This window comes from Ekhidna sp., assembly GCF_965227465.1.
Lineage (GTDB): Bacteria > Bacteroidota > Bacteroidia > Cytophagales > Cyclobacteriaceae > Ekhidna.
Genome location: NZ_OZ245746.1, coordinates 768,358 through 826,028, shown reverse-complemented (window position 1 = coordinate 826,028; position 57,671 = coordinate 768,358). Strand labels below are relative to the sequence as shown.

Genomic DNA, 57,671 nt, shown 5'->3' with positions numbered 1-57,671 from the left:
CCGTTTTTATACGACAATGCCTTTTATCCGGATAAACTTCAAGAGCAATTAAACTTCAGAGCAGAGGTTATCATCGAAAGACCTAATTATGTTTATGTAGATAAAGACAAAGAGACAGTTATTTTAAACAAGATCTTTGATTGGTATAAAAGTCAGTTCACTGGCAATGCCGGCTCCTTAATTAAGTATGTAAATAAATTCAAGTTCTACAAGGTTCCTGAAAACTATCAAGTCGAGTTCCAAGAATATGACTGGACATTAAATGATAGATGAACGATTTGTAAGGGTATTCCAGCTTCAGGTTTTTATAAACGAAACCTAGCTGTGAAAAATCGTAAGCAGATATTGATCCTTATAGGAGGTATTGTTCTGGCAATACTTTTAGTACTTTCCAATCTCAAATCTGAAGATTGGCACTCAGATATTACACCCACATTACAAAAAAAGCCGGAACAAAATGCCCCGGCTCTATTCGATATTCTTTTATAGCCCTTACTTCCCTAATTTGAAAAAGGTATAGCCTATAGAAAGTTGGAAAGTTTTGTTTTTATACTCAGTACCGAATGGATTATCATTAATATCTGATAGTCCAATCACATACCTTGCAGTAAATTGAAGACCAAATGGGGCATCCCATCCAGCTCCTAAAGCTGCACTTAAATCACTATTCTTAAATGAATCTTTAATATCATCGCCATCACCATCTTTTGCAGATGTCAACATGCCAAATTGCGGTCCTGCCTGAAGATTAACACCTGCTGGTAGATAAAATTTCAGCATAACAGGAATGTTCACGTAGCTAAGATCCAGGTCATCGCCGCTTGCGCTTGCCCCTTGCTTAGAAAACAAAAGTTCAGGCTGAATTCCAATATTAGTCAACTTAATAAGTCCATATGCTCCTACATGATAGGATGTAACTCCATCAGTATTTACGTCAGTAACATCAGCATTAGCGAAGTTTGCGCCTGCTTTGAGACCGATACCTACAGAAGCTTGTGAAAATGCTACAACTGAGATAAGAGCTAAGGATAGTGAGAGTAATGATTTTTTCATGTTTAAGTTGTTTTTTGATTTAACATATTGTCCTTAAGACACTCATTAAAGGACAAAGGAACATCAATTGTTTGTTATAAGTAAAAATTTTGATGCTTTACTCCTAATAAAGACATAAAAAAAGGGGTGATTGTCACCCCTATGCTTCTAAATATCTAAAGTGCTACGCCTATAAATGATTTAAAGGCAAGTCCCATTAGCCCTGTTATAAGCATCGTTATTCCCAACCCTTTTAAGCCGTTAGGAACATGTGAGTACTTTAATCGCTCCCTAATAGCTGCCAAGGCTATGATCGCAAGGAAAAAGCCTGTTCCAGAGCCAAATCCGAAAGCTGTGGCCTCAACGATTGTATAATCTCTTTGCACCATAAAAAGAGAGGATCCCAGAATAGCACAATTCACTGCTATCAATGGGAGAAAGATTCCTAAAGATCCATAGAGCGAAGGAGAAAATTTCTCAATAATCATTTCGACTAATTGTACCATAGCGGCAATTACTGCAATGAAAATAATGAATTGCAGGAACGTAAGGTCTATCGATGCGAAATCAGCACCTGCCCACGAGAGAGCTCCTTCCTTTAACACCTTTTCTTGTATAAGCCAATTGATTGGTACCGTTATACTGAGTACGAATATTACTGCTAATCCAAGACCAAAAGCAGTTTTCACTTTCTTAGACACTGCTAAGAAACTACACATTCCCAAGAAGTATGCAAAGACCATATTGTCAATGAAAATTGCTTTGATAGCTATATTAATCGCTTCCATATCTATATTTTTCTATGAACTGTTAGTGTTCTACGTAACCGTTTTTAGTCCGTTGTATCCAAATAATTATGCCTAAAATCACAAATGCACCAATGGAGTCTACAAAGAGTCCATTTGTTTGTAGCGTAACACCAAATAAATTGCTTAATGATCCGTAAGCGTCAAACTCTAATGGTGTTCCGATAAACATGGTTCCTCCACCTAGCAATTCTCTAAAAAATGCCACTACCAGTATAATCCAAGCGTAACCAAACCCACTCCCAAAACCATCAAGTATTGAGTCATATGGTTTATTGGCCATTGCGAAAGCTTCCAGGCGTCCCATCACTATACAATTTGTAATGATCAATCCTACATATGCTCCCAGAATCTTATACATATCGTAGCTATAGGCTTTTAACACTTCACTTACCAGTGTTACCAGTGTTGCAATAATGGCTAGCTGAACGATAATCCTAATTCTATTAGGAATGATCTTCCTCATTAAGGAAGTAATCAAATTCGAAAAGACAATAACAAAAACTACTGCAATCGACATGATCATAGTAGGCTTAAATTGTACAGTAACTGCTAGAGCAGAACAAATACCTAATACTTGAATTGTAATAGGGTTATCATCATTGAGGGGATCAGAAACTATTTTTTTTCTACGCTTAGAGAACAAAGCTTCTGATGGCTCTTTCGTTTTTAGCTCTACAGCTGATTCTTCTGAAATTTCTGCAATATCCGAACTCATAGACTCGCTGTTTTATTAGATTTTCTTTTTTCCATGAAGGCTTGATAGTAAGTAAGGTAATTTTCAAGCATTGCGTTCACCCCTTTTCCTGTAATTGTCGCGCCCGACATCCCATCTACTTGATGCTCCGTCAGACCAGCATTACCTTCACCTTTTACCATACTAATACTTACCAATTCTCCCTGATCGTTATAAATTTCTTTCCCTACATATCTCTGCTGAACGGTAGGCTCTGTAATTCTCGCACCGAGTCCTGGAGTCTCACTTTTATGATCAAATGCAATACCCATTACTGTATTTAAGTCTGGTCCCAGGGCTATAAAGCTAGATATCCAGTCCCAAAGTCCTGATCCGAAGGTTGGAAATATGTAAGAATCTATTTTACCTTCTGATTCACTGAACATAAAAACAGGATACATTCTTTCCTCTGGAGGGAATTTAGAATTTCGTTGAATGTTAACTTTTTCAGCTACAATCGGTTTCCCATCTTTATCTTCTGTAATCTCATTTCCATTTATATCAACTACGATGGAACTCACCTTTTCTTCATAAAGAGCTAGCAATTCATTTGGATCTTCAATTTTTGAAATATCCATAACTGCACCAAGAATTTTTTTCTTGGTATCAATTTCAACTTGCTTATCCTGCAAAGGCTTCAGCCCTACTGAGGTAAGGGATAGCGCACCTCCAAAAACCACCGTTAATCCGACGGCAAATAGAATTACATATAAATTAGACTGTCGCACGTTTTAATCTTCTTTTTTTGTTTGCTTCAACAACATAAAAATCAATGAGTGGCGCAAATACATTCATGAATAGAATCGCCAACATAATACCCTCTGGGTACGCAGGATTGATCACACGTATGAGAACAGTAATAACCCCAATCAAAAACCCATAAATCCACTTCCCTAAATCAGTATGAGAAGCACTTACCGGATCTGTAGCCATAAACACAGCTCCAAAAGCTAATCCACCAATTACCAGGTGATAATGCGCTGGCATTTCCATAAAGCTATTCCCTCCGGTCAAATTGAAAAGGCCTCCCATCGCAAGCGTACCTAAAACTACACTTAGCATGATTTTCCAACTTCCAACTCCTGTCGCAATAAGAATAATCGCACCGATGATACACATCAATGTAGAGGTTTCACCTATACTTCCCGGGATAATTCCAATGAACATGTTCCAGAAGTCGAACATTCCTGAATACCAGTGATTATCGGCCAGTGCCATCATGTTGGTTCCATTGGCTGCTGCCTCTGCACCATATGCTAAGATCGTCGCTCCTGAAAAGCCATCTACTGGTACTTTGTCTCCAAAATAGGTCCAGACGTCTCCTGAGATATCCGTTGGATAGGCAAAATACAAGAACACCCTGGCTGTAAGCGCCACATTCAATATGTTCATCCCTGTACCTCCAAATACCTCTTTTCCAATGATTACTGCAAATACAGTAGCTAACGCTACCTGCCACAATGGAATAGTCGCTGGCATAATCAACGGGATTAACATTCCCGTTACCAAATATCCTTCTTCAACCGGTCTTTGGTAGATGACACAGAATGTGAATTCCGTAAGAAGCCCTACTCCGTAAGAGACGACAATGATTGGAACTACTTTCAAAATCCCAATCCAGAACTTATCCAATAATGTTGCTTCTACTCCTGTTGCTATGAAGTGCTGATGGCCAACGTTCCACATTCCGAAAATCAGACATGGAATCATGGCAATGATCACTGTCATCATCAGACGCTTCAAATCTGTTGCGTCTTTTATTTGTGTACCTTTTTTTCCGGTAACGATATCCGGAGCAAAAAAGATGGTTCTGTGACCCTCATAGATAGGATAGAACTTTTCGTATTTACCCCCTTTTTCAAAAAGAGGTTTTAACTGATCAAATTTTTTCTGCAAAAACTTCATTCCTGCTTATCCTTCTTTAATTAATTCAATTCCTTCTCTTAATATCTCCTGGATCGGATTTTTGGAAACATCGACAAACTCACAAAGAGCTACATCTTCCTCAATTACCTCATAAATTCCGAGCGCTTCCATATCATCATAATCTTCAGCTAAAATTGCTTTAAACAGATAAGTTGGAAGTATATCCATCGGCATTACATCCTCAAATGTACCCGTCACTACAAAGTTTCGTTCCTCACCATGCGTGTTGGTATCTACCTCAAATTCTTTGTCCTTTCCATTCAGGAATGTAAGCATTCCAAAAGCTCTGTGGAAGCTTAATTTATTTTTAGATGGAAGTATCCATCCCATAAATTCCTCGTACTTCCCTTCTGGAATTACGGTAATTTGATTTTCGTAATATCCTAAATACCCATCTGCTCCTATGCCTTCACCGGTAAGGACATTTCCTGAGATATATCGATTGTCTTCACCTTCAATATTTTCGGAAAGCTTTGTCAAGGACGCACCTGCAAACATTTTCGCATATCCTCTATTTTTCATCTGAGACCCAGTGAGCGCAACTAATCTGGATGTATCATAAACACCCTCAATAAATAGCTTACCAATTATTACAACTCCTACAGGATTTACTGTCCACACAATATCGCCTTTTGAGATTGGGTCTAAGTGGTGAATCTGCACGCCTACATTACCAGCCGGATGCGGTCCTGATATTTTATTTAACTGAACGTTCTTCGCTTGAGAAAAAATTTGCGCTACTTCAGCCTCACCATCGATATTCAAATGAACAGTACCGGATGTTAACTTTTTGAGGATATCCAGTCCTGCCTGAAAATACTGCTCTTGTCCTTGAAGGATATAAGCATAATCGGGTGCTAAAGGATGGGTGTCAAAAGCAGAGATAAAAATTGCTTTTGGGGAGTCCGCCGGATTAGCAACACAACCGTAAGGTCTTTGGATGATATTAGTCCAACCACCTGATTGTTTTAATTGCTCAATGGCATCCTCTTTTGAAAGATTATTAATGTCCGAAGAAGAGAATTGCTTGAATTTCTCAAATTCAATTTCCTTATCGGCTAGAATTTTCACTTCCAGCACTTTTCTTTTTTCTCCTCTTTTGATCTCTACCACTTCTCCGCTGACCGGCGAAGTGTAAAGAATATCTTCGACATTTCTTTCGAAGAATAGTGGAGTTCCAGCTTTTACATTTTGACCTTCCTTGACTATCACTTTAGGGCGATTTAAGCCATTAAAGTCGGTTGGCTTCAATGCATAAGTGTCCGGCTGGGTTACTTCTATTGTCTTATTTTCTGCCTTTCCGGCAAGGTTTATGTCAAACCCTTTTTTCAGCTTAATTGTCTGAGACATATTTCTTACTTGGGAGAACGTCTAAAAAACGAGGCAAACTTAATCAATATCGGTTTTAACCCCGTCCAAAATTTCAATAAAAAAGCAGTATTCTCTTGATCTGCATTTCACTCAATTACTTAAACTACCTGAATAACTAATTAAGCAAGCGCTGGTTCGTTATCCTTCAGAAAAGTTGCGACTTGTTCCATCAGCCAGGTCGGAGTAGAGGTAGCTCCGCATATTCCAACTGAGTCATTAGGATCTATCCAGGAGAGATCGATCTCCTTTTCACTTTCCACAAAATAGCTTCGTGGATTATTACTTAAGCATACATTGTACAAAGCTTTACCATTTGAGCTTTTTCTTCCAGCTACGAATATGATGACATCATGCTTTTGAGAAAACCGCTCCATATGGGGCTCTCTGTTAGAAACTTGTCGACAGATACTGTCATTCGCATTGAAATCTTCGGCTATAGAAAGCAAACCCTGGCTCTCAATACGCTTTTCGATTTGCTCCTTTAGGGCATAAAATCCTTTGGTGCTTTTTGTGGTTTGCGAGTATAAGGTGATCGGTTTTGTGAAATCCAGTTTATCTAAATCTTCCTCTGTGGTAACAACGATGGCCTCATTTGCTGTCTGGCCAGTCAATCCGATAACTTCTGCATGCCCCGGTTTTCCATAAATAACCAATTGTCCATCCTTGCTTTTTGTGATGTCATAGGCATTTTTTACCCTATTTTGAAGCTTTAGAACAACCGGGCACGAAGCATCAACAAGCTCAATGTTGTTCTCAATGGCTATTTGATAGGTCTCTGGCGGCTCACCATGCGCTCGAATAAGTACTTTACAGTCTTTCAATTCTTTTAATTCTTCTCGGGTAATAGTTCGCAGACCTTTATTGTACAGGCGTTCCACTTCCATTGAATTGTGGACAATATCGCCAAGACAAAAAAGCTCTTGTCCTTCTGCCATTTCATCTTCTGCCATCTGGATGGCGAACTCTACTCCAAAGCAGTAACCCGAATTTTCGTCAATTTCAACCTTCATGTATTATACCTTCTGCCATTTCAACAATTTTATCTATCTGTTGATTCAAAGTTAGATTAGAAGTGTCAATCTCCTTTGCATCTGAAGCCATTTTAAGGGGACTGTCCGCTCTTGAACTATCGATGTGATCCCTATTAGCCAGGTTTTCTTTGATCGCTTCCAGATTTTCTTCTATTCCCTTCTTTACTAATTCTTTCCTTCTCCTTTCAGCTCTCACATCCATATCTGCTGTCATGAAAACTTTTAATTCTGCATCTGGAAAAACTACGGTTCCAATGTCCCTACCATCCATTACGACCCCTTTCCTTTTCCCCATTTCACGCTGCTGATCCACTAGTTTCTGTCTTACTTCAGAAATTGCGCTTACAGGGCTCACATTTTGATTGACTCCCATGGTTCTTATCTCATGATCAATATTTTTGTCATTCAATAAAATTGAAGACCCTTCGAATTTAATTTGGCAATCTGAAAGACTCTTTCGGACTTCTTCCAAATTATGATAGTCCACATTATTCGAAAGAAAAAAATAAGTAACAGCTCGATACATCGCACCGCTATCAATGTACGTGTAACCAAGTTTAGCGGCTACTTGTTTGGCTGTGGAGCTTTTTCCAGTCCCTGAGTAACCGTCGATGGCAATTACGATTTTTTTCATTAACAATCTTTAATTGGACAAGGAATTGGTTTACCTCTTTTTATTTTTTTCTTATTCTTATTGTGTGAAGAGGAAGGGCTTTTCTTACACCCTTCCGATCCTACCAGTATTAATCCGAGGAAAATGATCGATATGATTTTGGAAATTCTCATGAAATGCCAAAAACGACCATCTCTCTATCTACTTTCTTCACCAGACCTTGAAGAACTTTTCCCGGTCCACATTCTGTAAAGCTACTAGCTCCATCCGAAATCATATTTTGAACACTCTGTGTCCATCTTACCGGAGAGGTTAATTGTAGAACAAGGTTCTTTTTGATCGTCTCCACATCGGTATAACCCTTTGCATCCACATTTTGATATACAGGACAATTGGGTGTGCTAAAACTTGTGTCTTGGATTGCTTCGGCTAATTCTTCTCTTGCAGGCTGCATTAATGGAGAGTGAAATGCTCCTCCTACCGGGAGAACAAGCGCTCGTTTGGCACCCTCTTCTTTAAGTTTTTCACATGCTGCATTTACTGCATCTATCTCTCCGCTTATCACCAATTGACCCGGACAATTGTAGTTTGCAGCAACGACCACCCCCGGAGTTTCCTTACAAACCCGCTCCACCATTTCATCCGTTAATCCAAGTACTGCAGCCATTGTTGAAGCCTGCATCTCACATGCCTTTTGCATAGCCGAAGCTCTTTTAGACACTAAGGATAGTCCATCCTGAAAGCTCAGAACACCATTGGCCACCAACGCAGAAAACTCCCCTAGTGAATGACCAGCTACCATTTCTGGCTTGAAGTCCTCTGATGTTAGCGCTGCAACCACACTATGAATAAAAACCGCAGGCTGAGTTACCTTGGTTTGTTTCAACTCCTCATCTGATCCAGAGAACATGATATTCTTGATATCAAATCCCAATATATCGTTTGATTGGTCAATTAATTCTTTAGCTGACGAATGACTTTCGTAAAGTTCTTTCCCCATTCCTGAAAATTGGGCTCCCTGCCCTGGGAAAACATATGCTTTGCTCATAGGTAAATGTTTGTTCTCGTGATATCTGCAAAAGTAGCCAATCCAATCAATCGATAAAGCGACTTTTCAATTCCGGTGATGGAATCATGCAGTGATCTTTCTTTCCGAACCACTTGTACCTGTTTCTTGCAATAATATCATAGAACCAGTCCCTGATGAATTTAGGAATAATGGTGAATGCATAGAGGATAGGCCAACCTCCAGACAGGCTTTTAGCAATTATTAATACTGCGCTACTTTTGGTTGTAATTGCATTACCTTTTTTTAAGATAATGCTTTGAAGGTCTTGATCTTCTGTCAATGTATTCGGCAAGCTTTCTTTAGCATAATCACTCTGAAGAGACGAAAATAGAAATCGATTTTTCTTATCTCTTTTGATAATGAATTGAATCGAGGTGTTACACAGGTTGCAAACACCATCAAAAAAAATAACCGGCTTTTCTATCGAATGATCTGCACCCACCCGTTTATAACTTCAACTGCTTCCTCAGGGTTCAATCTATTGAATAGAACCTCAGCAGAATAATAATATACCCCTGCAGGTAACTCATTACCTCCCTTAGTGGTGCCATTCCAATCAATAAATATAGATTTTTCAGGCTCGGAGGAGTCATAACTAAAAAGCTCAGTTCCTGCTCGATTAAATACTTTGAAAATGACTTTTTGAACAAATCTTGGACAAGTTTCAGTCGTCTGCATCGGCCTGAATGTATCATTTCTAAAATCCCCGTTCGGAGTAAATACATTCGGCAAAACATACTGAGGGCAATTATCATTACAAATAACCTCTGAAATCAAACTTTCATTTCCTGATCTATCGACGGCTGTTACATAATAACAATATGCCAACGTAGTGAGATCATTATGAAAGAATTCTGTTGCTGTGGTTTGCGTCAAAACTTCAAACTCTCCCTCCTGACCACTGTTTGAAAAATAGACCCTGAAAAATTCAATGTCGTCATCGCAGGTTATATCGCGGTCATAATCCCATGAAAAAGCATTTACCAAGTCTACGCCTGAGTTACCAGAAATGGATTGACAGGACGCCTGGACTTCACAATCAAAGCTGGAATTAAATTGGACTGAAATCGGGGCACATGGTGGTATGGTGTCATTTGGTTGTGCACAAATGATCTGAGAGTTATTAATGAGCGGCTCAGGAAGCAAATCATTGTCGTAGGTTCCGTAAGTAGTGACGAAATAACAATATTCAACCTCTTCATCTAGCGTGATACCATTGAAACGTCCATCATCCAAATAGGATAAACCATCCATAGACACAACCACTGAATCAATAAGCTGGATATCAGCAAGGTCGCTGTTGTCCACATTGTCGCGCCAGATATAGTGATATGGAAATTTCTGAGAATTATTGCTCCATGGAACATTTGCATCCCAATTCAATCTGATTGCACCAACCAATGGTTTTGGCTGAAGCCAAACGGAAGAGGCTTGTTGCGAGGTATCTACCGGTTGATTGGTATTATCATGAAGAACAATCTTATAAGAGTAAGAAATATCTTCTGTATTTAGACCTGTATCAATAAATGAAAGGTTGGATGAAGGGCCGTTTATAGAGACATAAGTTCCTCCAGCTTGAGCTCCTTCTTTTCGAAGCACTTCATACTGAAATGGTCCAAAAGTCGGACTTTTCTGAATCGGTTCGGTCCAGTTTATTTCTATTTGGCCAACTGTTTCACTGGTTTCCAACACATCCACTTTTGTGATCACAGGCACATCAATCAGTAAGCTATCACAGGCTTCTTCTGACGCCAGGCTGATTCCACCTGCCGGTAAAGGATATGTTGCCACTAGCCGATAGCAATATTTTGACCCGGGAGATAAGCCAATACTTCCATTTGTATCCACATAAGATGTCTGTGAAGTCGCTAATGTTTCGATTAATTCGTACCCGGAGTTTTCAGGTATACCAGGATTACATGTCGGATCAAATGAAAACTCTCCCACACGCCTCCAAACTTGCATCGAATCTGCATTGGTACACGAATAAGGATCCCAATTAAGGGCTATTCGCCTGCCGGTCTGAGTTGTCGCATTTAACCCTGTTGGAGGTGGACCTAAAACCGTAATTCGCCAGGTTTCAAAGTTTACCTGACCCGGAGGATTCGGAACTCCCACAATGGAGGGATCGTCCTCCGCTTTAAACTGTACCTCATAAGGAGCAGCTCTAACTTGCTCACAACTTGGACTCCATTCAAAATTTAAAATAGAAGGAGGTCCTTGAAATTCAGCAGGATCGGGATCTACTGTTGCAGAAGGAGAAATTTGAAATGGTCCACCAAAAGCTTCAATTTTTACCGGGTCACCGTCAGGATCTGTTCCGGTGATAATTCCGCTGAGCGTCTCACCAGCTACTACACAAGTATCTTCAGGTATTTCCAACTCTGGAGGTTCATTGTCATAATTCCAGATAATGATTTGCATATCCCTGGTCACAAAGCCCAGACGAATAAGCTGACCATTAATTCGCCTCCACTCTTCTACTACAAATGCGACATTAAATTCTCTATTTTCTTTATCGGGTATTGTTGCGCCACCGGGAGCATCCCAGACCAATGTTCCGGTCACCGGATCAATTGTCAATGTCGGTGGGCCATCTTTGGCTTGATTACCTTCATTGAAATTATCATAAAAACTCTCAGAAATTAATGACTGATAACCATTCACATCCTGACCCTCTGAAAGTTTTGGAGTGGTGAAAAAATAAGATAAGCTATCTCCATCCGGATCAAAGGCTCCCGGATTATGTTCAAAGATTCCTCCAACTACCCCCTGATCAATTGGTGGCACGGTAAAGAATGGCGTGCTATTAACTATTAAAGGATCAATTATGATCAAGGTTTCTACATAGAATGAAGTATTAACAGAACCTGACATATTCTGAATATTCGCATTTCTGAAATCCTCCTGATAGCTGACAAGGTAGTTAGCGCTTCCAGAATAGGTATGAGTAAGTGTAAATTCCCACTTTTCAACTCCATTTCCCAGATCTTCAATGTTCCCCCAGGGTATGGCCTCATTTTCACCTCCAAAGGTGGTACCATCCCCAAAATCAAACACCCCATTGCCAAACGGAACACCTTCTACATCTCTGTAGCCTATAAATGTGAATTCATACGTCAGACCGGAAACGCGTTTTGCAATAACTTCTCCTGCTCTGATGTGGGTAGCATGTGCGATAATAGCCGCAAATGATAGAAAGGAAAAAAACAGAAACCGCAGAAATCTCATATAAGCTCTTTAATATAAGTGGCACGTAAAACTAACATGCTTTAAAAACAGAACGAATTTTAATTCACTAGAATATTAACCGAACAAGAATTATGCTTGAATAGTTATTTAGAGAACAAGAGTAAGGGTCTTAATACCTATTTCTCCTGCAATTATTATTTAGAATCAGTCAAAAAAGAAATTAAGATTGCCAGACAAGCTTTCTGAATTTACCTTTGACACAAATCCAATAATCCTAAATAAATGAGCAAGCAACTTTTTTCAGGCAGTATCGGCAGAAAATTTGCCATGGCACTTTCTGCGCTATTCCTGATCATTTTTCTATTGCAGCATTTCACAATCAATTTCACTTCGGTCTTTAGTGAAGAAACATTTAATGAGTTGTCCCATTTTATGGGTACAAACCCAATTATTCAATTTGTGATGCAGCCAATCTTAATGTTCGGAGTGGCCTTTCACTTCATCATGGGATTTGTATTAGAAATAAAAAATCGAAATTCAAGAGCTGTTAAGTATGCGAAAAATAATGGAGCAGCAAATTCTTCCTGGATGTCGAGAAACATGATCTGGAGTGGGTTATTTATCCTATTCTTCCTCGGGTTCCATTTTTACGATTTCTGGATTCCGGAAATGAACTACAAATACATAGAAATGAAGCCGGAAGATCCAAATCGGTACTTTGAAGAAGTGGTACACATGTTTGCAAGTCCAGGACGAGTGGTCGTATACTGTTTATCATTTGTATTTCTTGCATTACACCTGATGCATGGATTTCAATCTGCTTTTCAATCGATGGGTGCACGTCACGATAAGTACACTCCGGCTATCCAAAAGATTGGACAAGCTTATGCAATTCTGATTCCTTTAGGATTCATCTTTATCGCTGTTTTTCATTATGTCAATTCCCTTTAAGAAATAAGAGGCATGTCAACATTAGATTCTAAAATTCCAAAAGGTCCGATAGCTGAAAAGTGGACCAATCATAAAAACAACATACGATTAGTAAATCCTGCCAACAAGCGATCCATTGATGTTATCGTGGTTGGAACAGGGCTAGCCGGTGGATCTGCTGCTGCAACGCTTGCAGAGCTGGGATATAACGTAAAAGCATTTTGCTACCAAGATTCACCTCGAAGAGCCCACTCCATTGCTGCTCAAGGTGGGATTAACGCTGCAAAAAATTACCAAGGCGATGGTGATTCAACCTACCGACTTTTTTACGACACAGTAAAAGGTGGAGACTACCGTTCAAGAGAAGCTAACGTTTATCGCTTAGCGGAAGTATCTACCAATATCATTGACCAATGCGTTGCTCAGGGAGTGCCATTCGCACGAGATTACGGCGGACTATTGGATAACCGATCATTCGGTGGAGTTCAGGTTTCAAGAACGTTCTACGCCAAAGGACAAACAGGTCAGCAGCTTTTACTGGGCGCTTACTCTGCAATGTCCAGGCAGATTGGAAAAGGAAAAATCACCATGTACAATCGTCATGAGATGATGGATTTGGTGATGGTAGATGGAAAAGCGAGAGGGATTATCGCACGAAATTTAGTAACTGGAGAAATCGAAAGACATTCTGCACATGCTGTAGTCATAGGGTCAGGTGGTTATGGGAACGTGTTCTTCCTTTCAACCAATGCCATGGGGTCAAACGTTTCTGCAGGATGGAAAATACATAAGAAAGGCGCATACTTTGCGAACCCATGTTTTACACAGATTCACCCAACATGTATTCCTCAGCATGGAGATCAGCAGTCGAAGCTGACGTTGATGTCAGAGTCGTTGAGAAATGATGGTCGAATTTGGGTTCCGGCTAAAAAAGAAGATGCTGAAGCTATCCGTGCCGGTAAACTAAAGCCAACCGATCTGAAAGAAGAAGATCGGGATTATTACCTGGAAAGACGGTATCCTTCATTCGGTAACCTTGTACCACGAGATGTAGCCTCCAGAGCTGCAAAAGAGCGTTGTGATGCAGGATTCGGGGTAGGTACCAATGAGACAGGTGAAGCGGTTTATCTTGATTTCAGCGCTGCAATTATGCGCTACGGTCAGGAGGAAGCCAATGTAAAGGGGCTTCATAATGCGTCTGATAAAGAGATAAAAGTATTAGGTACCGAGGTGGTAAAATCCAAATATGGTAACCTCTTCCAGATGTATGAAAAGATTACGGCGGATAATCCATACGAAACCCCGATGAAGATCTATCCGGCTGTCCATTATACCATGGGCGGTGTTTGGGTTGATTACAATTTGATGACAACCATTCCGGGGTGCTACTCCATCGGTGAAGCAAACTTCTCTGATCATGGAGCAAATAGATTAGGTGCATCAGCGCTAATGCAAGGTTTAGCAGATGGTTATTTTGTGCTTCCATATACCATCGGAGATTACTTAGCTGATGACATTAGAACGGGTGAAATTTCTACCGACTGCAAAGAATTTGAGGAAGCAGAGAAGAGTGTTCAGGATCAGGTTGACTTTTTTATAAACAATAAGGGTAAACACTCGGTAGATTATTTCCACAAGCTTCTTGGAAAGATCATGTGGAACAAAGTAGGGATGGCACGAAATGAGAAAGGATTGAAAGAAGCAATCTCGGAGATCAAGGAGCTCAGAGAGCAATTCTGGAAAGAAGTAAGCGTACCTGGATCTGCGGACGGCATTAATCAGGAGTTAGAAAAAGCCGGTCGCGTTGCAGATTTTCTTGAGTTGGGTGAGTTATTCGCCCGGGATGCATTAGAAAGAAAAGAATCTTGTGGAGGTCACTTCCGTGAAGAGTACAAAACGGAAGAAGGAGAAGCATTGCGTGATGATAAAAATTTCACCTACGTAGCAGCTTGGGAATATACAGGCGAGCCGTCAAAAGCTAAGCTTCACAAGGAAGAATTGAAGTATGAAAACATAGAACTGAAAACACGTTCTTATAAATAAGAAATTATGTCAGCAACAGAAGGATTGAACTTAACACTGAAAGTCTGGAGACAGAAAAGCGATAAAGATCAGGGCAAAATGGAAACCTATCAGGTTTCAGATATTTCGCCAGATAGCTCTTTTCTGGAAATGATGGACATATTAAATGAACAACTCATTGCAGAGGATAACGAGCCTGTAGCTTTTGATCATGACTGTAGGGAAGGTATCTGTGGTAGCTGCTCTATGTACATCAACGGTGAAGCACATGGACCCGGCAGAGAAATTACTACATGCCAGCTTCACATGCGCGAATTTAAGAATGGGGAAACCATTTACATTGAGCCATGGAGAGCAAAGGCATTTCCTGTAATAAAGGATTTGGTAGTTGATCGAAGTGCATTTGATCGAGTAATGAATGCAGGTGGTTTCATTAGTGTAAACACGTCCGGTAATACTCAGGATGCTAACGCCATTCCTATTGACAAACATGATGCTGACAAAGCATTTGATGCAGCGACCTGTATCGGATGCGGGGCATGTGTTGCTTCGTGTAAGAATGCATCAGCTATGTTATTTGTCTCAGCGAAAGTATCTCAGCTCTCACTCCTACCTCAGGGTAAAGTAGAAGCGAAAGAGCGTGTGCAAAACATGGTGAAGCAAATGGATGAAGAAGGCTTTGGTAACTGTTCCAACACAGGAGCTTGCGAGGTAGAATGTCCGAAAGGAATTTCGCTAGAAAATATTGCTCGCATGAATAGAGAGTATTTGAAGAGCGGCGTGAGTTAATGAATTAGAATTTTGATCATTCAAAACCTACTCAAGCTTGAGTAGGTTTTTTTGTGCCTTGTTAGGAGTTAATTGCAATCAACATCTTAATCACATAGATTTATGTAACTCACATGTAAAATGTATTATCATTCCGCAATAGAAATCCTGAAACAAGTCACCTTCGTTGGTGCACTCTTAAGTGGTTTTTCTTTAACATACCTTATTGGGCTCTTTCAGTTGGACAATGTAAGTAAGGTTTACAATTTATGCCTTATAGTCATATCTCTGGCCACCTGCTTTTTACTTATTAGTACCTTGGCAGGAAGTACTGGAATATTTTGGCTCTCCGAACGTCCAGTGTTAGCAAATAAAACTACGTCAATTGATCAAACCGAGTATCTCATAGCATATAGGTGGTCTATTTCATTCCTTTTGCTAGGCATGTTTTCATTGCTACTGACAATTGGAATGAGTGGCTTTCTAAAATCTAAAAAGCTAGGTTTATATCTTGCAACTATCTCCTCTGTAACAGCGCTACTTACTTTTTACTTTTTGATTTTTCTAATGAAAATAGATTGACCTATTTTCCACCAAACTTCTTAAGCTGATATTCATAGTGAGAAGTATCTTCATACAACTCTCCTGCCAGCTCCAGTGCGCGCTTCTCCAGTTCGATGGCTTGTTTTCGATTTCCGAGTTTATACTGCAAAGAAGCATAGGTGTCGATCATTGAAGGCTCTGGTTGCTGATCAACCGCCTGTTGAGCCCAGCTTGAAGCAATTTCCAGTTGATTTTTATTGTCTACAAACAGGTAGAATTTCCAGGCCAGTTCATTGAGCTGTTCAGGGTCCTGCAATTCGGTCATGCCAACTAAATCAATGGCATACCCGGCATAGTCTTTCCAGCTTTCGGTAAATTCTGCATAATGCAGATTCATCATTAATTTCAACGTATCTGCACCTGTGAAATTGACCTCTTTCATGGAGTGAAGTAACGCCCGCATACCAAAATCGTGCAGCTCCTCGGATTCAAAAACTTCCTGATACTGTGCAAGGTAGGTGTCGTACAGCTTTGCATTAACCATCCTCTGCCCTATCGCATCTTCAAACACCTTTCTATTCTCGATCAGATGCTGAAATTCCCGACTGTATATATCCCATTGATAAGCAGCAAATACCTCCCACGGGGTTTCAGCTGTTAATTCATTCAAATCCACATCCGACAAATACCCCTCTGCAAAACCCTCTGCATCCAGGCAAGCTTCTTCCAGTAATCCCAGGTAATCAAGCATGAAATCCGCGGAGCGATCGCCTGAATCATAGCGCTTTTCCATCGTTAGGAGGGTAATGCTATCGGTAAGAGCATCCTCTCCCAATGCTAAAAACTGATTTGCGTCCATGGCTCCACAGCCTCTATGTACGATTTCACCATTCCCATTAATAAACAAGAATGAAGGAAATACGCCCACTGAATATTGCTCTGCCAGCTCCACTCCAGGATAATCTTCCATGTCCATTCGGACATTAATGAAATTGGCATTGTAGTAATTGGCCACCTCTAAATCCGTAAACGTATACTCTTCCATCTCTTTACATGGTTCGCACCACTCCGCATAGGCGTCCAAAAAAATGAGTTTACCGGACATACGTGATTGGGCAACCGCTTCATCCCAACTCCCCTGTTCAAACTTCATCTGTGCTTGTACTAGCATAGGTAGGACGAGTGCGCATACAATTAGATTCTTCATGCTGGAAATTTCATGTATTTATTTCTAATTAAAAAGAATTGTTTCATGTTCGATATAACCCATTATTCCGTTCGCAATCGCACACAAGTACATCTAGCAAATATTTTAAGTAATTGATTTACTGATACTTACAATACTTGGCACAGCGATTGAATTTCCATGAGCAGCCAAAACCAAATATGATATGCTAAGAAACTATCTTATTACCATCTTTCGTCAAATACAGAAGAACAAGATCTTCTCATCTATCAACATATTGGGATTGGCCCTGGGAATGGCGGCTTGCCTTGTTATTGCCCAATATGTCAACTTTCATACCTCATTTGATTCCTTCCATACCAACTCGGATAGCATCTTCAGATTGGAATCAGAGGCCTACAAAAATGGAGAGTCTCTGGGGCAGTCCATCACCGCTCCATCCATGCTTGGGGAGACCTTGCGTGAGCAATCCCCACAGGTAAAAGAAGTAGCCCGTTTCTTTAATTTCAGCTATGCCAATTCCTCCATCATCTACAGTGATGGAGTTGATAAAGTAAATTTTGAACAACCACGCGTTTATATCGCTGACAAAGGTGTTTTTGAGCTTTTTGATTTTGAATTTGAAGCCGGTACCGCTGCAAAATTTGATGAACCGCAAAAAGCCATCCTAACCTTGGAAGAATCCAGAAAATTTTTCGATGATGCGGAAAAAGCAATCGGTCGTTCATTTACCCTCAGTGGAAATACTGGTGCTCACGAATATGAGCTTGTTGGAGTACTAAAAGACATTCCGGCAAATTCACATATTCAATTTGGGCTGCTATTGTCTTACCCTTCTCTTGACAATTACACGCAAAGCAGAACGAGTTGGAATTCCAGTAGCATGATTACGTATCTCCTGGCTGAGGACGCAGACAGACAAAATGAGATTTTAAAAGAAACCATTCGTCTGCACGAGGAAAATTCGAAGGAATCGTATGCGGCGAACGGATATGAAGTGAACTACTACCTGCGTCCGATCACCGATATCCACCTCAATTCCAGAAATGCCTGGGCATTTACGGAGGGTGTTGATAGCAAAACCGTATTCGTGTTGAGTTTCATTGCTATAATCATTCTCGTCATTGCGTGGATTAACTACATGAACCTATCGCTTGTCAGAACCATAGAAAGACTCAAAGAAATGGGCATCCGTAAATGCATGGGGTCCTCAATGAAGCAAATCACCCAATTGTTCATTTTAGAAGCGTTTGTGATGAATCTGATAGCCTTTGGGCTAGCGATCCTACTGACTCAAGTAGGCGAAAAATATTTAATTGAAGTGACTGGACTGCCTGTATCAGCATTAATGGACCTGAAGGTTTTACTACTCTTAATTGGACTAATTGGCGTAGGCACTCTGCTGATAGGACTATATCCTTATGTCTTACTGAAAACGATGAATATCGTAAACATTTTAGTAGGTAACAGAGGGAAAGTTGGCGGAGCAAAAATGCGCAAGAGTATGGTATTTGTGCAGTTCATGATCACCTTCATTTTGATAGCCGGGACGGTGACGGTCTATCAGCAAATCAATTTCATGCGAGAAGCAGACCTGGGCATTGAAATTGAAAATACGCTGGTCATTAAATCTCCCCCGGGAGATATTAATTCACAAGATCGGGAGGATGTGAAGCGATTTAGCACACTGAAAACCGAACTATTAAAGTTTACCGGTATTGAGGAGATAACCAATGCCGGAGAGATCCCGGGAGAGCCTGTTGGGTGGGCGACCAATATTTATTTGAAAAATGAATCACAGGAAACCTCCATCCAAACCGGACTTATTTCCATGGATTTAGACTTTCCGAAATTCTTCGGGATCGACTTGGTAGCGGGACGTGAACTCCAGCGGGGAGACGACCCGTGGACCAAAGGTGATGTGGTCATCAATGAAAAACTTGCCGAGCAACTGGGATTCTCCAATCCTGAGGATGCGGTCGGAGCTGAATTGTCCGGATTTTATGCGCCACTTACCGTAAGAGGTGTCCTGGAAAATCATCATCATACCTCCCTGCATAATGACTATCAGCCGTTAGCCTATATCCTGAGTTCCTGGACAGAGTTCTACTTTGTGAAACTGCGCCTGGACGACACGTCAGAAGAATCCCGAGGAGAGCAGCTTACGAACCTGGTATCCACGGTCAAGGCGGAGTGGGACAATGTGTTTACCGACTTTCAGATGGACTATTACTTCCTGGACCGAGCGTTTGACGAGCAATACAAAGAAGACATCCGATTTGGTAAGATATTCTCCGGATTTTCAGCTGTAGCCATCCTGATTGCCTGCTTAGGCTTGTTTGGGCTGACCTCCTTTAGTGTGCAGCAACGAACCAAAGAAATCGGTATTCGAAAAGTGCTGGGAGCAAGTGCGAAAAATTTGATGGTGCTACTATCCAAAGAGTATATGCTTTTGGTAGGTTCAGCTTGTATATTCAGCTTGCCCCTTGCCTACTGGATCATGTCATCATGGCTCGAAGATTATACCTTCAGGATTGATTTAGGATGGTGGTTTGTGATCATTCCAATTGCATTTGTCATTGGATTAGCACTGCTGAGTATTTCTAGCAAAGTACTGAGCACCATTAAAACCAACCCGGTAGAATCGCTACGAGCAGAATAAAGAAAACGCCCAATCACCTACTCTACTATGAAAGGCCCTGCCGTATGGCAGGGTTTTTTATTTAAGGTGATATTGAACACCAATTGATACACTGCGGCGTTTTGCCTTTCCGGCAATTTGTTTCTCAGAACCGTAAATCGCATTGATTCCTTGGTTAAAAGCACTGATGATGGAAAGCTGATCCATGAGTTTATATCCGAGGGTCAAGGACCCCATCAAACTATAGGTGGATATTCCCTCGCGAGAGGTATCGTCAACTTCTACAATTACATAGCTGCCGATTTGATTGAAGTAATCCTCTGCAGAAACGGTCGTGTTATCCCCGGGAGTGATGACAACTTCACCCCGATCAAAAGTACTCGTAAACTCAACTGAATTAACCACCTCTTTTGAACGAACCAATAAGGCATTGGTCACCCCAACTCCAATAAAAAATTTCGGAATGATGTCATAGGTAATACTGATTGGGATTTCAATATAATTTAAGCTTGTACTTCCAACATTTTCTCCACTACCCACAGTATTCGGGGTATTTGTTCTGAGGATTAATGGGGACCCATTTACGGTATTTCCCGGCAGTACGGCGTATCCTGTAGTGAAAACACTGGGCTCATCATACATTAAACTATTGTCGCGTTTAAATCGGATAGATGAAAATCCCAGACCTCCGGTGAGATTGATTTTTGATGTAATGTTTCTGGTGTATCTCAAACCAAACTGAAAGCCTACCCTGGAATCGTAAGATTCTTCCAGCCTGTACCCCGGGCCAGTTGTAGAAAATCCGGTTCCATCATTGATCGGAGGCATATACGTCTCTACTAACGTTGGAATGACTGTCATGTTACCACCGCCATAAAAGCTTATTTGACCAAAAAGCGCACAGGTAATGAGTGACAAAGAAAGTGTGAGTATTGCTTTCATCCGCAGGTTAGGTGTGATACTACAAACATACAAAATCGGCTTAATAAGTAATCGTTAATTTCGAGGGTGGAATAACTCGCTTAGTAAAGTTTATGTCGAAGAGAAACGCATTTGGTCAGTCCGTGTGGCTTAAAAAGAAAATCTTTCAGGTGGTAGGCAGACTTGTGAGGTGGTACCTGTTAAAGCCTAACAAGGTAGTGATTTCCGGTAGTGAGGTGCTGACGCAAATACCGGAACAAAACGTGCTGTTTATCGCCAACCATCAGACCATTTTCACGGATGTGATTGCCATGTTTCATGCCATGTTTGCCAGCTTGAACGGTCAGGTAGACAGTATAGCAGACAGCAGCTACCTCAAAAACCCGAAAGTGAATGTGTATTACATAGCTGCACGTGAAACCATGGAGAAAGGGATTTTACCTCCGATTCTCGCGCTTGCAGGCGCAGTGACGGTAGACAGGACATGGCGCAAAGGCGAAGAAATGATTAAGCGTGAGGTGAACCCGGATGATACCAAATCCATCGGCATGGCAATCCGTGACGGATGGGTGGTAACCTTCCCCCAGGGAACCACACGGGCAGGCGCACCGGTACGAAAAGGAACGGCTCACCTGATTAAGCAACACAAACCGGTTGTCATACCTGTACGAGTGGATGGCTTCCGGACCGCATTTGATAAGACCGGCCTTAAACGCTTGCAAAAAGGCACGGAGCTATCCCTGAAATTTGGGCAGCCGCTGGATATCGATTACGAAAATGAACCGGTGGAAGCACTAATAAAAAAGATAGGTGTGGCGATTGGTGAGGATCATGTATAATTGATAAAACAGGTATATTTGATAGGTTAATGAAGTGTACAGACAGGTAAGGCTTTGGACAGTACAAGACTGTCGAAGACCGTCTTACCCTTCGATAAACTCAGGGTGACAGTCAATTTAAGCAGGTTTTGCATCCTCTAATTTTGAAATGGTAGAAACGCTAAAAACAATTAAGCCCCGACCATGGTCGGGGCTCATTCTTGGCAGAATACCGGATCTCGTCCGGCAGGTCCCGCATCAAGTGCGGGACAAGTATGACTAACACCTACTGTTAACCATTTCTTTAGACAGTACAAGCCTGTCGAAGACTGTCTTACCCTTCGATAAACTCAGGGTGACAGTCGTTTTATTAAGCAAACTCAAACGAAGCTTTAATCTTATTCAGAGTTTAAATATTGATTAAACTTAAATCCTGAAACAAGTTCAGGATGACTAAAGTCTAATCGACATTATCGTGTAAAAATTTATTGTTTCCGAGAATTTGGTTTTCCTCATTCAAATTGAACTTGGAAATGTTTCGCTCCGAAGAGTGAGGAACATTTTGAAGTTTCACCTGCTTTCTCTCATAAGCTGGTACATCCAAACGCTCTTTAAACTCTTCTGTAGCCATTTCAAACTTTTTGTTGTTGAACATGGCCTCACGCTCCGCACGCTCTTGCGCCAGTCTCGCCTGTTTTGAATTTGGTGAACCATGGAACGCGTCCTGAATATTCACTTCATCTTCGTGAACATCTTCTTCTTCATGCTCAAATCCATTCGTAAAGTCAAACTCAAAAGACGATTGCTCCATTGGGCTCTTTTCCCGCTGCTCTTCTTCCTCTACTTCGCGCTTAATTTCATCTTTCAGTGAGCTGAACTCATACGTCCAATCTTCTACGTCTTCTTTATCACTCTCCTCTTCGATTTCAAACATAAAATCGGAGGTGTTTTTCGTTTTAGAATCGTCTATCTCCTTTTGAGATAACAGGTCAAATCGCTTCGCTTCCTCTTCTTTGGAGATGTACTCTCCTTCTTCGTCTACTTTCCCAAAGCCTGTTGCGATAACTGTCACCCGGATGTTTTCACCTAGACTGCTATCTACACCGTGACCGAATATCACCTCTGCATTGTCTCCTGCATACTCCTGGATGTAGTCGGTGATGTCAGTAAGCTCATCCATCTGAAGTTCTGCTTCATCACCGGAGATGATGGAAAGAAGTATTTTCTCTGCACCGTAAATGTCCTGCTGATTCAGCAATGGAGAGTTTAATGCTTCCTCTGCCGCTCTTCTAGCTCTGTTGTCTCCAATGGTTTTTGCCGATCCCATCACTGCAGGACCTGCTCCTTTCATCACGGTTTTCACATCTTCAAAATCGACGTTTACATAACCTGGAACGGTTATTATCTCGGCGATTCCTTTTGCTGCTGTTGTTAATACATTATCAGCTTGTGCAAATGCTTCGCTGATTGAAAGATTTCCGTAAATCTCCCGAAGCTTATCATTCATGATCACAAGGACCGTATCGCAGTACTTCTTCAGTTCCTTGATACCTTCCTCGGCAGCTTTCATTTTCTTTTTGCCTTCAAAAGCGAAAGGAGCGGTCACAATACCTACCGTTAGGATGTCCAGCTCACTGGCCACCTGCGCAATGACCGGAGCTGCACCGGTACCGGTACCTCCACCCATTCCGGCGGTAATGAAAACCATTTTCGTGTCTTGCGAGAGTAGGTCACGAATTTCTTCTTTGCTTTCGATCGCGGCATTTTTGCCTCTTTCAGGATTTGCTCCTGCTCCTAATCCACTGGTCAGATTGTTTCCAATCTGCAAACGGTTAGGTACTGCACTGCTTTCCAGTGCCTGATGGTCTGTGTTACAAACCACAAATTCTACGTCCCGGATCCCCAGGCTGTACATGTGATTAACAGCGTTGCTGCCACCACCACCAACACCCACCACCTTGATGATGGACTTGTGATGTGACGGTAAGTCGAATTGATACATATTTTCTGCCATAATTGAAATAGTTTAATAGTCGATAGTTGTAAGTCGATAGACGGGTGCTGTAAAAGCTATTGTCTGTGGACCAGGGACTAATAGACTAGTTTATTTTATCATCGAAATCATCGATTAAAAGACCTTTCGTTTTTTCGAGAATATTGGAAAAGAACTTGTTTCCTTGTTTAATTTTTTTCTTCCCTTCTCCTTTGAAAGAGGGTGCTTCCGAGTACCGCGCCTCTCGGATGTCAAGCGCTTTGAAACCTGATAATACCAGACCTACAGTTGTCGCAAACATTGGGCTCTTCGCTGCATCTACCTTGCTTCTGCCCAGATGCTCATTTGGATATCCTATGCGTGTATCCAAGCCTGTCATGTATTCGAAAAGCTGACTCAGGTTGGTCAATTGTGATCCACCTCCTGTTACTACGATACCGGCCGCCAGCTTCTTATTATAGCCTGAACTAATAATTTCTGTATGTACCAGCTCGATGATCTCCTCCATTCGTGCTTCTATGATGTGCGCGAGATTCTTGATAGAAATCTCTTTCGGTGGACGATTTCTTAGGCCCGGAATTGAAACAATTTCATTTGGGCTTGCTTCTTCAGAGATCGCCTTACCAAATTTCGTTTTCAAAAGCTCTGCCTGGTGCTCCATGACCATACAACCCTGCTTGATGTCTGAGGTGATGATGTTACCACCGAATGGGATCACCGCCGTATGACGGATGATGTTATCATAGAAGACAGCCACGTCGGTGGTACCACCGCCTATGTCCACCAGACATACGCCTGCTTCTTTTTCTTCGTCGCTAAGTACAGATAAACTGGACGCGAGTGGTTCCAAAATGAGATTCTCAATCTGGAGCCCAGCCTTCTTCACACACTTGTTTATGTTGTTGATTGCGTTGGTCTGCGCCGTGATGATATGAAAGTCAGCCTCAAGTTTTACACCGGTCATCCCTACCGGATCCATTATGCCATCTTCGTAATCTACAATGTAGTCTTGCGGCATTACGTGAATTATCTCACTCCCCGGAGGTGTGACGATGCGATGCATGTCGCTATTGAGTCTGGCCAGATCCTCAATGGTGATTTCCCCTTCGGAATCTTCACGCGTAATTCCCCCGTGGTGTACAGCACTTTTAATGTGCTGCCCGGCAATGCCGACGTTGACCACTTTGACATCTATGCCCGACTGCTCGCTGGCCTCAGCGATGGCCTTCTCTATGGCCCTGACTGTCTTGTCAATATTGGTTACTATACCACGGATCACACCATCGGACACTGCTTTGCCCATGCCCAATATTTCGAGCTTTCCGTACTCATTTTTCTTACCGACAATGGCACAAATCTTTGTGGTACCTATGTCTAATCCAACGATGATTTTATCTTCCATAATATCTTTATTTTCTTGGTGATTAATTAGTTACAAGCTGCAAGTCATAAGTTGCAAGGTCAGACCCTTCCCGGGGTTCAATCTGCATATCGCTTAAAGCTTGCCTCTTGTTACTTGTCGCTTTCATTATTCGCAAATGATTTGATTTTCAAACTTCAGATTTACTCTGTCGTAAGTGTTCCACCCCTTCTTGGGTAATATCTCTTTATAAAAAGTCAGCAGTTTCGAGAACTTGCTTTCCATATCAACAGGCTTACCAAATTCAATGACTTGCTTGGTTACCTGTGGGTACATCTCTATTTCTCCATCGTTCTTGATGAAGATATGTGCAATCTGAGCGCTCCAGAATTCATCCTTCTCAATGAAGGTGAGCAGCTCAAAAATCTGAGTTCCAAACTTGCTTTCTTTCAGATTGTCCTCCCACATAAATTCAAATTCTGTTTCCATCAGGGGTACTCTCGCCGTATGCTTGGCATTCACCGGAAGTACCCGACCTTCTGAATCAATGTATCTGTCCTTTTTGCCATCTACAAAGAGTCTGGCAATGGGTTTACTCTGCTCTACTTTTACTTGCAGGTTGCCTTTTAGATCTCTGAACACCTGGGCATCCTTTACAAATGGATTCGCTTCTACCCGCTGTTCCAATATCTTCGGATTAATCTCTCCCATCTTCACACCAACTACATAGTCTGCGCTCTTATCAGTCATCAGGTCAATAACCTCTAATTGATCGGTGAAGAATATTCCTTCCTGATCAGTGATCTCAACTTTGACATCTTCAATTGATCTGCCATTGTTTTTGATTCCTGCAAAGGTGATCAAGGTTAGCATTAACAATCCGCTAAACGAGTAAATCAAAATATTTTTCTTCTCTTCCTTACTCATCTTCCTCAGATTTTGGGTTAAACATATTCTTCATATACTCCGCCACTTTTGGCACCTCCCGATCGATATCACCTGCACCGATTGTCACGACAATATCCAGGTTGTGATTACTTAATTCATCAATCAAGTGCTCTTTGGCCACCATGACCTTGTTTTCATTTTCCATCAAGTCATAAATAGACTTGGATGAAACTCCGGGGATTGGCTCTTCCCGTGCCGGATAGATATCCAGCAGTATGACCTCATCCGCTTTATCCAACGCCTCAGCAAATCCTTTCTTAAAATCATTGGTTCTGGAGTAAAGATGTGGCTGGAAAATAGCCGTGATCTTACGCTTACCTGCCAGCGACCTCACCGACTTAAGGAATGCATTAATTTCTTCAGGGTGGTGTGCATAGTCGTCAATCAATGTTGCCTGCGGACTCCTGAAGACATATTCAAATCGACGCTTCACTCCTTTATACGATCGGATCAATTTCCTGATTTCGCGTCCTTCCATGCCCATATCTAAAGCGACGGTGATGGCCGCCAACGCATTTTCTACATTGTGATAGCCGGGAAATTCCAGGTGGATATCAGAGATTTTTTCCATCCCATATCTGTAGGTAAAGACAAATGCGCCGTTCACTATTCTTAACGCATCAGCTACTGCATCTCCATTTCGGATGGCATAGGACACGTACTTATTACCCGGATTAATTTTAAACCCGGCCTCAGAATGCATCAACACCTTCCCGTCCTTCGGTGTTTTCTTTACAAACTCCTCGTAGGTATCCAGCATGGCTGTTTCATCTCCGTAGATATCTAAGTGATCCGGATCTAATGAGGTGATGATGGTATAATTGGGATTGAGACGCATGAATGAACGATCGTATTCGTCTGCCTCTACTACGACCGGTGCGTTTTCATCTCCAATGATCAAATTGTTACCAGTTCCGGACATGATGCCACCCACAAATGCTGAGCATCCTTTCCTGGAGTGGCTCAATAAATGAGCAATCATGGAAGTAGTGGTTGTTTTTCCATGCGTACCAGCCACTGCTATTGTGAAGTGATTTTTGGTGATCATTCCCAGCACTTCTGATCGTTTCATCACGGTGAACCCATTCTCCTGAAAATAGGTGAGCTCCAAATGATCGGATGGAATGGCAGGCGTATAGACAATTAAGTTTCCTTCCTTTTCAAGAAAGGTATCAGGGATAAGATCCAATTGATCTTCATAATGAACTTCAATGTCTTCATCGACTAACTGCTTCGTGAGAGCTGATTCCGTTTTATCGTATCCCGCCACAGGAATCTTCTTTGCATGGAACCAACGAGCCAATGCACTCATACCGATACCTCCGATACCGATAAAATACGCGCTATTTACTTCTTTTAGCTCCATTAGACAATCAGTTTGACTACTTCGTTTGCAATGTCTACTGCCGCATTTTCATGCGCCATGTCGTGTATATTTTCAGACAGCTTTTCCTGTCTTTTTTTGTCATTAATTAGTTCGATGGCCTCATCTACCAATCGATCCATGGCTTCATTGTCCTTAACCATCACAGCCGCCTCCTTTTCTACCAGTGCCTTCGCATTGATGGTTTGATGGTCTTCCGCCACATTTGGTGAAGGCACCATAATGGCAGGCTTGCCGGTTAGCATCAGCTCCGCAATGGAAAGTGCACCTGCACGTGAGATTACCACATTGGCACATGCATAGGCAAAGTCCATCTGAAAAATGAAGTCTTTCAAAATGACTTTCCCGCCTTTTCCTTCGGCACGTTCTTTCATTTCCTCATGATAGAATCCTCCACATTGCCAGATCAACTGCACGCCCTCTTTCTCTAATTTTTCCAACCCTGCCACCATACTCTCATTCAAAGTTCTTGCACCCAGACTTCCACCAATTACCAAAAGCGTGGGTTTTGTACTGTCCAGCTCAAAAAATTTGTATGCCTCATCCTTTCTGTTTGGATTTAACATGATGGTCTTTCTTACCGGGTTCCCGGTCACCACCAGTTTACTGGCAGGAAAATAGGTTTCCATCCCTTCATGAGCCACACATATCTTATCCACCTTTTTAGCCAGCCACTTATTGGTTAATCCTGCATAGGAATTTTGCTCCTGGATGAGAGTAGGTACTCCTTTTTTGGTTGCTGCATATAATAATGGCCCACTTGCGTATCCTCCCACACCGACAACCACATCCGGTTTAAATTTCTTTAATAGCCCATAAGATTTCATGATGCTGGATACTAGCTTAAATGGGAACATGAGGTTCCCTGCTGTAATCTTTCTCTGGATCCCGCTGATCCAGAGTCCTTCAATCTCAAAGCCTGCTGCGGGCACCTTATCCATCTCCATTTTCCCCTTCGCACCTACAAATAAGATCTCCACATGCTGCAAACTCTCCTTCAGTGCCTGGGCAATTGAAATAGCAGGATAGATGTGGCCTCCAGTGCCACCACCGCTAATCATCACTCGATATGTCCGTTCCTTCTCGATTACGCTGCTTCTTTATATTGATTTCCGATTGTACTTCCAAAGCGGTCAATTTCCCCGCGACTCACACTCAGGATAATACCTAGTGCCAGCCCTGCGAAAAGCTGAGAGGTACCTCCCATACTGATAAAGGGAAGTGTTAAACCTGTCACGGGTCCCAGGCCTACAGATACACCCATATTTACAAATGCCTGGATTACCAGCGCAAAACTGAGTCCTGCGGAGAGCAATCCCCCATATGCCCGATCATTACCTTCAGCGGCCTTCATCCCTCGATAGAGTAAAGCCAAATACAAAAACAGGATTAACACCCCTCCGATCAGTCCATACTCTTCCAGAATAATCGCATAGATAAAATCCGAATATGGATGAGGTAGAAAATTTCGTTGATCACTTTGTCCGGGTCCTTTTCCAATTACTCCACCTGAAGCAATAGCGATGTATGCTTGTTGTGCCTGATATGGCGTTTCATCACTAAAAAAATTCTCTACCCTGGAAACGGCAGTTCCTCCTCTTTGACCTATCATGAAAGCTACTGAGCCAAATGAAGCGCAAATCACCACGAGCATTGCTAAATATTTCATTGGCACTCTTCCAATAAACAGCACCAGCATGCACGTAAGAAATAAAAGTATTGCAGATGAAAAATTGGCTAGTGCGATTAATCCGCAAATCAATCCAATCCAAAAAAGCATGGGCACAATCGCCTTTTGGAAGTCATCAATCGACTTTTGACGTTTTGATAACATGCTCGCCAATGTGACCAGAAGGGCCAAACTCGCTAAATCCGATGTTTGAAATGATTGATTAATCAGTGGAATGGTAAGTGTACGGGTAGCTCCATTCAGATTGTTTCCGAACATCCATGTAAAAAGCAACAATGGCACACATAGCCAAAGAACCAATCTAGATACTTTGGAATAGTACCTGAAATCAATACGATGTACCACCCAAATGGTCACTAAACTAGCCACCATTAAAATGGCATGTTTAAATAGATAATACTCCGTGTTGCCATCCATCATTTTGTACGCCAGACTTCCAGTAGCGCTATACACCACCAGAATACTGAAAAGAGAAAGTATAAGCACGATGAACCAAATCACCGGGTCCCCTTTCAGGTTTCGATATGCCCAATTTTTTATCTTGTTCATGCCTCGTTTACTTTTAATGTTTTACTCAGCTTATTTACTGCGCTTTTGAACTTATCTCCCCGATCTTCATAATTATTAAAAAGATCGAAGCTGGCACAAGCTGGCGATAACAATACCACATCACCCTCTTCAGCCCATTGATTTGCCTGATCTACTGCTTTTTTCGCACTGTTTACCTCAGCTATCCGGTCGATTTTTGATCCGAAATAACTGGTGAGTGCTGCATTTTCCTTACCCATGCAGATAAGTGCTTTGACTTTTTTCGTTACGAGTTTTTCGATCTGGGAATAATCGTTCCCTTTATCCACTCCACCTGCGATCCAGATAATGTTTCCTTTTACTCCATCCAGCGCATAGTAAACCGAATCTACATTGGTAGCTTTTGAATCATTGATGTAGGCCACCCCGTCAATTTGTTGTATAAACTCAAGTCTGTGAGGAGCATTTTTAAAGGTTTTTAGTCCTTTCAGCACCTTCTCTATCGGAGCTTCCATGCACAATGCACTTAGCACAGCGGCCATGCTATTAACCATATTGTGCTTGCCAATGAGGGAAACTTCAGAAGTAGGAATTTGAACGTTTTCCTCTTTTCCTTTAAACTGGAAATTAAAAATCAAATGTTCCTCTTTGAGATAGGCATGAAGCTTATTGTTATTGGAGGCCGACATAGCAAACATGCTGGCTTCTATTTTTCGTCGGCTAATCTCTTCTGTGATCGGCTTTGAGTCTGCACTGTAGATGAATGCCTGCTCATTGGTCAGGTTTTCGATGATCCTGAATTTTGAGCTTACATAATTAGTAAAATTATGCTCATATCGGTCTAAATGATCAGGTGTGATGTTGAGCAACACGGCAACATCCGGCTTAAAATTCCTAATGCCATCAAGCTGGAAACTGCTTACTTCAACCACATAGTAGTGGTATCCACCTTCAGCCACAAGCCCAGCCAAACTAGTACCGACATTGCCACCTAAAGCCACTTTATACCCTGCGGTTTTAAGCAAGTGATGGATCAACATAGCCGTAGTGGTCTTTCCATTTGTGCCGGTAATCGCGATAACTTTTGCTTTATCAATAAATCGATAACCAAACTCTATTTCAGATATGACAGGTATATGCTTAGCAACCAACTTTTTCACTAAAGGAGCGGAATCCGGAATGCCCGGGCTTTTCACCACAAGCACCGCATTTAAAATCAATTCTTCCGAATGACCTCCCTCTTCAAAATCTATTTTTTGACTTTTGAGCGCACGCCTACGTTCTGAAGCCAGATTCCCACCGTCAGACAGGAATACTTCATAGCCCTTTTGCTGAGCAAGTATAGCAGCACCAACGCCGCTCTCACCTCCGCCTAATATGACTATGCGTTCGTTCATTATTCTTCTTCTTTAACTTTTTTATCCAGGATGTAATCGAAGCATTTAGAATACACAGACATGAGGTCGTAACCATCCTTTAGGAAATCGTTGATAAGACTGATCTGTTGTTTCTTATTCGCCAATTCCAGCTGATCCAGAATGAAAAGCACCTCATCTGTTTCATCTTCCAGTTTTCCCATGATCTGATTGAATGCCATTTCAGAAGGTGCCTTGAGCAACTTCAAGAATTGGTCATCAATTTTTCGAGCGCTTCGAATCAACATCGAAGTAGCCTGCACCAGTGTGCCGGAAGGAATAAGTTCTGAGAGCTGCACTGCGCTCTTCTGAAACTTCTCATTTAATTCATGTATTTGCGTTACTGTCATTATCTGATTTTTAGTGTTGCTAAAGTGAAAATGGCTAAGAGTATACCTACGGTCCAGAAGCGCGCCACAATTTTCGCTTCATGAATCCCTTTCTTTTGATAGTGATGGTGGAGAGGAGACATCAAAAAGATGCGTCTGCCTTCACCGTATTTCTTTTTGGTGTATTTGAAATATGACACCTGAATGATTACCGATAAGTTCTCAATCACAAGGATTCCACACAGTATCGGAATTAGTAATTCTTTTCTTATTACAAAAGCCAGAACAGCTATAATGCCACCCAGTGATAAACTGCCTGTATCGCCCATGAATACCTGTGCAGGGTATGAATTATACCACAGGAAGCCAATGCATGCCCCCACAAATGCGGTACAGAAGATCACCAACTCTCCGGAGTTTGGAATGAACATGATGTTGAGATAATCAGCGAAAATGGCGTTACCAGATAGATAGGCTAGCACCGCAAGAGTTAACCCAATGATTGCGCAGGTACCTGCAGCCAGACCATCCAACCCATCGGTGATATTGGCACCATTGGAAACTGCCGTAACAATGAAAATAACGACAATTACATAAAGCACCCATGCATAATCCGTAAGGAAGCCCGGTAGCAGCCAATCGTATTGAAATTCATTATTTGCTACAAAAGGAATGGTGGTTAGTAGCGAATTTTCATCCTTAAATGCTTCGCCGGAAAAGTCTCTAACCACAATGTCTTCATGAAAAACCATCACCAACCCTACAAGCAAGCCAAGTCCAACCTGTCCGATAATCTTAAATGTCCCTCTTAAACCTTCTTTATTCTTCTTTTTGACTTTCAGGTAATCGTCCAGGAAACCAATTGCTCCCATCCATAATGCCGAAATGATCAAGAGTATTATGTAGATATTGGTTAAATCTGCAAATAGCAAAGTAGGGATGACAATCGCGGAGATAATAATGATCCCTCCCATTGTTGGCGTACCTTTTTTCTCCATTTGACCATCTAGGCCAAGATCACGAATAGATTCCCCCAACTGATACTTCCTGAGCATATTGATAAGCTGCTTGCCAAAAGTGATTGTGATCAGCAATGAAAGTAATGCAGCCATTCCAGCCCGAAATGAGATGTACTGAAACAACCCTGCCCCTGGGAAGTCTATTTGATTCAGATATTCAAATAAGTAGTTCAGCATTACTTACTAGTTCGTTTTGTATTCAACATCCCCCTGCATTCGCGCATCCCTACCCACACCCCTTTGTAAGGGGGATTATTTCTTGAGATATTTTCTAAAGCCTTTTTCATTTAATTCAATTGCTCTTTCAATATTTCTCTATCATCGAAGTGATTCCTCACTCCATTAATCTCCTGATAGGTTTCATGGCCCTTTCCAGCTACTAGAATGATGTCCTGATCATCCACCAGATTGCAGGCCGTTCGAATAGCCTCCTTCCGATCTTCGATCACCATGACATTGCGCTCTTTCGACTTTGGGATTCCCTCCCGCATATCTGCTAAAATTTGTTTTGGATCTTCCGTTCGTGGGTTATCCGAAGTAAGAATGATCTTATCACTTAATTGTGCAGCTATCTCAGCCATCTTTGGTCGCTTCGTCTTATCCCGATCTCCTCCACAACCGACCACCGTCACCAACATTTCATTTTTTGTTCGCAGACTATCAATTGTCTTTAATACATTTTCCAAAGCATCCGGCGTATGCGCGTAATCCACAATAGCCAGCACATTCGCTGTATTCTCTACTTTCTCAAACCTTCCGCTGGCACCTGAGGTAGTTGAAAGCCCGCTGAGTACCTCCTCTTTTTCTTCTTCAAGCAGAATGGCCACTGCATACGCTGTAAGTAGGTTGTAAGCATTAAACTCCCCAATCAATTTGAACCAAACGTCTACTCCATCGAAGTTTAGTTCCAGCCCCTGAAGTGTATTGTGAATGATGCGGACCTTATAATCAGCCATTGAGCGAATACCCATTCGATTTTTATCCGCTCTGGTATTTTGCAGCATGACCATGCCTCTTTTGTCATCCACATTTACCAATGCAAATGACTCAGAAGAAAGTCCATCAAATAAGAGTTTCTTAGCTGCGATGTACTCATCAAATGTCTTATGGTAATCGAGGTGATCATGAGAGATGTTGGTAAAAACACCACCGGTAAAATGGATACCAGCAACTCGATGCTGTACCAGGGCATGGGAGCTCACCTCCATAAAAGCATGCGTACAACCACCTTTAACCATTTCTGCTAAAAGCGCATTTAGTTGTACTGCATCCGGAGTAGTAAAGCTGGTATTTAAGACCTTATGGTTAATCTTATTTTCTACGGTTGAAAGCAAGCCCACCGAGTAGCCCAGGTTTTGAAAAAGCTCAAAAAGCAAGGTTGCACAAGTGGTTTTGCCATTTGTGCCCGTGATGCCTACAAGCTTAATATTTTCAGAAGGTCGTCCATAGAAATTCGAAGCAATGATGCCCAGTGCCTCTGCTGAATTATCTGTCTGAACAATGGTTATCCCTTTTGGTAAATCTTTAGGTGCCTTTTCACATACAATTACTTTGGCTCCCTTGTCAATGGTAGCGGATATGAAATCATGACCATCTACCGTCAGTCCTTTTACAGCCACGAAAAGGAACCCTTGCTCCACTTTGCGAGAATCAAACGTAATCCCATGAACTTCCTCTTCTCTGTTTCCAGTGATCGATTGCAGCGAAACGCCAAACAATATGTCTTTTAGCGTCTGCATTAGCTCATCTGTAGTTTGATGGTTGAACCTTTGGTCACCTTCCCACCGGGGGTCATTGACTGAGTAGCTACACGACCTCTCCCGTTTACTTTTACTTCAAGTCCTAAATTTTCCAGAACATAAATTGCATCTCGCAGCGTCATGCCTCGCACGTCCGGCACAACCTCATATTTTACCTTATTTTCTTCCCAGTAAACTGCGTCATTAATGACGGCTGTTTTCACCCATTCTGCTTCTGTATTCGCATGATTAGAAATGCCTAGTTCATTGCAGATCATGGTTAGCTCGTCTCTTTTTCCTGCTTTTATGTAAGGAAAAACACCAGTTACATACGTTCTTTCCTGCGTCCCAATTTCATGCATATCAAGCTCCAGGGAATAGATTTTATCAGCTATTTCTTTAAAGACCGGCGCAGACACATCGCTACCGTATATCTGATACCCCTTCGGATTATCAATGACTACAATACAGCTGTAGCGTGGGGCTTCAGCAGGAAAGTAGCCTGCAAACGAGGTGTAATACTCCTTAACATATCGGCCGTTTTTCACCTTTTTGGCTGTCCCCGTCTTACCGGCGATTTTGTAATGGCTGTAATTGATGTTATTGGCAGTTCCTCGCTCAACTACACCTTCCATCATGAGTTTCACCTTTCTCAAGGTTTCTTTAGAGGCAATTCGATTGTTAATGATTTCCGTGTCAAATTCTTCCACCATTCGATCAGCTTTCATCACTCCTTTTACTATCATAGGCTTGACCATTTTACCGTCATTGGCAACCGCATTGTATAAGGTTAGCATTTGAAGTGGAGTCATTTTCAACTCATAGCCGTGAGACATCCAAGGTAGACTCACGCCCGACCAGGTACTGTCAGAAGGGTCCTTGATGTATGGCTTACCTTCACCAACCATTTGAAAATCAAGCGGTTGATGCAGGTTCATTCGTTTGAGATAATTGATAAATTTCCCAGGCTCATTCCCGAAATAGTGCGAGATCAATTTGGCGACACCAATGTTTGAGGACTTTTCGAATACTTCCTGAACGGTAAGTTTACCAAACCCTCCAGGCTTGTGATCTCTCATGGTTTTATCAAAAAACTCCAGACTGCCATCACCCGTATCAATGGAGTCAGACAACTTAATGTCCACCTCTTCCAGCAATGCAATCATGCTGGCGAGCTTGAATGTAGAACCCGGCTCCCGAGAGCCCTGACTACCTACTGCATAGTTGTATCTCTCATAGTAATCACCATCGGAATTTCTGCTGAGATTGGATATCGCTTTGATCTCGCCTGTATTAACTTCCATGACGATGGCTACCCCGTAATCCGCTTTGTGTTTTTGCAATTCCTTTAACAAAGCAGACTCTGTTACATCCTGGAGGTCTACATTGATGGTTGTTTGAATATCAAACCCATCTACCGGACGTCTTTCTGTGCCATCATAGATAGGTTTCCAGCCTCCGCCGGCCATTTTTTGATACAATCCTTTTCCATTGATGCCTGCCAACTGTTTATTGAAGCTGTATTCCAATCCAACTATACCTCGATCATCCGAATTGACGCTACCAATGGTACGAATGCCTAAATGAGAAAAGGGTAGAAATCGTTTTTCCACCTTTTCGAATATCACCCCTCCTTTTAGTCGACCCTCCCGAAAGAGCGGCCAGTTTTCCATGTGTTTCTTATCCTGGTAGCCTACTTCCTGCCGGTTAATCGTGAGGTAGCGGCGACCATTGTTACGAGCGTCATCAATTTTGCGCTTATACTGAGTAGGAGTTAAATCTCCGTAATAGCGTGACAGCAAGTAACAGAGTGAATCAATGTTGTTTTTGTACAATCCATTTGAGGGTAAGTATGGATCAATAGAAAGTCTGTAGAATGGTAGAGAGGTAGCTAAAAGGCTACCATCGTCTGCATAGATGTTACCACGAGTAGCTTTTACGTTCATTGCCTGAATCCCCAGGGTTTCTCCAAGGCTTCTCCACTCCTCCCCTTCCACGTACTGGATTTTGACAATGCGAAACACCACTGCACCTGCAACCAAAAAAGTCAGGATAAAAGCGATACGTACGCGTAATACTATGTCTCGTTTGATGCTCATAAACAGTCCATAGTTGATAGTCGATAGTCTTGTAGTCTATGAAAGCTGTTGACTATAGACTGTTGACTATGTAGTGAATCAAATTCCTCTTTTAAAAATGAATATGTAGCTGATTTATTCATTCCGTTTCAACACTTCGAATTAATACCGGTGATTCCTTGCTCTCTTTAAGTCCGAGCTCTGCCGCTCGTTTAGCAACTTCTGATTGCTTGCTTTCATACATAAAGTCCGCTTTCAGTGTTGTGTAATCTGCTCTCAGGTCTTCAACCTCCGATTCCAGGTGGTTGATATCCCGAACTTTCTTTTCCGCATAATGGCGGTTTCCGATATACAGCAGACATAAGAATGCCAGAAAAAGTATTTGGGGAAGAAAACGCACGTGTATCACCTCGCTCATGGAGCTGTCCATGCGTAGAAAGCGATTGATGAGACGGAATAAGCCTCCTCGCTCTTCTCTTTGGGGTAATTTGTAGGTGTTCTTCATCTTTTTAGATTTTAGGCTTTAGATACTAGGCTTTAGACTGCTTCTTCTAGCGTCTATTGTCTCTTATCTAAAATCTCTTTTCTTGCCAATACGCAGCTTAGCGCTTCTCGCTCTGCTGTTTTCTTTAATTTCTGCCGCTTCGGGAATGATAGGTTTTCGGTTCACCGGGTCTAATACCCTGATTGGATTCCCATAAAAGTCTTTTTCGTCAATCCCTTTAATATTTCCTTTATTGATAAAATTCTTAACCGGCCGGTCTTCCAATGAGTGATAACTCATCACTACGAGCCTGCCTTCTGCCTTTAGCACCTCGCCTGCCTGAATTAAAAATTCCCTGAGTGCTTCCAATTCCTCATTTACCTCTATTCTGATGGCCTGAAAGACCTGAGCGAGGTATTTGAGATCCCGACCTTTAGGAGCATTCTTCATCGCAATTGCTTTCAGTTGCTCATTGGTCTCTACGGGTTGGTTCATTCGGAAATTCACAATCTCTCTTGCAAGGGTTCGCGCATTTCTGATTTCCCCGTATGCACTCAAAATATGTATCAGATCCTTTTCCTCGTACTCATTTACTACTTCTCTGGCGCTTTTAGCAGCGGCCTGATCCATGCGCATATCCAACACACCTTCTGCCCGAATGGTGAATCCACGCGCTGGCTCATCAAACTGATGGGAGCTAACTCCCAAGTCCGCCAGAATGCCATCAACTTCTGTGATGCCGTGTAGTTTGAGGTACTTTTTTAAGTATCTGAAATTTGACTCAATAAATGTAAAAGAACGTTTGCCGGCCTCTTGTGCCAGCTCTTGTGCATTTTTCTCAGCATCTGCATCCTGATCAAAAGCAATGAGGTGTCCGGTTGTCAATCGATCGAGTATTGCTTTACTGTGACCGCCACCTCCAAAGGTCACATCCACGTATACTCCATCTGGTTTTATGTCCAATCCGTCAAGGCATTGCTGCAACATGACCGGGTTGTGGTATTGGCTCATAGCAGTAGTGTTTTACATCCCCCTGCTCTCCCACTTTCCATCACACCCCCCTTTAAAGGGGGAATTGCTTCTTTTATTAGTTCCTGACTATTCATCCAGAAACTTCTGTGCCAACTGTGAGTATTCGCCTGCATCATCAATCATGTGCTTATCAAATACTTCAGGATTCCACATTTCTATATAGTTGCCCGTGCCGATGAGGAGTACCTCCTTTTCTATCTGTGCATGAGCGAGCATTTGCTTGGGGATTAGTATGCGATTAGCACTATCCAGCTCCACCTGTGCGATGCTCCTGAAAAATGTCCTTTTCAACTTTCGTTGTTCCGGATCGAATTCACTAAGTGATGAGATCTTGTGGTGTATCTTTTTATACTCCACCATTGGGTAGAGGATTAGGTTCGGCTCGAATCCCTTCCGAATCACTAGTTCTGCAGTGGAGACCTCCGGAAGGTTGCTCTTGATCTTTGCAGGCAAGACCAACCTTCCTTTAGTATCCAACTTACACTCATACTCGCTTGTAAAAAACGTCATACTGAGCCTTGAAAAATATAAACCACCGAGACAAATGTAATCAACTTTTCCTATTTTCCTCCACTTTCCCCCACTTTCATACACCCAACCTAAAAAAAGTTCAATATTAGACCTAAATCGATTATTTTAAGGCTTAGGGGAATGAATTGAAAGTCAATGAGATATGGTCTTATCTATCAAATAGCAAGATTAACAAGAAAATCTTAAGAAAAAATGAAAAATTGGAGGATTGGTGGGAGATCGTGGGAATGAAGATGTGAAATCGTGAAATACATATTTATTATCTTAGAATTTGTCCGGAATGTCACTCTTTAACTATGGGATTAAATTTTTCATTTATCAAATCACTTCATAAAGCTTCACCGGTAGCTTTTGGGGCTGTTGATATCTTTAATGATGAAATCATTTATTCCAGTGGTCATGCCGAGGAGCTTTTAGGCTATACGAAGGATGAGCTAAAGAAACACAGCAGGAATCAATTTGAATCAATTGTACACCCTGAAGATCTGGATAAATCCCGAGAAGCTATCAACAGTTTGATCAACAGCGATGTGGGAGAAATAGTGGAGTGCACTTTACGTATACGAAAGTCGGACGGCAAGTACCTTAGTTTATTCATTCGTGATATCGTATTTGAACGTGACACCAAAGATGCCCCCCTGAAATTCACAACAATTGTTCAGGATGTATCAGATGTCGTTGAATTAGAAGAGAAGCTAAATGAGAAATTGGAAATCATTCGGAAAATTTCGTATAAGAATTCCCATGAGCTTCGCGCGCCTGTGGCTAATATTATTGGGTTGCTGTCAATCATGAAGGAGGACAATTTCAAAACAGAATTCAATGCAAAAATTTTTCATCATCTTGAAGAAACTGTTACTCGATTAGATAACATCATTCACGATATCAATAATCTATCCAATTGATCCGCTGAAGGAGTTTTCAGAAGCCTGCAAGCAGGAGAAATTTCTTAAACAGTTTATGCTTTAAAAACATCTGGCTTGAATAAAAAAAATTCCATGTCAACTCGAGTTGACATGGAATTACCTAGATTTTACTATTTCTTATCTAATCAAAATTGTGGATTACGACTTTACCAGAAAATCATCAATTGAAATAGTCATAGCAATATCAGCACACACGATAGACTTAATTAACACCAGAAGGTAGCTCAGGTGGATCTTCCCTAGGTGGCTTTGGTGGTTTATTACATTTATTCTGGCAAGAAACGTACTTAGTTTCACACGCATCCATAGCATCCACGAATTCCTGCTGTGCATTCTCCACACAAGTATTATATTCTTGCTCCTCTGCTGGTGTCCTTACGATAACTTGCTCCTGATCGCAAACTTCCTGACCGTAAATAGGTACCTGATCCCATCTTATGAACTCACCTTCAGGACTATATACGGGCACTTGCTCATACCCAATAATAACGGTACAATAAACATTCCTCCAAACTAATGTCCCAATGGATTGGCAATCATTCAAACGCCAGGCTCTGTTTTCTGATGCTGAGCTAAAACAGCCCGATACTTCGCTATCGCATGCCTGGAAGCACCAATCTATATCTATGCCAGACTCTGGTGATTCAAGGACTATATCATTTACCTGTTCATTATCTGAGCAGGAAAAAATGAACAATAACAGTGATGGTAGAAAAAATTTACTTTTCATAATTTTAATTTTTAGGGTTTAAGATTTGATTTTGATAGCTGATCAGTTAAATAGTTAGTTTAAAAATGATGCCCTACTTTGTTATTAGAGTGTTCGGGTCAACTTTTTCTCCTTAGAAATACTGAGTCACTAAAGAATTTATTCAGTAATTATTTACAGTTTTGAGGTTAATAACTTAAACCCACATTTCGTTACCCACCATTTACTAAAAATGATTTCCCAATCAAGTAAACAGCTAATCGAAAGACTAAATGATGAAGAGTATTTAAGTAAATTATATGAGCAGATGCAACCAGGTATCCGGCATTATGTGACCACTAACTCCGGCTCAATAACAGAAGCTGATGATCTGCTTCAGGAGTCCATTATTATCGTGTATAAAAAAGCACTTGATCCTAAATTTGAACTTAGTTCCTCGCTTGAAACATTTATTTATTCTATTGGAAAAAGAATCTGGCTTAACTTATTAAGGAAGAGGAAAAGTGAAAATAAATATTTACAATCTTTGAACTTAGCTGAAAGTGAAAGTGTAGAAGAGATAGTGTTAAACGAGCAGCGAATTGAATTGTATACCTATCATTTCAACAAACTTTCTCAAGGTTGTCGAAAGATTCTTTCACTGTTTTTCGATGGTAACAGTATGAAGGAAATTGCAATTAAACTTGGGCTAGCCAGTGATGGGTACGCCCGAAAGCGTAAGTACGAATGCCAAGGCAAGTTACTCACTGCGATTAAAGAAGATCCATTGTATACTGAGTTGAAACATGAGTAATAAATTAGAAGAGTATTTTGATCGGAACACGGATGACGCTAAAAAGCGACAAATCAGTTCCAACACATCCGTTGATGAAGAAATACTCATCAAACTTGGTGATTCTCTCAGGACAGATAATGAAGTTCAAGCCTTTAAAACAAAGCTTGATGCCGTAATTAAACAAAAAAAACGACGACAGTGGATTTATCTCAAAATAGCCGCCTCTATTGTACTAATCCTTTCCTTAGGTTTCCTGATAATTAATATAAATGATGAGTTAGATCAAAACGATTTGTTTCAGGCCTACTATAAACCTTATGATGGATATTCTGTTCCCCGTGGGGGCAATGACTTATGGTCTGACGGGATTTTACTTTATGAGAATCGAGCTTTTGCTGATGCCATTGAATTATTTAATCAAGCAATAATTGAAAATCCAAATGATTCTAAACTAATGCTCATATTAGGAAGCTGCTATCTAAGCACAAACCAAGTTAAGCAAGCTGAGCAAATTCTCATGAAAATCGAGGACTCAAATGAGCTGATTGTCAGCAATAAAAAATGGTATCTAGCCTTGACTTACCTCAAACAAAATAAAATAGATCGAAGTAAAAAACTACTAGTTGAGCTGGTGGAAACCAGTCCTTCATATGCTAAGAAGGCGGCTATATTACTTGAAGAAGTTATTTATCAATAGGTCGTTTTCGATATCTAATAATGATACCTATACCTGCTAGCACCGCAACCAAAATGATGATAATTACCCAATGATAATTTGGCTTAAAAAGGGAATCGTCCGGTCCTAATACCACGAATGACCCCCAGTAATACGGATGTGTTTTGTTAGGACTAGCATTATTTAAATAATCCTGCTGCGCCTTTCTTAGTGCTTCACTCACGGTAGAACCTTCAGATAGAAACGTATAAAAATCAGACATCAAAACACTCGTCGATTGATCATCTACCTTCCATTGAGTCATCACTAATCGCGGCACACCGGAATATGCAAATCCTTTTGCCAGGCTAATGACACCTTCTCCTTTTACCAGTGTGCCTAATCCGGTCTCGCAGGAACTCAAAACAGCAAGATCAGAGCCCAGCTTCATATTGAATAGCTCAAATGTATGAAGTAACCCATCTTCCAAAGTATCTCCATGATCCACTTGAGAAAAAACAAATCTTGACATTTGAGAATCCGAATCATCAACTAGCGCATGCATAGCTAAATGAACAATTTTATAATTCCCAGCTTTAGCCTTAAATACAGATTCTGAGGCATTGACACCCGTCAAAGAAACTCCACCAGTCAATTCAGCAAGAGCACTCACTTCAATCTGATTCCATTTTAGTGGACTTAACGTAGCACGGATTTCCGAAACTGATTGATTTTCAATTAGTGTATCCTTGTAATATTTGGGTGCAAAACCGATAAAGGTTTCATCATAAGAATCTCTTCTCTTCACTTCCATTTTCACTATAGAATGTGATGAATGAATAGCATGTGACTTAAATAGATATGGAAGCTCTTCAAAACTATTCCAACCAGCACCTGCCTTTGTAACAAGTATATTGAATGGGAGGTAGTTTAACTCTCCATCTAAAACAAGAGTCATCTTATCCACCTCTTCAAGCTCGTTACTAAATGGAGCGAGCAAAAAATTATAGATCAAATTGCTTTTCAAGGCAAAGTTATTGATTACCTCCCGGCTGCTTTCATCTTTGGTAGATTCAACGTAATCACGAAAATCATTGATTAAATCTCTGATTGCACCTGTCGAACCAAGTTCTTTCACAATCAAGTTTTCATTCGAAACAAACAAACCATATGTTACCAAATCTCCAAGAAAGAATTCAAGAGATGCTTCGCCACTACCTATTTTAGACTGGATCGAATTAAGATCGATTGAAATATCATGATATACAGTTTTATATTCTTCCGGGTATTCATTTTTAAGCAATTGGATAATACTATCCAGTGCATTTTTTGATTGAAAGAGTTTCGTTTCAAGTAGTGAGATTCTTGTTGAATCTGGTGTTTTTTCCCTTATCTCAGATGAATATTGTGTATTGTATGATGAGATCTGTTCCCTAAGTTCAGACTCCCTTTTTATGATAGCTTCAGGAATTCCAGACCAGTTGGTCAATTCAATATTGGCGAGTGCTTCTTTTAATATAGATGATTTATTTAACTCACTAAATTTCAAGCAATTAACTAGATAAATTAAGTCTTTAGATCTGTTAAATGCCATAAGATTTACCCTTATGGCTCCTTCTGAAATAAAATGGACAAAGTCCAGGAAGCTTAATTTATCCTTAAAACGCTCTTTATAAGTACTTTGATTCCGAATTGCCTGATATAGTATATCGTAGGTTTTTATGCACAAATCAAGATTTGCTTCAATTCTGACACTATCCTTTAATTGAAGCTCAAGAACTTCTGCTTTTCTAGAAAGCACATATAAGAAGCTTTCTATGTTTAGGACCTCCTTTAGGTCAGGGTAAGAAACGCCCAGATCTTTAACGTATCTTTGATTGTACTTCACGCTCATTCTTGAGGCCTCCAGAGCCTCTACAAAATTTCCTTTCCTAATTTTTAAGTCAAGTAAGGTTTCATATACTAAGAAGATGTGAGTATCATTTGATGAATCTTTTTGTATGATTTCAAAGGTTTTGTTCAGCGTTTCTTCTGCTACGTCAAGTGAACCCCTTTGGATTTGAATAGCAGCAAGATCATTTAAAAGCGCGATCAAATGGTTGTTGTCATCACTAATTGAAAAATTCTCGGCAAGATTAATAGCCTTTTCTATCGATAATATTGATTCTTCCCAATCACCTAGCGCAGAATGGCTTAAAGCGTATTCCCTTAATAGAAATAGTATTGAATTATTTTTTGATGTAATTAATTCCGTCGAATATTCTAGTCCTTTTTGGAAATAATAGATACTTGAATCATACATCCCAACATCAGAAAAGCTGGTACCAATAGCTTCATATATTGATGAATGATCAACATGCCTAGCTCCGTAAATTTCCATGTTAGCTTTTAAAGCTTCTTTCTGAAAATCAATCCCTTTTTCATGTTGCTGAGTATTGGAATAAATCCTCCCCAAATTAGAAAGAACACTTACATAGCTTGCTCCCCTGAGCTCAAGTTGATTAAGTATATCCAGTGCTTCTTCCAGGTAAGATTTCGCGTATCTATAGCGGTTCATATAAATGTATAATGAAGCTAGGTTATTTAGGTCTTCGACAACATACAGGTGATTTTTTCCATAAACTTTGGTGTCTACTTCAAGCGCTTTCTTAGATGTTTCCAATTGCTTTTCAACAGCACCAGTTTGTGAGTGGATATACCCCATATTAGCATAAACTGCACTAAGAATTGACAAGCCATCTTTACCAAGTTTATTGCCTATGCTGATACATTTTTCATAAGAAGCTATGGCACCACCAAAATCTCCTTTCAATATTTTTGTCGTTCCTATTTGCTGATGGATTTCTGCCACATTCTTATCATCAATACCAAACTCATCCTCTGCATACTCCAAAATTTCCTGAGCTCGGCTCAATGCCTCCTCAAGGGCATACATTTTCCAGAGATTAACGACAATACGGACCTCACAGTAAACATACTTATCAGTCAAGCCTTCATTTTTAGCTTTCTCCTTTGCAATCTCATATTTTTCAATGCTCTCATCGTATTTTCCATTGTTCATGAGTTCAAGTCCTTCTTTAGTAAGACTATCAATATGGACTTGGCAATAAATACCATGACTTATAACGAATAATAGAAATATTAATAGAGGTCTTATCATTTGATGAGAAGTGTAGGTAAAAGAGGTAAAAGTAAACTAATTGTCAAGTTTAACTCAAAACAAAAAAAGAAGCTTTCTGTGTCGTTTAAGGTAGTATTCTAATAGTTTATCTATTCTATAAACTAAATAGCCCCACTAGGAAAATCTAAATAGAATCAGTGAAGGGGAAGTCCATTCTTCAAGCTTTTTCGCCTCTTTTTGACCCTTCCTCTTCTTAAGCTTCTTGAAGTATCCCCTGAACAAAAAGTGATGCTTCATGGCTTCCATATTTTCATTGAAGGACTCACTGGAGACATGATTGCATCGTTGTTTACACCACTAATTCAATATGATAATAGATGAAACTTAATGCTCGATCGCTGTAAACCTGCTCTTAATCAAAAATGTTTGTAGTGCTGATAAGTTTGTTCCGTGAATTTAAAATGGAAATAAAATAGGTCCGAAGGACACGAAATGAGGCGATGGATTTTTGTACATTTAAAGTGGTATACGCTACTATCCATGCTTGATTTTTATCATTTTGTAAAAGACAATCCTCAATTCAGGCAATTCAAAGTAGATGAATTTTTGTTTACTGCTTACGACTGTCCTCTGGAGGAATCACCATTAACCTACTGGGTTGATAAAAATTACTTCTGTTTTATTATTAAAGGAGGAGCCAAGTGGAAAACACCAAAAGAAGAGTTTCTTTTTAATGTTGGTGACGCTGTTTTTCTAAAAAAAGGTGCGCACCGGGTGTTAAAAATTCAAGAAGGTGAATTCTGTGCATTGCTCATTTTTATGCCTGATGAGTTCATAAGCACGGTTATAAAAACGGATATTGATGTGAAAGACAAATCACTCCAAAATCAGGCCATCGAATCAATTATCCCCATTTCTCTTGACCAAAGTCTTCTCGATTATTTCCATTCAGTATTGAATTACTTTTCACAATCTACTACGCCTTCCAAGAGTCTGCTCAAAGTCAAATTAAGAGAATTAGTCGTAAATATTGCCACAGGTAAAACCAATCCTGCATTAGCAGAGTGTTTTTCAAAAATCGCATACTGCACCAGAATTGACCTGAAAGCTGTCATGGAGGAGAACTTCACTTTTAACCTCAATTTGACTGACTTTGCCCGGTTAAGCGGTAGAAGTCTTGCAACCTTTCATCGTGATTTTGCCAAAAATTTTCAAACTTCTCCTGGTCAATGGCTCAAACAAAAGAGACTTGAATATGCGAAGCATTTGTTGGAAACCACAGATTTGAGTGTCAACGAAATCACCATGGAGATTGGCCTGGAGAACACCTCACACTTTATCAAAATTTTCAAGGAATGTTATAATGATTCCCCATTGAAATACAGAAAATCAGCTTTCGCCTGACATCCTCTTTTGAGATTCATAGCATATTTTTTGAGTCAGACTACAAATTCATTTTACTTCGGTCAAGGTACCTTAGATTGCTAAAATTCCTGACATGAAAGCGAACCTACTACTAACAACATGGCTAATTGTCCTTTTCGTACTACTATTTAGCTGCAAATCCGAATCCGGTTCACCAAATGATTATGACTCAACACCTCTTATCGCCTGGAATCAAAAAGTAATGGAAATGGCCATGTCAGAGGATGGCCTTCTCACACTCAAGGGAGTAAGAACTGAGGCCATGATGCATATCGCCATAAATGATGCGCTCAACAGCATAGAATCTGTTTACACATCTTATGTGTTCGCTGAGTCTTCTCCTAAAGCTAACCCACTAGCTGCTGTAGCTCAGGCGGCTTATGAAGTAGCTGCTAATCAATTTTCCGACAACACGGAGGAACTGAAAAACGAACTGAATCGATGGCTTGAATTAATAGAAGACGGCAAAGCGAAAGCGGAGGGCATAAGAATTGGAAAGGCATCCGCAATGGAAATACTCCGTATGCGATCCGAAGATGATTTCGCAGGAAAAGCAAGCTATGAGTGGCATCCCATGGCACCCGGCGTGTATGCAGAGTTTAATGAACATAGCGGTACACCCGAGGGATTTATCTTCGGTGCTGGATGGGCCAGGGCCAAACCTTTTATGCTGAAATCGCAGGATCAATTCAGGTCACCACCTCCACCTGATATCACAAGCGATGAATACACAAATGCTTTCAATGAAGTAAAAGCGTACGGGAAATTTGAAAGTGACGTACGGTCTGAAGATCAAACGCATTTAGCGATGTGGTGGAAAGATTTTGTAGAAAACTCTCACAACAGACTGGCACGAAAACTAGTCATCAAAGAAAACCTTAATTTATGGGAATCCGCAAGGCTGTTTGCCTTGCTTAATATGACTATTTACGATGCTTATGTGAATGTATTTGATAATAAGTTCCATTATAATCATTGGAGACCGTATACTGCCATTCGCTGGGCGGCTCATGATCAGAATAGTGACACAGAACCTGATACTACCTGGAACAATTTGCATAAACATACCTATGCATTTCCCTCTTATCCTTCCGCACATGGCACTGCCAGTACTGCTGCCATGACCGTACTTGCCAACACCTTGGGAACCGGAGACAAATATGCATTCACAATGACAACAGAGGAAGTGGATAAAGCAGGACCCTTTTCAGCGAAAATCAAAATGGATCCGCCTACTCGTTCATTCGATAGCTTTTCTGCCGCAGGATTGGAAGCATCTATGTCCAGGGTCTACCTTGGCATTCATTTTAGATACGACTCTGAAGAAGGTTACCAACTGGGCACAAAGATTGGTGAATATGCGAGTAAGGAGTTTGTTAAACCTTTAGAATAAAAAATAGCTTTCCGATGAGCGATGAGCATAGGGTATTTGACTTTTGTTTATGGTTTCATATGGTAAGCCAGAGTTTTTTAGGGTTATGAGTCCTTGTTGGAAGTGGGACTAAACGAGCAATGTCCTAGTGAGAATTCTAAATTACTAAATACTTAACATTTGTCTTACGGCATAACTACAAGAATCTTCGGCAAGGCCCCACATTCATCGAATAATATTATCATTTGATAATAAATGTAAAAACCCTTAGTCTTTTCTAGGTATTTTATCTATACCTTTATAGGCATAAACCGCATGTTAGCAATGAAGCATCTAGTTATCGCCTTAGCTTTTCTAGTTCTAACACCAGCTATTTCAAAGGACGCCCCATTTACTATTAAGGGGATTGTAAAAGACAAACAAACGGGTCAAACGATTCCGTTTGCTCATGTATTAGTAGGTGAGATCATCAACGTAACTAATATCGATGGGGAATTCATTATAAGCAGTGCCGATTTTGACAAGGAAGGGGTCAAATTGAAAGTTTCCTACATGGGATATGAAACCTACTCCACTCCTTTATCCAACTTAGACAATTATCACACAGTTTTTTTAGAGCCATCTGTAACGCAACTTGAGGATGTAGAGGTGCTATTCGGGCCATCTATTATGAGTGCGGTATTTGAGCGTTTCCACTTAAACTACGAAATGGAAAGACAGCACATGGTTGGCTATTATCAGGAGTCAATGTCGGACTGGGAAAAAACCTATTATGTAGCTGAGGGCATAATGGATATTTATGCGCCAAGCAACCTGGACAAAAACGCCTATCCGCTGGTAAACCCGCTCCGCACACGAAAGAAAGTATTTGAAAAAATTGATGCCATTGATGAAGTACTCGGCGGGAATGCCAGCGACATGGCACAATCATCTATCTGGAGAGACCAATCGTTCCTGAGTCCAAAGAATAGAAAGAATTATGAGTATTTCTACGCTGGCGCAACATCTATCGGAGGGCACGATGTGCTAATCGTGGATTTTGAGCCCAGTAATAAAAAAGGTAATACGAAGGGCAAGCTTTATATTGATGAAGAGAGCTATGCACTCCTAAAAATCCAATACGATCCCATCATTGATGATTTTTCATTTTGGGAATCGGTTACGTGGATAGAGGAATATGAACAGCAGGATGGGATTTTTAAATTGGTAAGTGTACTATTTAAAGGCACGAGCACCAATCATCAGTATGACTATCATGCTTTACTTGTGATTAACGAATCTAAGGTAATAGATGAATTACCCACCGACATTGCCATGATGGATGCATACGATTCATTTTTTGAAATGGCGCAAGAAGATTTCACTGATTCATTCTGGACTGGTTTCAATTTTATGAAGCTGGATAACAACGTTGCAAGGTTGTTAAACGCTGATGCCTCCCGCTATTAGCCGTTTGCTTTAAGGGTAGTTGTATTTCCCCTATTGATATAATTGTTTGAAAATAATAGTCGATGTACTCTTTTTTTCATGAATAGATCAGATTCAAAGTCTCGTTCGCACTTCAAAGACTATTCCAGTCATGAGAATCTCAGGCTCTCACCTGATATGCAACTTTGGTGAGGTTGGGTTTGGTCTCAGCGAGACGCTAAGACCAATGAAGATTTCTTTGAAATATAACGATCAGACCAATAGAGCTTCCAACTGATTACACGCCAACTCCCAACCTTCTGCCATGCCCATCTCAGCCATTTGCTTGAAGGCTTCTGCTGAAGCAAATGTGGTAATGGATGTAACGGTGGTCGATGATCCGTTTGAGTCAAATTTCACTGACATTTGCATCGGTGGAATGCCTGTTGATGCATTGCCATCTTCATCCACAAAATAGTCTTCTGCCTCCAGTCGCTCATGAGGCTCTATTTTCAGATAGTCCATTCGTCCACGGTGCACATCCCCTTCCGGTCCTACCATGTTATAAATCCAGTAGCCACCTTCCTTAAAATCCATCTCATCTATTTGACATGTGTATGGTTGTGGTGCCCACCACTGGCATAGGATTGCTGGATCACTCCAGGCTTTCCATACTTTTTCTACTGCCACATCAAAGGTGCGCACAGCAATCAACCGGTTATTTTCCAGGTCTTCGGTGAATGTAGTTTTGTTCATTGTTGTAGGTGTTTATTTAATACTTTTTAATAGGTCATCCAATTGATCAAATCGATCTCGCCAGAGCTGCTTAAAAGGCTCCAGCCATTCGATGATCTCCAATAGTTTTTCAGGTTTAATGTGACAGTATCGCTCTCGTCCTTCTTTCGAGATTGAGATCATGTCGCACTCCTCAAGCACTTTCACATGTAATGAAACCCCCTGACGTGAGATTGAAAACTGATCTGCAAGTGCATTCAGATTCTTCGGCTTTTCAATAAGAGTAGATAGTATCTCACGACGAGTGGGATCGGCAATGGCTTGAAAAATATCTCTACGCTGCTCCATAATATGCAAGTAAGTGCTTGCAAATATATATGCAAGTATTTACTTGCGCAAGTATTAAAAAGTATTGTGCCAAAAACTTTTTGTAACCATTTATTCGACAATTACGATTAATATATTAATTTCGGTTTTGTCGAATAAATAAAAAAAAGCATTAAAGAGTCCTTAAATGAGAAAAATTCCATTCATTCTTATACTAAATGTTATCATCGTTTTAACATCATGTGGGCAATCCTCTTCGGGCCTAGTATCAGGATTTGTTAACCATCAAGGCATCACTACACCAATGCATCAAGCGCATGTTGGTCGAATCGTATTTATGTCAAATACGCGTCGGCTTAAAGACTGTAATGAAAGTGATTTTCTATCCTCTTTTGAGATAAAAGAAAGTTGCAATTTAAATTTCACTGCGTTTCTGAGTAATTCTCTGACTAATTACTTGCATGAATTAGACACTACATTAACTGCTGAAGAACTAATACAAAAAGGGAATTTCCAGTTTTCATTCATTGTAGATGATAGCTTATTATATACAGAAAATCTCAATTTAGGTGCAGGGCTTCCGGCGCAAAAAAACGAAAATACAATCCTTCGTAAACCATTTTTAAGTAGCACCAATATTGATTCCTGGGGTCGGTTTTTATGGATGCGGTTTTATTATAGAAATGGTGGTGAAGCAGCATTGGAAACAGGCATTCACACTCTTAAAATCGAAATACGACCATACCTGAAAAATGGTGAAATTATCGTTGGTGATATTATTGCTGAAGGGGAAATCAACTTAAAAATGGCTGAGTTAGAGAAGGTACCAGAAGAGCAAATAGCCATTCAGCCAATTAAAGAAGTGAGTGGTTGGGAGTTATCAAAAGATGGTTATTATGAAGAAAAGATTAGGGGGCTCAATGAAAAAATTGCTCAAAATAGATTTAAAAACATTACTAGTGTTGTAGTTATCAAGAATGGTAAACTTCTAATTGAAGAATATTTTAATGGTGCTACTAGAAACACATTACATGATACACGTTCAGTGGGGAAATCATTCGCATCTACCCTGACAGGCATTGCCATTGAAGAAGGACATCTGAAAAATACCGATCAAACACTTAGCGAATTTTATGACCTCACCCAATTTGCTAATTATTCAACTAAAAAGGATAGTGTAACACTACAAAGCCTCTTAACTATGAGCTCGGGCTTTGATGGTTCCGACAATATGTTCAATTCACCAGGGAGTGAAGATGAAATGCAACTTACCGACAATTGGGTGAAATTCGCTTTAGATCTATCCATGGATAACACAAGAAAGGTTGGCGAGGTATGGGATTATTTCACAGCAGGTGTTTTGGTTCTGGGCGATATTATAGACAAATCTGTCCCGGGAGGATTAGAAAAATATGCAGATGAAATGCTATTTCAACCTTTGGATATCTCTAATTATAAATGGTTTTATACTCCACAAAACATACCGTATACTGGAGGAGGTTTAGAAATGAATTCCTTAGATTTTGCGAAGTATGGCCAACTCTATAAAAACAAAGGGGTTTGGAATGGAAAGCAGATTTTGTCGTCAGATTGGGCAACTAAGACCATGATCAATTATTTTGAAGGGAAGCCCAATCAAACTGCTTATGGCTACTTATTCTGGAATCAGGAATTTTCTGTTGGTGACAAAAAATATGAAGCTTTTTTATGCAGTGGCAATGGAGGAAATAAAATTATTGTTTTTAAAGATCAGCCTTTGGTTGTTGTTATAACAGCTACAGCTTATGGTCAGCCATATGGTCATTCACAGGTTGATCAAATGATGCAGGACTATATCTTACCAGCAGTAATAGAGTAATAGAGCAATAAAATCAATACTATGAAAAAATGGATTCTAATATCATCTCTATTCTTCCTTACAGGATTAAGTGGCAAAGCGCAATCTTCAAATGAGTCAGGTATGAATCTTTCTACAGTTACATTGGAAGAAGCCGGATTTAATAGGGATTCCATCGAAACACTCATCGACCTCATTTATGAAACACCTCATAAAGATTTCAGGGGGCTGGTGGTCATCAAAGACAATAAACTGGTCATACAGGAACACTTCAACACCTACATGTGGAATACCATTCATGATATTCGCTCAGCAGGAAAGAGTGTAACCGCTTTGCTGTTGGGAGTGGCAATGCAAGAAGGTCTCATCCAAAATTTAAACCAAAATGTGCATTCCCTTTTTTCTGAAGCTCAAAATCCCTCCATCAATGAAGAATACAAAAAAATCAGGCTCAGAGATCTTCTAGATATGTCTTCCGGGCTGGATGCGGACTCGGATGATTGGCGAACGCCCGGACAAGCCAGCAACTGGATTTCATTGGATGATTGGAAGGAATATGTACTAAACATACCCCTCAAATCTAAACCAGGTGAAAATTTTGTGTATGCAGACATTCATCCTCTTCTCATTGGTTTGGCTATCGAAGAAGCTTCAGGAATGAGCTTGAAGGACTATGCACAGAAAAAGCTATTTGAGCCACTTGGGGTCAACCAAGTGTACTGGTTTACTAATGCTTCAAACCAAACTGGGGCAGCAGGTAACCTGTACCTGACCACACTGGATTTTGCTAAACTCGGTTTGCTTGTAACTAATGAAGGTAAATGGAACAATCAACAAATCATCCATCCTGATTACATTGAATCGCTGATCAACACCAAAAGGCCTCTGCCTGAAAGCTGGTCAGGATTTGCCGATGCATATGGAATGTTTTGGTACAAGTCCACTAAAACATTCGCAGGTAAAGAAATAGACTACTTGTTTGCCTCCGGATTTGGTGGTAATCACCTGGTTGTGATACCGGAAAAAGAAATTGTAATAGCAGTTACTTCCAGCGCCTATGGGGCACCTTATTCGCATGGCCGGTCATTCGCCATCACTTATAAAGTGCTAAATGCGCTGAAATAATCAACGAAAAAATTAAGAAACTGAATTAATTGATATGAAAGGAACAAATCTTGGAGAGCTGGAAGAGATCGTATTGCTGGTGGTAGCAAACCTCTTCGATAATGCATATGGCATCCTGATCAAACAGGAGATTGAAGAGAAATGCAACAGGACTATTACGATCAGCACCGTGCACAATGTACTGCAACGACTCAGCGAAAAGGACTATTTGGAGTCACGGTACAGTGATCCTACACCGGAACGTGGCGGTAAGCGAAAATTATTGTTTCGTGTAACTAAGGCCGGGCAAGCAGCGCTCAAGACGTCACGATCCATGCGTGAAAATTTATGGTCAGGAATACCTAAAGTCGCATTTGAACAATGAAAGCAGCTCCTCCCAAATTATTAATTACTCTCCTTTCCAAGTACTGTAATCCGGTATTGTGGGAATCTATTGAAGGAGATTTGATGGAGCAGTTCCAGCTGGATTTAAAGCAAAAAGGAAAACAAAAGGCCCGGATCAACTACTTCTTCAACGCATTGGCATTTCTTCGATATCACCGACTCAGAAAAAGGCAACACTCAAAAACTCTTAATCACATGGCACTTATTCAAAACTACCTGAAGGTCTCTTACAGGGATCTCAAACGCAACAAGACATTCACAGGCATCAACCTTTTTGGACTCATCGCAGGAATGACTGTATCTCTCCTAATGTTTCAATACGTTCTCTTTGAGACCAGCTTTGACGGCTTCAATGCAGATGCCGATCGGATGTATCGGGTTATTAATGATCGCTATCAAAATGGTGAACTAGTTCAGCATGGGGCTATCACCTATCCGACTATTGGGCCTACCATGAAAGCGGACTTCCCTGAGATTGAGTCCTATACTCGTATGACCTACAGTGGATCAAACTTCATCAGCTATAATGAAGAAATCTATCGAACGGGTGATTACCTGATTGCAGACGAGCATTTCCTTTCCTTCTTCGATTATGAATTGATTAAAGCTGACAAAGCTGAATGTCTGGACGCTCCGTTCAAAATAGTGCTAACCAAAACGTTTGCAGAAAAACTCATCAGAAAAGGTGAAGAGGTAACTGATCTGATTGGGAAACCTCTCCATTTCAACCTTCCCACTCCTTTCATGATTTCCGGAATCATGGAGGATCCTCCTAAGAATTCTCATTTGCAATTTGGCTTCATTACTTCGTATAAATCTTTCATCGCCATTGTTGGCGAAGGTGCTGACACCAGCTGGGAGTGGTCTGATTTCTATCATTACGTGAAGCTCAAAGAGGGAGTGAATCAGGCGAGTCTGAATAGTAAGCTGGCTGATTTCGGGACACGATACTTTAAAGATGGAGAGGTTTCTGGTGGTGAAGAAAAGTTCTCATTACAGCCATTAAATGAGATTCATTTTAATGACACCATGGAATACGAAATGGGTTTGGTGACTGATGGAAATACGGTTTGGCTTATGCTTTACATCGCCATATTCATTATCGTTATCGCATGGATCAATTACATCAACTTAAACACCAGTCGGGCGATTCAGCGGGCCAAAGAAGTGGGCATTCGCAAATCTGTAGGCGCACAAAAAAGTCAGATTATCCGACAATCTTTTATTGAGACATTACTCCTAAACGTTATAGCGCTTGTACTATCTATTGGGTTGGTGATTTTATTACAACCCATCTTTAACAACCTGACAGGTTTGGATTTAAGCATATTTATCATCTTAGAATCCAGCATTTGGGGCATTCCATTTCCATTACTCCTTTTCTTCACCTTCTTGATCTCACTGGCATTTGTAGCATTGTATCCGGCATTGCTGGTTACCCGATTTAGCACGCAGGATGTATTGAAAGGCAGCTTCAGGCTAAAAGGTGAAATTGCCTGGCTGAGAAAAGGGATGGTGATTTTTCAATTTTCAATCGCTGTAGTTCTTATTACAGCCACCATTGCCATTGCAAAACAAATCGACTTCATGGTTAACCAGGATCTAGGTGTGGATGTGGATAACACCATGGTGGTTTACGGTCCGGTCATGACGGAATGGGACAGTACGTTTATCAATAAAATTGATCAGTTTAAGAATGACTTGAGCTCATTGTCAGGTGTTGAAATAGCCACGATCTCGAATCGCGTGCCAGGTTCTAATATGGGAAGGGTATTTCAGATTACTTCAAGCGCGGACCCTGAAGCTCAAAATTTGACTTCCAATTTCATGAATGTGGATCATGAGTTTTCTGAGTTATACAATGTGGAGTTGGTAGCTGGGAGAGATTTTGGATTCACTGACCATGATTTTGATGGTGACAAAGTGAAGAATATCATTATCAATGAATCTGCCGTTTCATTGCTGAAGTTCAAAACCCCTGAAGAAGCGATTGGCAGATCCATCAACTTTTATGATAAAGACTGGACCATCATTGGAGTCATCAAGGATTTTCATCAGGTATCGCTTCATAATAAGATCGAACCCATTTTGTTGATACCCTACTACGACACGGGCAACAACTTCTCTGTCAAATTTTCATCACAGCCCAATCCTGCATTGATAGAAGCTGTGGAAAAGAAATACCATCAGTACTTTCCAGGTAATTATTTCGACTATTACTTTTTGGAAGATGAAATCAAATCCCTTTACAACAATGATGTTCGAGTAAGTAAGATTTCAAATGTTTTTGCAGCCTTATCAATCATCATCGCAATTTTGGGATTGTATGGATTGGTGATGATTACGCTGGTTCGTAAGACAAAGGAAATAGGAATTCGAAAAGTACTGGGCGCCAACTTATGTCAGCTATTGGCGATAATTAGTAAAGAGTTTTTATCACTTGTGCTCGTTGCTATTTTGGTAGGTGCTCCAATCAGTTACTTTGCCTTAATGGAATGGAAAGCCGGGTTCGCTTATTCCATTAATATTGGTTTTGGAATTATTCTTTTGTCCGCTTTAGTGCTGCTTTTGATTTCGGTTATCACAATTGGATTTCAAACTAAAAGAATTACAAAAAATAATCCTGTGGAATCGTTAAGGTGGGAGTAAACGAAATCAATTGGGGGGAAGCTATTTATAAAGAACCTCTCTCCCAGGCTGAAGTACAACATGTCCCGTTTCAAAAGCTGTTTGAGATTTTACTTAACTCCGTTTCTTGGACCTTCCCTTTCTCACAAAAAATAAGTACCTTCAGAAAAGTAATTAACAACTTAATCCGTTATGAAAAAGTACAAACCATCGTATTTCTTGGTAATAGCTGTAATATTATTCGCTGGAGTTGTGTCCTGTAACGGTGACGTTCAGGAATGTTATGATGACTGGAAAGCCTGTCAGGGAGAGTGTCCGGAAGTAAATTATGAACAATATCATCGATGTGTGGCTGGATGCGGCAATATCTTGTCTCCTGGCTACCAGGATTGTTTCAATAACTGCAGGACCAATTATATAAGCAGCATCCGAACTCGTGATAGCTGCCTTAGCGCTTGTGATGATCAAGTAAGATCCTGTCTTGGCGTAGAAGAATGATTTATAACCTAAACATTATACCTTATGAAATCAAAAAAAACAATTATCCTTTCCTTATTTCTAGTCATGATTATGCTCGGAACTTCTTGCAATCAGGATTTTAAAGATTGTGTGGATGAATGGACAGAATGTAAGGAAAATTGCCCCGAAGTGGATGCTGAAGCCTGGCAGGAATGCCTTTCGGGATGTAGCGACCTATTACCGGATGACCGGACCGACAAAGATGCCATGGAGGCATTTAATAACTGTCTGAGAGCCTGTGGCAATCCTTACACAGAGCGCCAGAATTGCCTCGATACTTGTGACGAGGGATTAAGGTCCTGTCTGGGAGTGGAAGAAGAATGATACTTTATCCACCAGGTCTTCTATCTATAGAAGACCTGGTGGCTTTGAACTAGTGATTATTTATAAAGAACCTCTCTTCCATCTTGCAGCACTACATGTCCCGTTTCCAAAAGCTGTTTGAGCTTTGCAAGATTCTGCTTAACTCCGTTTCTTGGACCTTTAAGGATCAACGAAGAAAGGAACTTTGGTAGCGGAACTTTGAAATCGATCTGATCGTAAATGATTGTTTGTTTTTCATTTCCTTTGAATATAAGCTCACGCCTGACTTTAAGTCTTTGACCCGGTATGGACTGAATAACCAAACGTTTATTCACTTTAAATACTACGACTCCAAATTTTTGCTCATCGCTTTTCCTGGTTTGTAAATATTCAGCTCCCACACCCTCTATTTCGTTGGTTTTTTCAACGCTCATGACATAATAATTCCATTTGGGATTGTTGCGCTGATCGCTAACGAATGCAAAAACTTCCGAAAGAGGCTTGTCTATCGATATGGTATTGGAAATACTCAGCATGCAATAGTGTTAAGCAGGTGAAGATTTGGGAAGCACTTTACGAATCAGGAATGTTCCGATCGGAAAATGTTTGACACTATAGATATAGGCATCTCGCTCAGAGCCAAAGGAGTCCGCAACTTGTTCATCATGAATGACAATGTATTGGCCCTTGTATCTCTCAATCAGCTCTTGCTCATTGTGAAGATAAAATCTGTGCTGTTTGTCCAGGAGTTCTCCCATTGAGCACTCAAGTTACCACATTATGCATTGGGCACAATCAATTAACCGAAAGGAAGAGAAAAAGATATGACCTTCAGTTTGAGTCCAACTTGATCAACTCAACCCGTTGATTTCTTTTTCGATCCTCCCCTTTGGTGTTACTATAAAGAGGTTCGGTAGCTCCCAAGCATATATTCTCATAATCCAGGAAATTATGTGCTCATGCAGGTTTACCCTAATTAGTCGATTCTTGTCCAATTATCTTCATTAACTACTTTCCATTCAGTTTCACCAGGCATTTTTAAATAGGTGATTGTTGTAAAGTGATCATTGTCAATCTTATTGGCAACATCTTTAATTTGGATTTTCCCATTTGGACTATTTGATGAATAGTGAGTTGTGATGATCTTATTATCTAATTTTAGGTATCCTGAAGCAATTCTTCCATCAGGACTAAATCCATTATAAAGAAACTTTTCTTCAACTATATTCCAGTATTTAAAGCCTTCCCAAAAAGTTCTAACCTCCCCATCACTGTACACACCAGTTAT

At 40.7% G+C, this 57,671-nt stretch carries 53 protein-coding genes (2 of these 53 only partly in view); 19 read left to right on the top strand and 34 right to left on the bottom strand.

Going from position 1 to position 57,671, the window contains the following annotated elements; translation table 11 throughout:
• Positions 1-273, top strand: partial view of a DUF547 domain-containing protein gene (locus ACO05G_RS03820; RefSeq protein WP_421764765.1) — the end only. The gene continues 450 nt to the left of window position 1, outside the view; 273 of the gene's 723 nt are visible here — the last part of the coding sequence; its start codon lies beyond the left edge, outside the window; it ends in the stop codon at positions 271-273.
• A gap of 51 nt (positions 274-324) precedes the next feature.
• Entirely contained in the window at positions 325-489 is a 165-nt protein-coding gene (locus ACO05G_RS03815) for a hypothetical protein (protein ID WP_421764764.1), read from the top strand.
• Positions 490-492: 3 nt separating this feature from the next.
• On the opposite strand, the gene ACO05G_RS03810 is transcribed toward ACO05G_RS03815, so the two are convergent.
• The 11 genes from ACO05G_RS03810 to ACO05G_RS03760 all read right to left on the bottom strand — a co-directional run bounded on the left by ACO05G_RS03810 (position 493) and on the right by ACO05G_RS03760 (position 11,815).
• Entirely contained in the window at positions 493-1,053 is a 561-nt protein-coding gene (locus ACO05G_RS03810) for a porin family protein (RefSeq protein ID WP_421764763.1), read from the bottom strand.
• A 155-nt stretch (positions 1,054-1,208) separates the two neighbouring features.
• Positions 1,209-1,820: an NADH:ubiquinone reductase (Na(+)-transporting) subunit E gene (gene nqrE / locus ACO05G_RS03805; RefSeq protein WP_421764762.1), complete on the bottom strand. Its 612-nt coding sequence runs from the start codon at positions 1,818-1,820 to the stop codon at positions 1,209-1,211.
• 22 nt (positions 1,821-1,842) lie between these two features.
• Positions 1,843-2,556 (bottom strand): NADH:ubiquinone reductase (Na(+)-transporting) subunit D, encoded by a 714-nt coding sequence (locus ACO05G_RS03800; protein ID WP_348284947.1) that lies wholly within the window; start codon positions 2,554-2,556, stop codon positions 1,843-1,845.
• Positions 2,553-3,302 carry an NADH:ubiquinone reductase (Na(+)-transporting) subunit C gene (nqrC, locus tag ACO05G_RS03795; RefSeq protein ID WP_348284946.1) on the bottom strand — a complete coding sequence of 250 codons (750 nt, stop codon included), beginning with the start codon at positions 3,300-3,302 and terminating at the stop codon, positions 2,553-2,555. Before nqrC ends, ACO05G_RS03800 begins: the two co-directional genes overlap by 4 nt.
• Positions 3,289-4,479 (bottom strand): NADH:ubiquinone reductase (Na(+)-transporting) subunit B, encoded by a 1,191-nt coding sequence (locus ACO05G_RS03790; protein ID WP_421764761.1) that lies wholly within the window; start codon positions 4,477-4,479, stop codon positions 3,289-3,291. Before ACO05G_RS03790 ends, nqrC begins: the two co-directional genes overlap by 14 nt.
• Before the next feature lie 6 nt (positions 4,480-4,485).
• The gene (locus ACO05G_RS03785; protein WP_421764760.1) at positions 4,486-5,850 is read right to left on the bottom strand and encodes a Na(+)-translocating NADH-quinone reductase subunit A; all 1,365 of its coding nucleotides are present in this window, start codon (positions 5,848-5,850) and stop codon (positions 4,486-4,488) included.
• A 140-nt stretch (positions 5,851-5,990) separates the two neighbouring features.
• Entirely contained in the window at positions 5,991-6,881 is an 891-nt protein-coding gene (locus tag ACO05G_RS03780) for a 4-hydroxy-3-methylbut-2-enyl diphosphate reductase (RefSeq protein WP_421764759.1), read from the bottom strand.
• On the bottom strand, positions 6,871-7,536 hold the full coding sequence (cmk, locus tag ACO05G_RS03775) for a (d)CMP kinase (protein WP_421764758.1): 666 nt from the start codon (positions 7,534-7,536) through the stop codon (positions 6,871-6,873). Before cmk ends, ACO05G_RS03780 begins: the two co-directional genes overlap by 11 nt.
• Positions 7,537-7,684: 148 nt before the next feature.
• Positions 7,685-8,563, bottom strand: coding sequence for an ACP S-malonyltransferase (gene fabD / locus ACO05G_RS03770; protein ID WP_421764757.1), 879 nt, complete (start codon positions 8,561-8,563; stop codon positions 7,685-7,687).
• Positions 8,564-8,609: 46 nt separating this feature from the next.
• Positions 8,610-9,026, bottom strand: a complete 417-nt coding sequence (locus tag ACO05G_RS03765; protein ID WP_421764756.1) for a thiol-disulfide oxidoreductase DCC family protein — start codon at positions 9,024-9,026, stop codon at positions 8,610-8,612.
• On the bottom strand, positions 9,005-11,815 hold the full coding sequence (locus tag ACO05G_RS03760; protein WP_421764755.1) for a gliding motility-associated C-terminal domain-containing protein: 2,811 nt from the start codon (positions 11,813-11,815) through the stop codon (positions 9,005-9,007). Before ACO05G_RS03760 ends, ACO05G_RS03765 begins: the two co-directional genes overlap by 22 nt.
• A 243-nt stretch (positions 11,816-12,058) precedes the next feature.
• Between ACO05G_RS03760 and ACO05G_RS03755 the strand changes: the two genes are divergently transcribed.
• The 3 genes from ACO05G_RS03755 to ACO05G_RS03745 are packed head-to-tail and all read left to right on the top strand — an operon-like array spanning position 12,059 to position 15,517.
• Positions 12,059-12,727 (top strand): succinate dehydrogenase cytochrome b subunit, encoded by a 669-nt coding sequence (locus ACO05G_RS03755; protein ID WP_421764754.1) that lies wholly within the window; start codon positions 12,059-12,061, stop codon positions 12,725-12,727.
• Positions 12,728-12,739: 12 nt separating this feature from the next.
• Positions 12,740-14,749 carry a fumarate reductase/succinate dehydrogenase flavoprotein subunit gene (locus ACO05G_RS03750; protein ID WP_421764753.1) on the top strand — a complete coding sequence of 670 codons (2,010 nt, stop codon included), beginning with the start codon at positions 12,740-12,742 and terminating at the stop codon, positions 14,747-14,749.
• A gap of 24 nt (positions 14,750-14,773) precedes the next feature.
• Complete coding sequence (locus ACO05G_RS03745; protein WP_348285100.1) at positions 14,774-15,517, top strand: succinate dehydrogenase/fumarate reductase iron-sulfur subunit; 744 nt, start codon at positions 14,774-14,776, stop codon at positions 15,515-15,517.
• A gap of 562 nt (positions 15,518-16,079) precedes the next feature.
• Here the strand turns inward: ACO05G_RS03745 and ACO05G_RS03740 are convergent.
• Positions 16,080-17,246 (bottom strand): thioredoxin fold domain-containing protein, encoded by a 1,167-nt coding sequence (locus ACO05G_RS03740; RefSeq protein WP_421764752.1) that lies wholly within the window; start codon positions 17,244-17,246, stop codon positions 16,080-16,082.
• A 184-nt stretch (positions 17,247-17,430) separates the two neighbouring features.
• On the opposite strand from ACO05G_RS03740, the gene ACO05G_RS03735 reads away from it, so the two are divergent.
• The gene (locus ACO05G_RS03735; RefSeq protein WP_421764751.1) at positions 17,431-19,887 is read left to right on the top strand and encodes an ABC transporter permease; all 2,457 of its coding nucleotides are present in this window, start codon (positions 17,431-17,433) and stop codon (positions 19,885-19,887) included.
• Between the two features lie 57 nt (positions 19,888-19,944).
• Here the strand turns inward: ACO05G_RS03735 and ACO05G_RS03730 are convergent, their stop codons facing one another.
• Positions 19,945-20,808, bottom strand: a complete 864-nt coding sequence (locus ACO05G_RS03730) for an outer membrane beta-barrel protein (RefSeq protein ID WP_421764750.1) — start codon at positions 20,806-20,808, stop codon at positions 19,945-19,947.
• A gap of 92 nt (positions 20,809-20,900) precedes the next feature.
• On the opposite strand from ACO05G_RS03730, the gene ACO05G_RS03725 reads away from it, so the two are divergent.
• Positions 20,901-21,626, top strand: coding sequence for a lysophospholipid acyltransferase family protein (locus ACO05G_RS03725; protein ID WP_421764749.1), 726 nt, complete (start codon positions 20,901-20,903; stop codon positions 21,624-21,626).
• Positions 21,627-22,065: 439 nt separating this feature from the next.
• On the opposite strand, the gene ftsZ is transcribed toward ACO05G_RS03725, so the two are convergent.
• The 14 genes from ftsZ to mraZ all read right to left on the bottom strand — a co-directional run bounded on the left by ftsZ (position 22,066) and on the right by mraZ (position 38,114).
• Positions 22,066-23,619, bottom strand: a complete 1,554-nt coding sequence (gene ftsZ / locus ACO05G_RS03720) for a cell division protein FtsZ (protein ID WP_421764748.1) — start codon at positions 23,617-23,619, stop codon at positions 22,066-22,068.
• A gap of 85 nt (positions 23,620-23,704) precedes the next feature.
• Entirely contained in the window at positions 23,705-25,000 is a 1,296-nt protein-coding gene (gene ftsA, locus ACO05G_RS03715; protein WP_348284930.1) for a cell division protein FtsA, read from the bottom strand.
• Positions 25,001-25,126: 126 nt separating this feature from the next.
• Positions 25,127-25,885, bottom strand: a complete 759-nt coding sequence (locus ACO05G_RS03710; RefSeq protein ID WP_421764747.1) for a cell division protein FtsQ/DivIB — start codon at positions 25,883-25,885, stop codon at positions 25,127-25,129.
• A complete protein-coding gene (gene murC / locus ACO05G_RS03705; protein WP_421764746.1) occupies positions 25,878-27,272 on the bottom strand; it encodes a UDP-N-acetylmuramate--L-alanine ligase in 1,395 nt (464 codons plus the stop codon). The genes ACO05G_RS03710 and murC overlap by 8 nt, the downstream gene beginning before the upstream one ends.
• Positions 27,272-28,351 (bottom strand): undecaprenyldiphospho-muramoylpentapeptide beta-N-acetylglucosaminyltransferase, encoded by a 1,080-nt coding sequence (gene murG / locus ACO05G_RS03700; protein ID WP_421765705.1) that lies wholly within the window; start codon positions 28,349-28,351, stop codon positions 27,272-27,274. The genes murC and murG overlap by 1 nt, the downstream gene beginning before the upstream one ends.
• Positions 28,352-28,377: 26 nt before the next feature.
• The gene (locus ACO05G_RS03695) at positions 28,378-29,529 is read right to left on the bottom strand and encodes an FtsW/RodA/SpoVE family cell cycle protein (RefSeq protein ID WP_421764745.1); all 1,152 of its coding nucleotides are present in this window, start codon (positions 29,527-29,529) and stop codon (positions 28,378-28,380) included.
• Positions 29,526-30,905 (bottom strand): UDP-N-acetylmuramoyl-L-alanine--D-glutamate ligase, encoded by a 1,380-nt coding sequence (gene murD, locus ACO05G_RS03690; protein ID WP_421764744.1) that lies wholly within the window; start codon positions 30,903-30,905, stop codon positions 29,526-29,528. The genes ACO05G_RS03695 and murD overlap by 4 nt, the downstream gene beginning before the upstream one ends.
• Positions 30,905-31,273, bottom strand: coding sequence for a hypothetical protein (locus tag ACO05G_RS03685; protein ID WP_348284925.1), 369 nt, complete (start codon positions 31,271-31,273; stop codon positions 30,905-30,907). The genes murD and ACO05G_RS03685 overlap by 1 nt, the downstream gene beginning before the upstream one ends.
• Complete coding sequence (gene mraY, locus ACO05G_RS03680; RefSeq protein WP_348284924.1) at positions 31,273-32,448, bottom strand: phospho-N-acetylmuramoyl-pentapeptide-transferase; 1,176 nt, start codon at positions 32,446-32,448, stop codon at positions 31,273-31,275. The genes ACO05G_RS03685 and mraY overlap by 1 nt, the downstream gene beginning before the upstream one ends.
• A gap of 110 nt (positions 32,449-32,558) precedes the next feature.
• On the bottom strand, positions 32,559-34,010 hold the full coding sequence (locus ACO05G_RS03675; protein WP_421764743.1) for a UDP-N-acetylmuramoyl-L-alanyl-D-glutamate--2,6-diaminopimelate ligase: 1,452 nt from the start codon (positions 34,008-34,010) through the stop codon (positions 32,559-32,561).
• Entirely contained in the window at positions 34,010-36,109 is a 2,100-nt protein-coding gene (locus tag ACO05G_RS03670; RefSeq protein WP_421764742.1) for a penicillin-binding protein, read from the bottom strand. Before ACO05G_RS03670 ends, ACO05G_RS03675 begins: the two co-directional genes overlap by 1 nt.
• Before the next feature lie 118 nt (positions 36,110-36,227).
• The gene (locus ACO05G_RS03665) at positions 36,228-36,593 is read right to left on the bottom strand and encodes an FtsL-like putative cell division protein (RefSeq protein WP_348284921.1); all 366 of its coding nucleotides are present in this window, start codon (positions 36,591-36,593) and stop codon (positions 36,228-36,230) included.
• Between the two features lie 63 nt (positions 36,594-36,656).
• Positions 36,657-37,583, bottom strand: a complete 927-nt coding sequence (gene rsmH, locus ACO05G_RS03660; protein ID WP_421764741.1) for a 16S rRNA (cytosine(1402)-N(4))-methyltransferase RsmH — start codon at positions 37,581-37,583, stop codon at positions 36,657-36,659.
• A gap of 87 nt (positions 37,584-37,670) precedes the next feature.
• Positions 37,671-38,114, bottom strand: coding sequence for a division/cell wall cluster transcriptional repressor MraZ (gene mraZ, locus ACO05G_RS03655; protein WP_421764740.1), 444 nt, complete (start codon positions 38,112-38,114; stop codon positions 37,671-37,673).
• Between the two features lie 317 nt (positions 38,115-38,431).
• On the opposite strand from mraZ, the gene ACO05G_RS03650 reads away from it, so the two are divergent.
• Complete coding sequence (locus ACO05G_RS03650) at positions 38,432-39,040, top strand: PAS domain-containing protein (RefSeq protein ID WP_421764739.1); 609 nt, start codon at positions 38,432-38,434, stop codon at positions 39,038-39,040.
• A gap of 223 nt (positions 39,041-39,263) precedes the next feature.
• Here the strand turns inward: ACO05G_RS03650 and ACO05G_RS03645 are convergent, their stop codons facing one another.
• Positions 39,264-39,791 carry a hypothetical protein gene (locus tag ACO05G_RS03645; RefSeq protein ID WP_421764738.1) on the bottom strand — a complete coding sequence of 176 codons (528 nt, stop codon included), beginning with the start codon at positions 39,789-39,791 and terminating at the stop codon, positions 39,264-39,266.
• A 211-nt stretch (positions 39,792-40,002) separates the two neighbouring features.
• Here ACO05G_RS03645 and ACO05G_RS03640 point away from each other — a divergent pair, with 211 nt between their 5' ends.
• A complete protein-coding gene (locus ACO05G_RS03640; RefSeq protein ID WP_421764737.1) occupies positions 40,003-40,563 on the top strand; it encodes an RNA polymerase sigma factor in 561 nt (186 codons plus the stop codon).
• Positions 40,556-41,242 carry a tetratricopeptide repeat protein gene (locus tag ACO05G_RS03635; protein ID WP_348284708.1) on the top strand — a complete coding sequence of 229 codons (687 nt, stop codon included), beginning with the start codon at positions 40,556-40,558 and terminating at the stop codon, positions 41,240-41,242. Before ACO05G_RS03640 ends, ACO05G_RS03635 begins: the two co-directional genes overlap by 8 nt.
• On the opposite strand, the gene ACO05G_RS03630 is transcribed toward ACO05G_RS03635, so the two are convergent.
• Positions 41,229-44,360 carry a CHAT domain-containing protein gene (locus ACO05G_RS03630; RefSeq protein ID WP_421764736.1) on the bottom strand — a complete coding sequence of 1,044 codons (3,132 nt, stop codon included), beginning with the start codon at positions 44,358-44,360 and terminating at the stop codon, positions 41,229-41,231. The two genes, ACO05G_RS03635 and ACO05G_RS03630, sit on opposite strands and share 14 nt — an antisense overlap.
• Positions 44,361-44,813: 453 nt before the next feature.
• On the opposite strand from ACO05G_RS03630, the gene ACO05G_RS03625 reads away from it, so the two are divergent.
• The 3 genes from ACO05G_RS03625 to ACO05G_RS03615 all read left to right on the top strand — a co-directional run bounded on the left by ACO05G_RS03625 (position 44,814) and on the right by ACO05G_RS03615 (position 48,567).
• Positions 44,814-45,725 carry a helix-turn-helix domain-containing protein gene (locus ACO05G_RS03625; RefSeq protein ID WP_421764735.1) on the top strand — a complete coding sequence of 304 codons (912 nt, stop codon included), beginning with the start codon at positions 44,814-44,816 and terminating at the stop codon, positions 45,723-45,725.
• Positions 45,726-45,819: 94 nt separating this feature from the next.
• Positions 45,820-47,139: a vanadium-dependent haloperoxidase gene (locus tag ACO05G_RS03620; RefSeq protein ID WP_421764734.1), complete on the top strand. Its 1,320-nt coding sequence runs from the start codon at positions 45,820-45,822 to the stop codon at positions 47,137-47,139.
• Positions 47,140-47,442: 303 nt separating this feature from the next.
• A complete protein-coding gene (locus tag ACO05G_RS03615) occupies positions 47,443-48,567 on the top strand; it encodes a carboxypeptidase-like regulatory domain-containing protein (protein ID WP_421764733.1) in 1,125 nt (374 codons plus the stop codon).
• Positions 48,568-48,798: 231 nt separating this feature from the next.
• Here ACO05G_RS03615 and ACO05G_RS03610 read toward each other — a convergent pair whose 3' ends face one another.
• Together ACO05G_RS03610 and ACO05G_RS03605 are read right to left on the bottom strand one after the other, a co-directional pair.
• On the bottom strand, positions 48,799-49,281 hold the full coding sequence (locus tag ACO05G_RS03610) for an SRPBCC family protein (RefSeq protein ID WP_421764732.1): 483 nt from the start codon (positions 49,279-49,281) through the stop codon (positions 48,799-48,801).
• A gap of 12 nt (positions 49,282-49,293) precedes the next feature.
• Entirely contained in the window at positions 49,294-49,608 is a 315-nt protein-coding gene (locus tag ACO05G_RS03605) for an ArsR/SmtB family transcription factor (RefSeq protein ID WP_421764731.1), read from the bottom strand.
• A gap of 166 nt (positions 49,609-49,774) precedes the next feature.
• Here ACO05G_RS03605 and ACO05G_RS03600 point away from each other — a divergent pair, with 166 nt between their 5' ends.
• The 6 genes from ACO05G_RS03600 (at position 49,775) to ACO05G_RS03575 (ending at position 56,404) form a co-directional block, all read left to right on the top strand.
• A complete protein-coding gene (locus ACO05G_RS03600; protein ID WP_421764730.1) occupies positions 49,775-51,445 on the top strand; it encodes a serine hydrolase domain-containing protein in 1,671 nt (556 codons plus the stop codon).
• Positions 51,446-51,466: 21 nt separating this feature from the next.
• The gene (locus ACO05G_RS03595) at positions 51,467-52,549 is read left to right on the top strand and encodes a serine hydrolase domain-containing protein (RefSeq protein WP_421764729.1); all 1,083 of its coding nucleotides are present in this window, start codon (positions 51,467-51,469) and stop codon (positions 52,547-52,549) included.
• A gap of 34 nt (positions 52,550-52,583) precedes the next feature.
• A complete protein-coding gene (locus tag ACO05G_RS03590) occupies positions 52,584-52,913 on the top strand; it encodes a PadR family transcriptional regulator (RefSeq protein ID WP_348284719.1) in 330 nt (109 codons plus the stop codon).
• Positions 52,910-55,582 (top strand): ABC transporter permease, encoded by a 2,673-nt coding sequence (locus ACO05G_RS03585; RefSeq protein ID WP_421764728.1) that lies wholly within the window; start codon positions 52,910-52,912, stop codon positions 55,580-55,582. The genes ACO05G_RS03590 and ACO05G_RS03585 overlap by 4 nt, the downstream gene beginning before the upstream one ends.
• Before the next feature lie 171 nt (positions 55,583-55,753).
• On the top strand, positions 55,754-56,059 hold the full coding sequence (locus ACO05G_RS03580) for a hypothetical protein (protein WP_421764727.1): 306 nt from the start codon (positions 55,754-55,756) through the stop codon (positions 56,057-56,059).
• A gap of 24 nt (positions 56,060-56,083) precedes the next feature.
• Complete coding sequence (locus ACO05G_RS03575) at positions 56,084-56,404, top strand: hypothetical protein (RefSeq protein WP_421764726.1); 321 nt, start codon at positions 56,084-56,086, stop codon at positions 56,402-56,404.
• Positions 56,405-56,460: 56 nt separating this feature from the next.
• On the opposite strand, the gene ACO05G_RS03570 is transcribed toward ACO05G_RS03575, so the two are convergent.
• From ACO05G_RS03570 to ACO05G_RS03560, 3 genes are all read right to left on the bottom strand, one after another.
• On the bottom strand, positions 56,461-56,919 hold the full coding sequence (locus ACO05G_RS03570) for a hypothetical protein (RefSeq protein WP_421764725.1): 459 nt from the start codon (positions 56,917-56,919) through the stop codon (positions 56,461-56,463).
• A 9-nt stretch (positions 56,920-56,928) separates the two neighbouring features.
• Complete coding sequence (locus ACO05G_RS03565) at positions 56,929-57,141, bottom strand: hypothetical protein (RefSeq protein ID WP_421764724.1); 213 nt, start codon at positions 57,139-57,141, stop codon at positions 56,929-56,931.
• A 218-nt stretch (positions 57,142-57,359) separates the two neighbouring features.
• On the bottom strand, positions 57,360-57,671 hold the 3' portion of the coding sequence (locus ACO05G_RS03560) for a hypothetical protein (protein WP_421764723.1). It continues 207 nt past the right edge of the window; only the last 312 of its 519 coding nucleotides appear in the window; its start codon lies beyond the right edge, outside the window; the stop codon is at positions 57,360-57,362.

Excerpts from the sequence above, each read along its gene's own strand:
- murC (WP_421764746.1), bottom strand. The coding sequence starts at position 27,272 with ATGGAGCTAAAAGAAGTAAATAGCGCGTATTTTATCGGTATCGGAGGT.
- ACO05G_RS03610 (WP_421764732.1), bottom strand. The coding sequence starts at position 49,281 with ATGAACAAAACTACATTCACCGAAGACCTGGAAAATAACCGGTTGATT.
- cmk (WP_421764758.1), bottom strand. The coding sequence starts at position 7,536 with ATGAAAAAAATCGTAATTGCCATCGACGGTTACTCAGGGACTGGAAAA.
- ACO05G_RS03645 (WP_421764738.1), bottom strand. The coding sequence starts at position 39,791 with ATGAAAAGTAAATTTTTTCTACCATCACTGTTATTGTTCATTTTTTCC.
- ACO05G_RS03580 (WP_421764727.1), top strand. The coding sequence starts at position 55,754 with ATGAAAAAGTACAAACCATCGTATTTCTTGGTAATAGCTGTAATATTA.
- ACO05G_RS03630 (WP_421764736.1), bottom strand. The coding sequence starts at position 44,360 with ATGATAAGACCTCTATTAATATTTCTATTATTCGTTATAAGTCATGGT.
- ACO05G_RS03670 (WP_421764742.1), bottom strand. The coding sequence starts at position 36,109 with ATGAGCATCAAACGAGACATAGTATTACGCGTACGTATCGCTTTTATC.
- ACO05G_RS03585 (WP_421764728.1), top strand. The coding sequence starts at position 52,910 with ATGAAAGCAGCTCCTCCCAAATTATTAATTACTCTCCTTTCCAAGTAC.
- ftsZ (WP_421764748.1), bottom strand. The coding sequence starts at position 23,619 with ATGGCAGAAAATATGTATCAATTCGACTTACCGTCACATCACAAGTCC.
- ACO05G_RS03570 (WP_421764725.1), bottom strand. The coding sequence starts at position 56,919 with ATGCTGAGTATTTCCAATACCATATCGATAGACAAGCCTCTTTCGGAA.
- ACO05G_RS03735 (WP_421764751.1), top strand. The coding sequence starts at position 17,431 with ATGCTAAGAAACTATCTTATTACCATCTTTCGTCAAATACAGAAGAAC.
- ACO05G_RS03625 (WP_421764735.1), top strand. The coding sequence starts at position 44,814 with ATGAGGCGATGGATTTTTGTACATTTAAAGTGGTATACGCTACTATCC.
- ACO05G_RS03730 (WP_421764750.1), bottom strand. The coding sequence starts at position 20,808 with ATGAAAGCAATACTCACACTTTCTTTGTCACTCATTACCTGTGCGCTT.
- ACO05G_RS03785 (WP_421764760.1), bottom strand. The coding sequence starts at position 5,850 with ATGTCTCAGACAATTAAGCTGAAAAAAGGGTTTGACATAAACCTTGCC.
- ACO05G_RS03565 (WP_421764724.1), bottom strand. The coding sequence starts at position 57,141 with ATGGGAGAACTCCTGGACAAACAGCACAGATTTTATCTTCACAATGAG.
- ACO05G_RS03810 (WP_421764763.1), bottom strand. The coding sequence starts at position 1,053 with ATGAAAAAATCATTACTCTCACTATCCTTAGCTCTTATCTCAGTTGTA.
- ACO05G_RS03650 (WP_421764739.1), top strand. The coding sequence starts at position 38,432 with ATGGGATTAAATTTTTCATTTATCAAATCACTTCATAAAGCTTCACCG.
- murG (WP_421765705.1), bottom strand. The coding sequence starts at position 28,351 with ATGATTAGCGGTGGTGGCACTGGAGGCCACATCTATCCTGCTATTTCA.
- ftsA (WP_348284930.1), bottom strand. The coding sequence starts at position 25,000 with ATGGAAGATAAAATCATCGTTGGATTAGACATAGGTACCACAAAGATT.
- ACO05G_RS03760 (WP_421764755.1), bottom strand. The coding sequence starts at position 11,815 with ATGAGATTTCTGCGGTTTCTGTTTTTTTCCTTTCTATCATTTGCGGCT.
- mraZ (WP_421764740.1), bottom strand. The coding sequence starts at position 38,114 with ATGACGTTTTTTACAAGCGAGTATGAGTGTAAGTTGGATACTAAAGGA.
- murD (WP_421764744.1), bottom strand. The coding sequence starts at position 30,905 with ATGAACGAACGCATAGTCATATTAGGCGGAGGTGAGAGCGGCGTTGGT.
- ACO05G_RS03725 (WP_421764749.1), top strand. The coding sequence starts at position 20,901 with ATGTCGAAGAGAAACGCATTTGGTCAGTCCGTGTGGCTTAAAAAGAAA.
- fabD (WP_421764757.1), bottom strand. The coding sequence starts at position 8,563 with ATGAGCAAAGCATATGTTTTCCCAGGGCAGGGAGCCCAATTTTCAGGA.
- ACO05G_RS03800 (WP_348284947.1), bottom strand. The coding sequence starts at position 2,556 with ATGAGTTCGGATATTGCAGAAATTTCAGAAGAATCAGCTGTAGAGCTA.
- ACO05G_RS03740 (WP_421764752.1), bottom strand. The coding sequence starts at position 17,246 with ATGAAGAATCTAATTGTATGCGCACTCGTCCTACCTATGCTAGTACAA.
- ACO05G_RS03780 (WP_421764759.1), bottom strand. The coding sequence starts at position 6,881 with ATGAAGGTTGAAATTGACGAAAATTCGGGTTACTGCTTTGGAGTAGAG.
- ACO05G_RS03615 (WP_421764733.1), top strand. The coding sequence starts at position 47,443 with ATGAAGCATCTAGTTATCGCCTTAGCTTTTCTAGTTCTAACACCAGCT.
- ACO05G_RS03665 (WP_348284921.1), bottom strand. The coding sequence starts at position 36,593 with ATGAAGAACACCTACAAATTACCCCAAAGAGAAGAGCGAGGAGGCTTA.
- ACO05G_RS03635 (WP_348284708.1), top strand. The coding sequence starts at position 40,556 with ATGAGTAATAAATTAGAAGAGTATTTTGATCGGAACACGGATGACGCT.
- ACO05G_RS03695 (WP_421764745.1), bottom strand. The coding sequence starts at position 29,529 with ATGAACAAGATAAAAAATTGGGCATATCGAAACCTGAAAGGGGACCCG.
- ACO05G_RS03605 (WP_421764731.1), bottom strand. The coding sequence starts at position 49,608 with ATGGAGCAGCGTAGAGATATTTTTCAAGCCATTGCCGATCCCACTCGT.
- ACO05G_RS03595 (WP_421764729.1), top strand. The coding sequence starts at position 51,467 with ATGAAAAAATGGATTCTAATATCATCTCTATTCTTCCTTACAGGATTA.
- ACO05G_RS03685 (WP_348284925.1), bottom strand. The coding sequence starts at position 31,273 with ATGACAGTAACGCAAATACATGAATTAAATGAGAAGTTTCAGAAGAGC.
- ACO05G_RS03790 (WP_421764761.1), bottom strand. The coding sequence starts at position 4,479 with ATGAAGTTTTTGCAGAAAAAATTTGATCAGTTAAAACCTCTTTTTGAA.
- mraY (WP_348284924.1), bottom strand. The coding sequence starts at position 32,448 with ATGCTGAACTACTTATTTGAATATCTGAATCAAATAGACTTCCCAGGG.
- ACO05G_RS03640 (WP_421764737.1), top strand. The coding sequence starts at position 40,003 with ATGATTTCCCAATCAAGTAAACAGCTAATCGAAAGACTAAATGATGAA.
- nqrE (WP_421764762.1), bottom strand. The coding sequence starts at position 1,820 with ATGGAAGCGATTAATATAGCTATCAAAGCAATTTTCATTGACAATATG.
- ACO05G_RS03575 (WP_421764726.1), top strand. The coding sequence starts at position 56,084 with ATGAAATCAAAAAAAACAATTATCCTTTCCTTATTTCTAGTCATGATT.
- ACO05G_RS03755 (WP_421764754.1), top strand. The coding sequence starts at position 12,059 with ATGAGCAAGCAACTTTTTTCAGGCAGTATCGGCAGAAAATTTGCCATG.
- ACO05G_RS03750 (WP_421764753.1), top strand. The coding sequence starts at position 12,740 with ATGTCAACATTAGATTCTAAAATTCCAAAAGGTCCGATAGCTGAAAAG.
- ACO05G_RS03710 (WP_421764747.1), bottom strand. The coding sequence starts at position 25,885 with ATGAGTAAGGAAGAGAAGAAAAATATTTTGATTTACTCGTTTAGCGGA.
- ACO05G_RS03600 (WP_421764730.1), top strand. The coding sequence starts at position 49,775 with ATGAGAAAAATTCCATTCATTCTTATACTAAATGTTATCATCGTTTTA.
- ACO05G_RS03675 (WP_421764743.1), bottom strand. The coding sequence starts at position 34,010 with ATGCAGACGCTAAAAGACATATTGTTTGGCGTTTCGCTGCAATCGATC.
- ACO05G_RS03590 (WP_348284719.1), top strand. The coding sequence starts at position 52,584 with ATGAAAGGAACAAATCTTGGAGAGCTGGAAGAGATCGTATTGCTGGTG.
- rsmH (WP_421764741.1), bottom strand. The coding sequence starts at position 37,583 with ATGAGCCAATACCACAACCCGGTCATGTTGCAGCAATGCCTTGACGGA.
- ACO05G_RS03620 (WP_421764734.1), top strand. The coding sequence starts at position 45,820 with ATGAAAGCGAACCTACTACTAACAACATGGCTAATTGTCCTTTTCGTA.